59 protein-coding genes and 1 pseudogene (2 of these 60 cut by a window edge) are annotated in these 57,671 nt (G+C 42.1%); 31 read left to right on the forward strand and 29 right to left on the reverse strand.

From position 1 onward, the window contains the following. The 3 genes from FTV38_RS04130 to gmk form a co-directional block, all read right to left on the reverse strand. Positions 1-143 carry the beginning of a bifunctional (p)ppGpp synthetase/guanosine-3',5'-bis(diphosphate) 3'-pyrophosphohydrolase gene (locus FTV38_RS04130; RefSeq protein WP_180021527.1) on the reverse strand. 1,963 nt of this gene lie to the left of the window's left edge, so 143 of the gene's 2,106 nt are visible here — the first part of the coding sequence; its start codon is at positions 141-143; its stop codon lies off the left edge, out of view. Between the two features lie 218 nt (positions 144-361). After that, positions 362-643, reverse strand: coding sequence for a DNA-directed RNA polymerase subunit omega (gene rpoZ, locus FTV38_RS04135; RefSeq protein WP_067762989.1), 282 nt, complete (start codon positions 641-643; stop codon positions 362-364). A gap of 76 nt (positions 644-719) precedes the next feature. Next, positions 720-1,343 (reverse strand): guanylate kinase, encoded by a 624-nt coding sequence (gmk, locus tag FTV38_RS04140; protein WP_078189363.1) that lies wholly within the window; start codon positions 1,341-1,343, stop codon positions 720-722. 133 nt (positions 1,344-1,476) lie between these two features. Between gmk and ispH the strand changes: the two genes are divergently transcribed. From ispH to rplS, 12 genes are all read left to right on the forward strand, one after another. Further along, a complete protein-coding gene (gene ispH / locus FTV38_RS04145; protein ID WP_168378169.1) occupies positions 1,477-2,427 on the forward strand; it encodes a 4-hydroxy-3-methylbut-2-enyl diphosphate reductase in 951 nt (316 codons plus the stop codon). 161 nt (positions 2,428-2,588) lie between these two features. After that, positions 2,589-3,041, forward strand: a complete 453-nt coding sequence (locus FTV38_RS04150; RefSeq protein WP_180021529.1) for a GspH/FimT family pseudopilin — start codon at positions 2,589-2,591, stop codon at positions 3,039-3,041. After that, complete coding sequence (gene pilV, locus FTV38_RS04155; RefSeq protein ID WP_180021531.1) at positions 3,038-3,553, forward strand: type IV pilus modification protein PilV; 516 nt, start codon at positions 3,038-3,040, stop codon at positions 3,551-3,553. The genes FTV38_RS04150 and pilV overlap by 4 nt, the downstream gene beginning before the upstream one ends. A 112-nt stretch (positions 3,554-3,665) precedes the next feature. Beyond that, positions 3,666-4,706: a PilW family protein gene (locus FTV38_RS04160; RefSeq protein ID WP_373887002.1), complete on the forward strand. Its 1,041-nt coding sequence runs from the start codon at positions 3,666-3,668 to the stop codon at positions 4,704-4,706. Beyond that, positions 4,703-5,485 (forward strand): PilX N-terminal domain-containing pilus assembly protein, encoded by a 783-nt coding sequence (locus tag FTV38_RS04165; protein ID WP_180021536.1) that lies wholly within the window; start codon positions 4,703-4,705, stop codon positions 5,483-5,485. The genes FTV38_RS04160 and FTV38_RS04165 overlap by 4 nt, the downstream gene beginning before the upstream one ends. A gap of 15 nt (positions 5,486-5,500) precedes the next feature. Continuing rightward, positions 5,501-9,136: a hypothetical protein gene (locus FTV38_RS04170; RefSeq protein ID WP_180021538.1), complete on the forward strand. Its 3,636-nt coding sequence runs from the start codon at positions 5,501-5,503 to the stop codon at positions 9,134-9,136. Positions 9,137-9,333: 197 nt separating this feature from the next. Further along, positions 9,334-9,753 carry a type IV pilin protein gene (locus FTV38_RS04175; RefSeq protein WP_373887003.1) on the forward strand — a complete coding sequence of 140 codons (420 nt, stop codon included), beginning with the start codon at positions 9,334-9,336 and terminating at the stop codon, positions 9,751-9,753. Beyond that, positions 9,753-10,250 carry a type IV pilin protein gene (locus FTV38_RS04180; protein ID WP_180021666.1) on the forward strand — a complete coding sequence of 166 codons (498 nt, stop codon included), beginning with the start codon at positions 9,753-9,755 and terminating at the stop codon, positions 10,248-10,250. The genes FTV38_RS04175 and FTV38_RS04180 overlap by 1 nt, the downstream gene beginning before the upstream one ends. A 144-nt stretch (positions 10,251-10,394) precedes the next feature. Further along, positions 10,395-10,652, forward strand: a complete 258-nt coding sequence (rpsP, locus tag FTV38_RS04185) for a 30S ribosomal protein S16 (protein ID WP_078189354.1) — start codon at positions 10,395-10,397, stop codon at positions 10,650-10,652. 17 nt (positions 10,653-10,669) lie between these two features. Next, positions 10,670-11,218, forward strand: coding sequence for a ribosome maturation factor RimM (gene rimM / locus FTV38_RS04190; protein ID WP_078189353.1), 549 nt, complete (start codon positions 10,670-10,672; stop codon positions 11,216-11,218). A gap of 42 nt (positions 11,219-11,260) precedes the next feature. After that, a complete protein-coding gene (trmD, locus tag FTV38_RS04195; protein WP_180021540.1) occupies positions 11,261-12,001 on the forward strand; it encodes a tRNA (guanosine(37)-N1)-methyltransferase TrmD in 741 nt (246 codons plus the stop codon). 139 nt (positions 12,002-12,140) lie between these two features. Next, positions 12,141-12,512, forward strand: coding sequence for a 50S ribosomal protein L19 (gene rplS / locus FTV38_RS04200; RefSeq protein WP_078189351.1), 372 nt, complete (start codon positions 12,141-12,143; stop codon positions 12,510-12,512). 61 nt (positions 12,513-12,573) lie between these two features. Here rplS and FTV38_RS04205 read toward each other — a convergent pair whose 3' ends face one another. The 4 genes from FTV38_RS04205 to FTV38_RS04220 form a co-directional block, all read right to left on the reverse strand. After that, the gene (locus tag FTV38_RS04205; RefSeq protein WP_180021542.1) at positions 12,574-13,539 is read right to left on the reverse strand and encodes a triacylglycerol lipase; all 966 of its coding nucleotides are present in this window, start codon (positions 13,537-13,539) and stop codon (positions 12,574-12,576) included. A gap of 202 nt (positions 13,540-13,741) precedes the next feature. Then, a complete protein-coding gene (locus tag FTV38_RS04210; protein ID WP_180021544.1) occupies positions 13,742-14,752 on the reverse strand; it encodes a triacylglycerol lipase in 1,011 nt (336 codons plus the stop codon). A gap of 367 nt (positions 14,753-15,119) precedes the next feature. After that, on the reverse strand, positions 15,120-16,064 hold the full coding sequence (locus FTV38_RS04215; RefSeq protein WP_257223594.1) for a triacylglycerol lipase: 945 nt from the start codon (positions 16,062-16,064) through the stop codon (positions 15,120-15,122). Between the two features lie 78 nt (positions 16,065-16,142). Continuing rightward, on the reverse strand, positions 16,143-17,171 hold the full coding sequence (locus FTV38_RS04220; RefSeq protein WP_180021546.1) for a lipase secretion chaperone: 1,029 nt from the start codon (positions 17,169-17,171) through the stop codon (positions 16,143-16,145). Positions 17,172-17,324: 153 nt separating this feature from the next. Here FTV38_RS04220 and truB point away from each other — a divergent pair, with 153 nt between their 5' ends. The 3 genes from truB (at position 17,325) to FTV38_RS04235 (ending at position 19,630) form a co-directional block, all read left to right on the forward strand. Beyond that, positions 17,325-18,233 (forward strand): tRNA pseudouridine(55) synthase TruB, encoded by a 909-nt coding sequence (gene truB, locus FTV38_RS04225; RefSeq protein ID WP_180021670.1) that lies wholly within the window; start codon positions 17,325-17,327, stop codon positions 18,231-18,233. 26 nt (positions 18,234-18,259) lie between these two features. After that, the gene (locus tag FTV38_RS04230; RefSeq protein WP_180021548.1) at positions 18,260-19,033 is read left to right on the forward strand and encodes a TSUP family transporter; all 774 of its coding nucleotides are present in this window, start codon (positions 18,260-18,262) and stop codon (positions 19,031-19,033) included. A gap of 135 nt (positions 19,034-19,168) precedes the next feature. Further along, positions 19,169-19,630, forward strand: a complete 462-nt coding sequence (locus FTV38_RS04235) for a hemerythrin domain-containing protein (protein ID WP_078192502.1) — start codon at positions 19,169-19,171, stop codon at positions 19,628-19,630. Between the two features lie 82 nt (positions 19,631-19,712). Here the strand turns inward: FTV38_RS04235 and FTV38_RS04240 are convergent, their stop codons facing one another. From FTV38_RS04240 to serA, 3 genes are all read right to left on the reverse strand, one after another. Continuing rightward, on the reverse strand, positions 19,713-20,591 hold the full coding sequence (locus FTV38_RS04240) for a DMT family transporter (protein WP_180021550.1): 879 nt from the start codon (positions 20,589-20,591) through the stop codon (positions 19,713-19,715). Between the two features lie 220 nt (positions 20,592-20,811). Beyond that, a complete protein-coding gene (locus tag FTV38_RS04245) occupies positions 20,812-21,681 on the reverse strand; it encodes a DMT family transporter (RefSeq protein ID WP_180021552.1) in 870 nt (289 codons plus the stop codon). Positions 21,682-21,798: 117 nt separating this feature from the next. Beyond that, on the reverse strand, positions 21,799-23,031 hold the full coding sequence (serA, locus tag FTV38_RS04250) for a phosphoglycerate dehydrogenase (RefSeq protein WP_180021554.1): 1,233 nt from the start codon (positions 23,029-23,031) through the stop codon (positions 21,799-21,801). Between the two features lie 372 nt (positions 23,032-23,403). On the opposite strand from serA, the gene FTV38_RS04255 reads away from it, so the two are divergent. The 4 genes and pseudogenes from FTV38_RS04255 to FTV38_RS04270 all read left to right on the forward strand — a co-directional run bounded on the left by FTV38_RS04255 (position 23,404) and on the right by FTV38_RS04270 (position 28,083). After that, positions 23,404-24,813 (forward strand): FAD-binding oxidoreductase, encoded by a 1,410-nt coding sequence (locus tag FTV38_RS04255; RefSeq protein ID WP_180021672.1) that lies wholly within the window; start codon positions 23,404-23,406, stop codon positions 24,811-24,813. Positions 24,814-25,005: 192 nt separating this feature from the next. Beyond that, complete coding sequence (locus FTV38_RS04260) at positions 25,006-25,377, forward strand: hypothetical protein (protein WP_078192499.1); 372 nt, start codon at positions 25,006-25,008, stop codon at positions 25,375-25,377. 344 nt (positions 25,378-25,721) lie between these two features. After that, positions 25,722-26,603, forward strand: a pseudogene (locus FTV38_RS04265) (pirin family protein). 250 nt (positions 26,604-26,853) lie between these two features. After that, positions 26,854-28,083 (forward strand): MFS transporter, encoded by a 1,230-nt coding sequence (locus FTV38_RS04270; RefSeq protein WP_078189336.1) that lies wholly within the window; start codon positions 26,854-26,856, stop codon positions 28,081-28,083. A gap of 78 nt (positions 28,084-28,161) precedes the next feature. Here the strand turns inward: FTV38_RS04270 and FTV38_RS04275 are convergent, their stop codons facing one another. The 6 genes from FTV38_RS04275 to FTV38_RS04300 all read right to left on the reverse strand — a co-directional run bounded on the left by FTV38_RS04275 (position 28,162) and on the right by FTV38_RS04300 (position 34,045). After that, positions 28,162-28,461 carry a DUF3817 domain-containing protein gene (locus FTV38_RS04275; protein ID WP_180009670.1) on the reverse strand — a complete coding sequence of 100 codons (300 nt, stop codon included), beginning with the start codon at positions 28,459-28,461 and terminating at the stop codon, positions 28,162-28,164. Positions 28,462-28,603: 142 nt separating this feature from the next. Beyond that, positions 28,604-29,170 carry a hypothetical protein gene (locus tag FTV38_RS04280; protein ID WP_180021556.1) on the reverse strand — a complete coding sequence of 189 codons (567 nt, stop codon included), beginning with the start codon at positions 29,168-29,170 and terminating at the stop codon, positions 28,604-28,606. Positions 29,171-29,188: 18 nt separating this feature from the next. Further along, a complete protein-coding gene (gene yccS, locus FTV38_RS04285) occupies positions 29,189-31,339 on the reverse strand; it encodes a YccS family putative transporter (RefSeq protein ID WP_373887000.1) in 2,151 nt (716 codons plus the stop codon). Between the two features lie 124 nt (positions 31,340-31,463). Beyond that, on the reverse strand, positions 31,464-32,012 hold the full coding sequence (gene sodC / locus FTV38_RS04290; RefSeq protein WP_180021558.1) for a superoxide dismutase family protein: 549 nt from the start codon (positions 32,010-32,012) through the stop codon (positions 31,464-31,466). A gap of 116 nt (positions 32,013-32,128) precedes the next feature. After that, a complete protein-coding gene (locus tag FTV38_RS04295) occupies positions 32,129-33,250 on the reverse strand; it encodes an AI-2E family transporter (protein WP_180021676.1) in 1,122 nt (373 codons plus the stop codon). A 150-nt stretch (positions 33,251-33,400) separates the two neighbouring features. Further along, positions 33,401-34,045 carry a ParA family protein gene (locus FTV38_RS04300; protein WP_180021560.1) on the reverse strand — a complete coding sequence of 215 codons (645 nt, stop codon included), beginning with the start codon at positions 34,043-34,045 and terminating at the stop codon, positions 33,401-33,403. 132 nt (positions 34,046-34,177) lie between these two features. Here FTV38_RS04300 and FTV38_RS04305 point away from each other — a divergent pair, with 132 nt between their 5' ends. Continuing rightward, positions 34,178-34,648: a Holliday junction resolvase-like protein gene (locus FTV38_RS04305; protein WP_078192492.1), complete on the forward strand. Its 471-nt coding sequence runs from the start codon at positions 34,178-34,180 to the stop codon at positions 34,646-34,648. A 55-nt stretch (positions 34,649-34,703) separates the two neighbouring features. After that, positions 34,704-35,297 (forward strand): hypothetical protein, encoded by a 594-nt coding sequence (locus FTV38_RS04310; RefSeq protein ID WP_180010496.1) that lies wholly within the window; start codon positions 34,704-34,706, stop codon positions 35,295-35,297. Positions 35,298-35,344: 47 nt separating this feature from the next. Here FTV38_RS04310 and FTV38_RS04315 read toward each other — a convergent pair whose 3' ends face one another. Beyond that, positions 35,345-35,971, reverse strand: coding sequence for a class I SAM-dependent methyltransferase (locus FTV38_RS04315; protein ID WP_180021562.1), 627 nt, complete (start codon positions 35,969-35,971; stop codon positions 35,345-35,347). Between the two features lie 327 nt (positions 35,972-36,298). On the opposite strand from FTV38_RS04315, the gene FTV38_RS04320 reads away from it, so the two are divergent. After that, a complete protein-coding gene (locus FTV38_RS04320) occupies positions 36,299-36,859 on the forward strand; it encodes a hypothetical protein (protein ID WP_078189325.1) in 561 nt (186 codons plus the stop codon). A 63-nt stretch (positions 36,860-36,922) separates the two neighbouring features. Continuing rightward, complete coding sequence (locus tag FTV38_RS04325) at positions 36,923-37,357, forward strand: protease inhibitor I42 family protein (protein WP_257228646.1); 435 nt, start codon at positions 36,923-36,925, stop codon at positions 37,355-37,357. 87 nt (positions 37,358-37,444) lie between these two features. Here the strand turns inward: FTV38_RS04325 and FTV38_RS04330 are convergent, their stop codons facing one another. Beyond that, the gene (locus tag FTV38_RS04330; RefSeq protein WP_078192490.1) at positions 37,445-37,777 is read right to left on the reverse strand and encodes a HopJ type III effector protein; all 333 of its coding nucleotides are present in this window, start codon (positions 37,775-37,777) and stop codon (positions 37,445-37,447) included. 168 nt (positions 37,778-37,945) lie between these two features. On the opposite strand from FTV38_RS04330, the gene crcB reads away from it, so the two are divergent. Next, the gene (crcB, locus tag FTV38_RS04335; RefSeq protein ID WP_078189322.1) at positions 37,946-38,329 is read left to right on the forward strand and encodes a fluoride efflux transporter CrcB; all 384 of its coding nucleotides are present in this window, start codon (positions 37,946-37,948) and stop codon (positions 38,327-38,329) included. A gap of 120 nt (positions 38,330-38,449) precedes the next feature. On the opposite strand, the gene FTV38_RS04340 is transcribed toward crcB, so the two are convergent. After that, on the reverse strand, positions 38,450-38,704 hold the full coding sequence (locus FTV38_RS04340) for a type B 50S ribosomal protein L31 (protein WP_180021564.1): 255 nt from the start codon (positions 38,702-38,704) through the stop codon (positions 38,450-38,452). Positions 38,705-38,811: 107 nt separating this feature from the next. Beyond that, positions 38,812-40,110: an AarF/ABC1/UbiB kinase family protein gene (locus FTV38_RS04345; protein ID WP_180021566.1), complete on the reverse strand. Its 1,299-nt coding sequence runs from the start codon at positions 40,108-40,110 to the stop codon at positions 38,812-38,814. Positions 40,111-40,311: 201 nt separating this feature from the next. Here FTV38_RS04345 and FTV38_RS04350 point away from each other — a divergent pair, with 201 nt between their 5' ends. Further along, complete coding sequence (locus FTV38_RS04350) at positions 40,312-40,524, forward strand: DUF1737 domain-containing protein (RefSeq protein ID WP_180021568.1); 213 nt, start codon at positions 40,312-40,314, stop codon at positions 40,522-40,524. On the opposite strand, the gene FTV38_RS04355 is transcribed toward FTV38_RS04350, so the two are convergent. The 3 genes from FTV38_RS04355 to FTV38_RS04365 all read right to left on the reverse strand — a co-directional run bounded on the left by FTV38_RS04355 (position 40,521) and on the right by FTV38_RS04365 (position 43,250). Beyond that, positions 40,521-40,952, reverse strand: coding sequence for a hypothetical protein (locus FTV38_RS04355; protein WP_180010500.1), 432 nt, complete (start codon positions 40,950-40,952; stop codon positions 40,521-40,523). The two genes, FTV38_RS04350 and FTV38_RS04355, sit on opposite strands and share 4 nt — an antisense overlap. A 439-nt stretch (positions 40,953-41,391) precedes the next feature. Further along, entirely contained in the window at positions 41,392-42,750 is a 1,359-nt protein-coding gene (locus FTV38_RS04360; protein WP_306670494.1) for an MATE family efflux transporter, read from the reverse strand. A 41-nt stretch (positions 42,751-42,791) separates the two neighbouring features. Then, positions 42,792-43,250, reverse strand: coding sequence for a DMT family transporter (locus tag FTV38_RS04365; protein WP_180021570.1), 459 nt, complete (start codon positions 43,248-43,250; stop codon positions 42,792-42,794). Between the two features lie 125 nt (positions 43,251-43,375). On the opposite strand from FTV38_RS04365, the gene hemW reads away from it, so the two are divergent. Together hemW and FTV38_RS04375 are read left to right on the forward strand one after the other, a co-directional pair. Then, on the forward strand, positions 43,376-44,530 hold the full coding sequence (hemW, locus tag FTV38_RS04370) for a radical SAM family heme chaperone HemW (protein ID WP_180021572.1): 1,155 nt from the start codon (positions 43,376-43,378) through the stop codon (positions 44,528-44,530). A 133-nt stretch (positions 44,531-44,663) separates the two neighbouring features. Next, positions 44,664-45,071, forward strand: coding sequence for a hypothetical protein (locus FTV38_RS04375; RefSeq protein WP_180009514.1), 408 nt, complete (start codon positions 44,664-44,666; stop codon positions 45,069-45,071). A gap of 42 nt (positions 45,072-45,113) precedes the next feature. Here FTV38_RS04375 and FTV38_RS04380 read toward each other — a convergent pair whose 3' ends face one another. Both FTV38_RS04380 and FTV38_RS04385 read right to left on the reverse strand, forming a co-directional pair. Next, a complete protein-coding gene (locus FTV38_RS04380) occupies positions 45,114-45,416 on the reverse strand; it encodes a hypothetical protein (RefSeq protein ID WP_180021574.1) in 303 nt (100 codons plus the stop codon). Positions 45,417-45,758: 342 nt separating this feature from the next. Next, complete coding sequence (locus tag FTV38_RS04385; RefSeq protein ID WP_180003419.1) at positions 45,759-47,582, reverse strand: acyl-CoA dehydrogenase C-terminal domain-containing protein; 1,824 nt, start codon at positions 47,580-47,582, stop codon at positions 45,759-45,761. Positions 47,583-47,813: 231 nt separating this feature from the next. Between FTV38_RS04385 and FTV38_RS04390 the strand changes: the two genes are divergently transcribed. Continuing rightward, on the forward strand, positions 47,814-50,324 hold the full coding sequence (locus tag FTV38_RS04390; RefSeq protein ID WP_180021576.1) for a hypothetical protein: 2,511 nt from the start codon (positions 47,814-47,816) through the stop codon (positions 50,322-50,324). Between the two features lie 86 nt (positions 50,325-50,410). Here FTV38_RS04390 and aroE read toward each other — a convergent pair whose 3' ends face one another. The 3 genes from aroE to hemF form a co-directional block, all read right to left on the reverse strand. Continuing rightward, positions 50,411-51,199: a shikimate dehydrogenase gene (gene aroE / locus FTV38_RS04395; RefSeq protein WP_180021578.1), complete on the reverse strand. Its 789-nt coding sequence runs from the start codon at positions 51,197-51,199 to the stop codon at positions 50,411-50,413. A gap of 102 nt (positions 51,200-51,301) precedes the next feature. Next, on the reverse strand, positions 51,302-51,523 hold the full coding sequence (locus FTV38_RS04400; protein ID WP_078189308.1) for a hypothetical protein: 222 nt from the start codon (positions 51,521-51,523) through the stop codon (positions 51,302-51,304). A gap of 229 nt (positions 51,524-51,752) precedes the next feature. After that, the gene (hemF, locus tag FTV38_RS04405) at positions 51,753-52,694 is read right to left on the reverse strand and encodes an oxygen-dependent coproporphyrinogen oxidase (protein WP_180021580.1); all 942 of its coding nucleotides are present in this window, start codon (positions 52,692-52,694) and stop codon (positions 51,753-51,755) included. A 277-nt stretch (positions 52,695-52,971) separates the two neighbouring features. Here hemF and hemN point away from each other — a divergent pair, with 277 nt between their 5' ends. Then, positions 52,972-54,345: an oxygen-independent coproporphyrinogen III oxidase gene (gene hemN, locus FTV38_RS04410; protein ID WP_180021581.1), complete on the forward strand. Its 1,374-nt coding sequence runs from the start codon at positions 52,972-52,974 to the stop codon at positions 54,343-54,345. A gap of 94 nt (positions 54,346-54,439) precedes the next feature. Here hemN and ribA read toward each other — a convergent pair whose 3' ends face one another. Then, positions 54,440-55,042, reverse strand: coding sequence for a GTP cyclohydrolase II (gene ribA, locus FTV38_RS04415; protein ID WP_180021583.1), 603 nt, complete (start codon positions 55,040-55,042; stop codon positions 54,440-54,442). Between the two features lie 311 nt (positions 55,043-55,353). On the opposite strand from ribA, the gene dxs reads away from it, so the two are divergent. Then, positions 55,354-57,264, forward strand: a complete 1,911-nt coding sequence (dxs, locus tag FTV38_RS04420; protein ID WP_180021585.1) for a 1-deoxy-D-xylulose-5-phosphate synthase — start codon at positions 55,354-55,356, stop codon at positions 57,262-57,264. Between the two features lie 112 nt (positions 57,265-57,376). Further along, on the forward strand, positions 57,377-57,671 hold the 5' end (the start) of the coding sequence (locus FTV38_RS04425; RefSeq protein ID WP_078189303.1) for an inositol monophosphatase family protein. Its footprint extends 536 nt past the window's final position; 295 of the gene's 831 nt are visible here — the first part of the coding sequence; its start codon is at positions 57,377-57,379; the stop codon falls past the right edge of the window.

A 57,671-nucleotide genomic window follows, 5' to 3' on the forward strand; every position in this document is an offset into this window, starting at 1 on the left:
CCACTTTTACGAGTAATGCCATCATGGGCAATATCCGCATAGTCGCAAGCTTCAAGCACGCGTTCGACATCACTTACTGAAAGGTAAGCGTCGATTATCACATTTAACTGTTGCTTGGCTTGGCTGACCATTGGGCCTGGCATAGAACACCCTTTTACTACTGATTTACAAATGAAACGGTTAATACTTTAATGAAATGCATATTGCATGACTTGTCAATTTTTTAGTTTAAAAAAATGAAAATCTTTTTCGCTTGCTTTGCACTTCTTAAGCTTATGTTATAACTGTTCTGAGTAAAATATTAAAGAGAATCCATAAAAAAAGCCTAGTTAAAAACTAGGCTTTTAAGGTCAGGTTTATCTTATTGGAAAGAAAAACCGTCTAAGTTTAGGTTATTTGCAGAAAGTGCAAGGTCTAAACTTGAAGTTTGGTAGTCTTGTTCACGTTGTTTCAAAATGTCTTTAGAAACGTGACCCGCTGCGATTTCACGAAGAGCAACAACGGTTGGTTTGTCATTGTCCCACTCAACAGTAGGTTCGATACCTTGACGTGCCAATTGACGCGCGCGTTTGCTTGCCACTAGTACAAGCTCAAAGCGGTTGTCTACATGGTCTAAACAATCTTCAACGGTTACGCGTGCCATAAGAATTCTCGTTTGAATATAAATTTTTAACAGACTGTGCAGTATAAGGTGCTTTGTCTATAGACTCAAGTTTTAATCACTGTTCCGTAGGGGTGATTAATTTCTCAATCAGTTTTTCATGGCGCATGGCTTGTTGTTTTAAAACAAGACGATTGGCAATAATCACAGACTCTAAGTCATGCAGTGCTTTATTAAAGTCATCATTAATAATGACATAGTCAAAATTAACATATTGCTGCATATCTTCTACGGCACAGCTGAGACGATGTTCAATCACTTCAACAGAGTCTGTACCACGATTGGATAAACGTTGACGTAGATCAAATTGACTCGGAGGAAGAATAAAAATTTGTCTAGATTCAGGAAAAAGTTTACGAACCTGTTCAGCACCTTGCCAGTCAATTTCAAGTAAAACGTCATGACCTTTGGCCAATTGTTCTTTTACTGTGCGCTGCGCAGTACCGTAATAATTACCAAAAACTTCTGCATATTCAATGAAGCCACCTTCATTCACCAAAGATAGAAAGTCTTCTTTTTTAGCAAAATGGTAATGTACGCCGTCTAATTCGCCAGGACGCTGACCACGAGTGGTATGAGAAACAGAGACATGTAAATTGTTTACACGTTCAAGCAGGGCTTTAACGAGGGATGTTTTGCCCGTTCCCGAAGCAGCAGAAACGACAAACAAGAGACCCGACATGATATTTTTCCTGATATGATAAAATATCTTCTCTATTTTAGAGCAGACGCGCGCCAAACAAAATAGTCAGACGTCTATTGTTTACATTTATTTCAAGTGATACCCGTAAAATTGAGTGGGCATTGAGGATTCTATGGAAATTGTTTTAGCTAATCCACGCGGTTTCTGTGCAGGTGTTGATCGCGCCATCGCGATTGTGAACCGTGCACTGGAATGCTTTAACCCCCCAATATATGTGCGTCATGAGGTAGTACATAATAAATTTGTGGTGGACGACTTGCGTCAACGCGGTGCGATATTTGTGGATGAACTGGATGAAGTACCTGATGACAATATTGTGATCTTCAGTGCGCATGGTGTATCTAAAGCGGTACAACAAGAAGCTGAACGCCGTGGGCTAAAAGTTTTTGATGCGACCTGCCCTTTGGTGACCAAGGTGCATATAGAAGTGACCAAGTACGCACGTGAAGGTGTGGAAGCCATTTTGATTGGTCATGAAGGTCACCCTGAGGTTGAAGGGACAATGGGCCAATATGACACCAAAAATGGTGGTTCGATTTATTTGGTTGAAGATGAACAAGATGTTGCTGATCTAAAAGTGGTACATCCTGAAAAAGTAGCGTTTGTAACTCAGACAACGCTTTCTATAGATGACACAGCAAAAGTCATTGATGCCTTACGTCAGAAGTTTCCTGAAATTCAGGGGCCGCGTAAAGATGATATTTGTTATGCTACTCAAAACCGCCAAGATGCCGTACGTGATCTTGCCGAGCAATGTGATGTTGTACTGGTTGTGGGTTCACCGAACTCTTCGAACTCGAACCGATTACGTGAATTGGCTGAACGGATGGGTAAGCATGCGTATTTGGTAGATAATGCAGATCAGTTGCAACAAGAGTGGTTTGATGAACACACTAAAATTGGTGTAACTGCAGGGGCATCTGCACCTGAAATATTAATTAAACAAGTAATTCAGCGCCTACAAGATTGGGGAGCAAAAGCACCGCAAGAGCTTGATGGCCGCGAAGAAAATATTACATTTAGTTTGCCAAAAGAGTTACGTATTCCTGTAACTCAAGCATAAAGTGTTAATGACTTAACATTCTGAATTTTTTTAAGAATTGACAGATAATTGCTTTTTGGCAATTATCTGTTTTTTTATGCCTTTTATCCTGAAGTGTGAGGGTTTTGTAAAGTTGTTCGCTATTATTTTTAATAGGGCAAAGTCTGTGTCTTGGGGGGAGTATGCGAAAAAAAGAAAACGGGTTCACCTTAATTGAGTTGATGGTGACCATTGCGGTGTTGGCGATTATCGCGACTTTAGCTGCGCCTTCGTTTGGGAATTTGCTACTTAAACAAAATCTTAACAGAAGTACGCAAGATTTGGTTGCTACTTTGAACGCAGCACGCTCTATGGCTGTATTAGAACGTAGAGAGGTGACTGTTGATTTAAGCAAAACCGACCAAACCGCAGATACTGCAGCAACACGTTATTGGTTGCCTAAAGGTGAGGCGATTTTAAAATCAGGTTCGCCAACCAGTATTACCTTTCAGTTGAGCGGTGCGGTTAAAGACCATGCTGCCAATATAGATGCCAAGCCCTTTGTAGTTTGCGATAAAAGCGGTGGCAATATTTCTAAAGAAATTAATGTTTCACTCATGGGGACAATCAGTGTGGTTGAGGGGACATGCTCATGAATACAATAAATATGCATCAGCGTGGTGTTGGCTTAATGGAAGTCTTAGTGGCGCTACTCGTGCTCGCTATTGGTGTGCTTGGTTTTATTGTGCTGCAATATCGTGCAGTAGAAGCCACTGCAGAAAGTGGTTATCGGGTGCAAGCGATTAATATTGCACGAGATATGGCAGAACGGATTCGGGTTAATCGTGGAGCGATAGACACCTATGAAGACTTATTAAAAGGCACTGCTGCAGAGCAAATCAAAGATACCACTGACTGCGCCACAACGGATTGTACTATTAGTGAACTTGCTGCTTACGATGTTAAGCAGGTGTCTCAAAAAGCACAAGATATGGGTATGGTAATGAATCAAATTACCTGTGCAGGGAATGAAGATGGAGATAAGCGTAGTTGTATCTACGTGGCATGGGGTGATACTGCACCTACTGATGGTACTGATGCTGGCAACTGTACCAGTGGGACAGCGTATGTTACGACCTCGACTTGTTTGATTATGGAGGTTTATTAAGATGAATAAATCTCAAGAATTTTTAAATCTCCGCCAACCTCTCTTTTTCAAAGAGGGGAGTGTTGTGAATCCTATACAGTATAGAATTCGTGAAGAGTCCCCTTTTGTAAAGGTGGGGAAAGTATTCAGCAAGGGCGGATTTTCTAATCATCAACAAGGCTTTACCCTCATTGAATTGATGATTGCTCTTGCTTTGGGTTTGATTATTGTCGCTGCAGCAACACTATTATTTTTGACGGGTCAAAAAAGCTATTCCTTACAGCAAGGTTCAGCAGATTTACAAGATAATGCCAATTTCGGCTTGAATTATATTGTTAAAGATATTCGTTTAAGCAACTTAAATACGCCTTCTGCAGAGGTTAATGACAAAACCGCAGGCGGCGGTATCGTGCTGACTTCAAAAGCCAATGCACGATCGGAAACATCGGGTACACCAGCAGTCACTACATATTATCCCAACCTACCTGTAAGCATGACAGGAACAACTGTAGCTGTAACTAATTTATCACAAGGCAATACAGGCTTATCCAATGTAAATACCGAAAAAAGTGATCAATTGGTGATTCAGTATAGACCGCAATATGTGCAAGACCCAGATGATGCAGGCAAACTGTTTGGCGGTTTTGACTGTGAGGGAAATCGGATTGAAGTTGCAAAAATAGCTTCGGGTATGCAGCCTTATAATATTGTCGTACAGCGTTATTTCTTGCGGGAAGACACAAAAATTGGTAATGAACCGAATGCTTCGCTTGCCCTGGCTTGTGATGCAGGCTATTACTCCAACATGGGCAGCCCGACAGAAATGAGCAATTATGGAGATAATGGGCAGATTATCATCAAACGTGTGGATTATTTCCACGTCATGCTCAACATACAAGACGGCAAAAATTTACGTTATATCTCAATTAAAGACTATATGGACTTACCTGACGAACGTCCTCGAATTTTGTCGGTACAGCTGGGTATGCTCACTCGTTCGTCTCAAACCGTAGGCCGTGACAGCATGATTAAAGACGACCAGAAATTCCAGGTTTTGGATAAGGAAGTTACGGTGATAACCCCAACCGCAGGTAGTCCAAAATATGTGCGTCAAGTGGTGTCACAAACAGTTGCACTGCGCAATACCTTTGGTACAAGAGGGGCGTCAGAATGAAAAAAGTAGCCATTTATCATGTGTCACGCCATGGACAACAAGGGGCAACCTTAATTGTGGTGATGATTTTACTGCTCGCGATTACCATTATTGGTACGATGGCAATTCGTCAGGGGCTTGTATCTTTAGGGGTTGCGACCAATAGCCAAGCGCAGCAATTGCTAATGCAAAACTCTGATGCAGTATTTTTTAATGTAGAAAAAGAAAGCAACCTGATTCAGGCATTATCTGCCAGCGGAATGTTTGGTTATATTGATGGTGCTGCTAATAAAGATAAAGAGCTGGTGTTTTGCTTCCGCGGTGATCAGGCAAGTTTTTTTGATATTAGTAAAGCCAGCCTAATGGAATGGGTGTCGGGCACAAAACCCAAGAATGATACTTTAGGGGAAGACGGATACTGTAGCGCCAAAGCCAGCACCACTAACTTTTTTACCAGTGGACGTAAAGCGGTCATGACCCAAGTAGCAGTCAAGTTTTCGACTGAGGTTAGTGATGAGGTGAATGAAGGAGCCAATTTGGGCACGGATACCGAAACAGTCAAACTGCAAAGCAGTAAGCCTGTCAAAGTGTTTGCAGTGTCGGTGATGCCGACTTTAACCCAAGCAGACCCAGATGCCATTACCGCCTGTTTTAATAGTCATATGAATGACGTCACCATACCCGATGGGGTTACCGCAGCGACAGGTGCGGATTTAAGCGTAACCCAATGTTTGACGAATTTGAATGTTCCTTTTGTGTCACATGTCACTGAATATGTGATTACGCAAGACTTTATATAACCGGGAGTCGACAAGATGAAAAAGATAGCAAAAGTCATGATAAGTAAAGTCTATCGTCCAAACTTGCTGGCGGCCAGTATTGCGGCAGTGTGTACAACGATGGTGGCGAGCAGTGTTACCCAAGCCAGTGATATTGATATTTATCAAGAGGCTAAGTCGGGGCAGGTGACATTGATGATGATGTTGGATATTTCAACTAGTATGAATGGTGCAGGGACGGCTCGTACTGATTTTGGTTTGAGTACTTCATCAAGTGGTAGTAATGCTGATTGTACTGGTAGTAGTAGTGGTACGACTGCTCCTGACTATGGTTATAGTCGAACCTATTGTACTGTCAGTAAATCAAGATACACTACCCTTTCAACTGGAGATGCCGTAGCCAAGACAAAAGCAGAAAAAATCAAAACAGGCTGTAATATCCAATCTAATGGCGACTATCACTGCGGCGACCGTATTGCACGTATGAAAGATGCCTTGTATGAGCTGCTTAATGGAAATGCAGATAAAGGCATCACCAAATTAGATGACAATATTGTGATTGGCTTGTCAACTTTTGGGGCAGATAACTCTAATAAAGCGAAAAGTAAAATCTGGATTCCTGCACGCCGTTTGGGTTGTAAAGCAGGTGAGGATGATTGTTATCAAATGACAGGTAGCAAATCGCAGCGTGAACTAATGACAGACCGAGTAAAGCTTTTATCTGGAATTAGTTATACACCTACTGCGTGGGGCTATGCTGAAGTTATTAATTATATGATGGGTACTAGACCCTCATCAAGAAGTGATGGCTTTGATTTATCAGAGAGTATTACTAAGATAGGTAGCAGTAGTAGCCAAAAATATCAAAAACCTGCCTCTTTAGAACAGTTGGATGACATCAAAAAATGTAGCGGGCAAGGCATTTATGTTCTGACCGATGGTGAACCTAATGCAACATCAAGCAATACGAAAGACAATATGCAGACGGGTTTAAGTCAATCTAATTTTACCTGTACAACGAGTAATTCATGGGACTGTCAGCATAAAGGTGCAAGAGAGTTAGTTAATAAAAACAATGGTCTTGCGCTTGAAGTGCGCACGGCTGTGGTTGGGTTTGGTGCTGTTTTTGAAGAGCTCAACGCAGGTACGCCTTATAATAAAAAACTAGGCCAAGCAACAAATATTACTAATCTTGGTGGCTGTACAGTCGAAGGTGGGTGTAATACAAACCCGAAGAATGCAGCCTATTGGGGCATTGTCGGTAATGGTGGTTGGTATGCAGGTTCAAGTGCTCAATCGGTTGTAGATAGTGTCATTAACTTTATTACTGATCTAAATACAGATGTTCCACCGGTAACTACAGGCTCACCTACTATTCCAACCGATGCGCTTAATCCTGCGATTTTGCAAAGCAATGCTTATTATCCACAGTTTCAGCCAACTCCTGACAAAGCTTACCAGCTTTGGGTGGGCAACCTTAAGAAATATACTGTCAGCAGCACTGGGGCTTTGGTGGATAAAAACAGCAATGCTATTATAGATAGTCAAGGGCGAATCATTGATAACTATGACCTTTGGGCAACCAGCGTAATTGACTCGGTAAAAGATGCCGATGTGAACACTTATGGCAGCACCAAATATGCTTTGCAAGGTGGGGCTTGGTCACAGCTCAAACTTCGTATCGCCACCGATAGTACACATCGTAAATTGCTTACCAACCGTACGGGTACAGGTACAGGGGCAACTTTTAGCGGAAGCAATAGTACCTTGCGCCCAGTCAATCTTGACTATCTCACCGACAATACCTACAAAGATGACCCCAATCGTGGTTACTTAATGAGTTTGCTTGGTTATGCCGTTTCTAAAAGCGATGCTGAAAACCCTGCGAATATCACAGCAACCACTTTGGCAAATGCATCAGAATTGCGTCAAATTGGCGCAGTTATGCATTCGACACCTGTATTGGTCACGAATGGAGGTAAATTAGTCTATAACGCCACAACTAAAACCATGGATTCAGAAAAACGTGAAGACTACGTGCTGTTTGGTACGACTCAAGGTTTGCTGCAAGTCGTGGATGCCGAAACAGGTAAAGAAAAATTTGCCTTTGTACCCCATGAAATGATTGAAAATCAGCCACAAGCATTTTTAGCGACAACTACCACCAGCGGTGGTATGGATCGACTTTATTATGGTATTGATGGTGCATGGGCAACCTATACTGAATATGTTGTGGATAGTACAGGAAACCTCACAGCAGGTACGGGTAAAAATAACGTAACAGGAATGCAGTTGGCTGCGGGCGGCATGCGTATGGGGGGGCGCAGTTACTATGGTTTAGATTTGTCTGATATGGATGATCCTAAACTACAATTCCATATTAACCCGACAGGCACATGTTCGAATACAAATCCACTGGGCTGTATGGGGCAAAGCTGGTCTAAACCTACCTTTGCGCATGTGAGTTGGGGCGGTAAACGTACCTTGGTCATGTTTGTTGGCGGTGGCTACGATAATGGTTATGAAAGCGATAGTTATGACCAAACCACGGCAACAGGTGCGGGTGTTTATATGTTCCGTGTCGAAGACGAAACTGATGGCGGTGCTGGCAAAGCAGGGGATTTATTGTGGTGGGCAAGTAGCAATGCAACCAGTAGCAGTGCAACCACCACCAATGGAACCATTGGTACAAACAACAGTCAGCTTAAATATAGTGTGGTCAGTCAAATTCGTGCGGTAGACCGCAATGGTGATGACTTGGTCGATCATTTGTATTTTGGTGACTTGGGCGGTCAAGTATTCCGTATCGACTTAAATAATCATGCTGCTGCTCAAGGTGCATTTGCCACTCGGGTACAGCGTATTTTGGACCTAAATACAAAAACTGCAGCGGGCAAACGTCCTCGTTTCTACGATATGCCGGCATTTTCACTATATAGTAATAATGGTTCAATTTTTGCGGTGATGTCGATAGGCAGCGGTAACCGCAGTTCGCCAATGGCTGATTATGCATCAGGAACATCAGGTCGTAATTATGATGCTATCTATAATGTCTATGACAAAGATCAATCCCGTAAAGATTTATATAGTCTGACATCATCGGAATTGCTGACCACAGATGTTGATCTAAGTGCTATGGGGGAAGTGACTGATACAAATCGGAATGATAACACCGATTTAGTTGCATCTTATGCTTCCAGTGGTGGTTGGTACTATTATTTTAAATCCGATCAACTGCAAAGTGAAAAAGTGTTTGGTACACCAGTAGTATTGAATTATCAGCTATATGCATCGACCTTTGACAGCAGTAAAGACGGGATTTCGGGTGACTGCGGTGCGGGGGTTAAAGGTGAAAGTTTCCTTAACCGATTCTGTATGCCATATGGACAATGTGCCGTAGGTGATGCGGGGACGTCTGGCAATAATTGTACAGGTACAAAGTGCGATAAAACTTCATTAGGTGCAGGGATTCAAACCGCAGCTGTTCGAGGCGGTGATGCAACAAAACCAGATGGCGGAAGCGGCTCGGAGGATGACACGGACGGGACAAGTGCAGGCAACTACTGCTTAAGCACAGGTAGCCGTGCGGCATATACTCCGCTGGGTGGCGGTACAGGTGAACAGACTAAAATTTGCCTAATTCCACAACGCTGGTATGAAAAACTGCAATAAAGGGGGGGCGTATGCAAAAATGGATTGAAAATATTGCTCGTTTAAGCTCAAGCATGATTTTGCGGGGGCTACATTTAGCCCACTCGATATATAGTTTCTTGTTTTGTACAACCGCAAATAAAGAATATATTCCGCAAGTCGAAGTGCAACGTAGACGTTATATTTATCGTTGTTCCGGCTTTACACTCATTGAACTTATGGTTGTGGTGGTAATTGTGGCAATCTTTGCTGCAATCGCCATCCCAAGCTATCAAACCCAAGTTCGCAAAGCCCAAGCAGCGCAGGCACAGCAAGAAGTGCAGCGTATTGCCAGTGAGTTAGAGCGCTGGAAATCACGCAATTTTAACTATATTGGCTATAACTTGGTGGCAAATGCTATCAATGGTTATGCCAGCTTTACTGTAACTGATGGACTTGAACCGACTAAAGCCCTTACAGACTCCAATGTTGCAGGGCAAAGTTGGGTAATTGTTGCTAAAAATGCAGATGGCAACAATTATAGTTTTCTCATGACGAGTACAGGCATACAGTGTAAAAATAAATCTTATGACAATATCGAGGACAATATTAAAGGAGCAGATGATGCCGGTTGTGGCACGGGAGCGGAAACATGGTAATGCAAACTTATCAACGAGCATTCACCCTTATTGAGCTGATGATTGTGGTGGCGGTTATTGCTATTTTGGCTGCGATTGCTTATCCGTCTTATCAAGAATCGGTCCGCAAAACTAAACGTACCGATGCCAAAGCCGATATGATGGCTATAGCACACAATCTACAACGCTTCAAAATTGTCAATTTTAGTTATATGCCAAATGGTACTAAAGTTAAATTAGATGATGTTGGTTTCAGTGTTGATGCAAATGGGAAAGCTAAAATTCCTAGTACAGGTACAGCATTGTATACGGTTGAACTGACTTGGATTAAACCTTATGATGGCGATAGTAACGCACATAAAAAAGATATTGAACACTGGGTGCTGACTGCAACACCCATTACAAGCACTCCGCAAGCAGGTGATGGTGATTTGGTGATGAATCAGCAAGGTCATAAATGCTGGACTAAAGGCTCGTCGTGTATTCCATCCGCCACCTCAAACTGGGACGGCAAATAACCTCAAATTCAAAATTGTGGATAAACACTTTTTGATCTTTCATTCAGGGCAAATTTCACGTAAAATATTGCCCTCTATGAAAGGGGTTTGAAATGTATCGATGGTCGGTACAGGGATAATCCGTAAAAACTATAAGGTTCTATCATGGTTGTTATTCGTCTTGCACGCGGTGGTGCTAAAAAACGTCCGTTCTATCAAATCATTGTGACTGATAGCCGTAATGCACGTGACGGTCGTTTCATCGAACGTATCGGTTTCTTCAACCCTACAGCTCAAGGTAAAGCAGAAAAACTTCGTTTAGATGCTGACCGTTTTGCTCACTGGGTTTCACAAGGTGCTCAACCTTCAGAACGTGTTGCTTCTTTAGCTGCTGAAGCTAAGAAAGCTGCAGCTACTGCTTAATTAGTAGTAGGTTACCCATGACACCAACACAGAATGTTCCCGAAGATCGTATTCAGATTGGACAGCTACGTTCAGCATATGGATTAAATGGGTGGCTCTGGGTCTATTCCAATACAGAACCTATGAGCAATATTTTTGACTACCTCCCTTGGTACATTGAGACCAAAGCAGGTTGGCAAACAGTAGATGTAAAACGTTGGAAACCACATGGCAAAGGCTTGGTTGTTTCGCTAAAAGGTGTGAGTGATCGTACCGCGGCAGATAACTTGGTTGGCGCAAATATCTGGATTTCTAAATCGCAACTGCCTCAAGCAGGCGTGGACGAGTACTACTGGTCAGATTTGAAGGGCTTAACAGTGTTAGGTCTTGGAGAAGATGAACAAGAAGTCAACCTCGGTCAAATCCACGAATTGTTTGAAACAGGTGCTAACGACGTGATGGTAGTTCGCGCTACTGCTGACAGCGTCGATAGCGAAGAGCGAATGATTCCATGGCATAAAGATGTGGTACAGCGTGTTGATCTCGAAGCTGGTCGTATCTACGTAAATTGGGGCGTAGATTATTAATCCTTTAAGGATTGACGCAGCAGGAAAATAGAGGAGTCTGCGATGTTTTTTGCAGTCATTACGCTTTTTCCTGAAATGTTTGAAGCGATTACAGCCTACGGTATTAGCGGGCGCGCAGCAAAACGTGAGATTGTGCAAGTTCATTGTATCAATCCACGCGAATTTGCTGAGGGCAACTACAAAAGAGTGGATGAACGTCCATTTGGTGGTGGTCCAGGTATGGTGATGATGGCTGAGCCATTAGCGAAAGCAATTCATCGTGCCAAAGAGCTTGCCAAGCAAGCGGGTGCTGTTCATGTCCCTGTGGTGTATATGTCGCCGCAAGGAAAAACCTTAAATGAACCTGCGGTACAAGATTTCGTCAAATATGATGGATTGATTGTATTGTGTGGTCGTTATGAAGGTGTAGATGAGCGTTTGATCCAACAATATGTTGATCAGGAATGGTCAATTGGCGATTACGTTTTGTCTGGTGGTGAACTCCCTGCGATGGTTTTATTGGATAGTGTGATTCGGAGACTTCCGGGTGCAATGTCTGATGAGCAATCACATGTGCAAGACTCATTTGTGGATGGTCTTTTAGATTGCCCACAATATACCAAGCCAGACCATTTTGAAGGTTTAGACGTTCCTGAAGTATTAAAATCGGGACATCATGCCAATATTGAGAAATGGCGGTTTTTGCAGCGATATCAACGCACTTTAGAACGCCGACCTGAGTTGGTTGAAAAAGTTGAATTGACCAAGCAGCAAAAGAAATGGCTAAAAGATTCCCAGGTTTAAATTTTTTAAATCTTATATTAGGCTCTTTATGCATTGAAGCGGTCAAGCATAAAGGGAAAGTCAATCGGGTCTATGCGCTTTAGCCTCTAGCCCCAGCGATGATTAGACCTCTTCTAACTCGCATAATTGGAGATACCCCATGAGCGGTAAACATCCTTTAGTACAAGCTGTTGAAAATGCACAGTTGAAACAAGACATCCCTGCTTTTGCTCCTGGTGACACAGTAGTTGTTCAAGTTAAAGTAAAAGAAGGTGAGCGTGAACGTCTTCAGGCATTTGAAGGTGTTGTAATTGCTAAGAAAAACCGTGGTTTGAACTCTGCGTTCACAGTACGTAAAATTTCTAGCGGTTTCGGTGTTGAGCGTGTATTCCAAACTCACTCACCAATCGTTGCTGGTATCGAAGTGAAACGTCGTGGTGACGTTCGTCGTGCTAAACTTTACTACCTACGTGAATTGTCTGGTAAAGCTGCACGTATTCGTGAAAAATTACCAGCTCGTAAAGCAAAATAATTTGTTTTACAACGCTGTAAAAAATGCGCCTTTTGGCGCATTTTTTATGCGAGAAAGAAAATTATAAACCTTGAGATTTTAGCCGGTTTGCATGTTGACGATAGACATCGACAGGATCTGGTGCGAACAACGCTTTGAGACCAAGCACTTGGTTGACTTCATCTAAATGGTTCCAGTTGTAGTTATCACGAATGGTTTTACCAAACTTGGCACTACAGCGTGATACGAGGCCATCATTGTCTTTTCCGCCATCGATCAGTAATGCGGTCACTTTTAGTGCTGAGTCTAAATCTAAAATATTGGTGATTTGGCCCACACCTGTAAATGAATAGTTGTAAATGCCTTTTTCCACGCTATTGCCATCAGCACAATTGGATTTAGGCAAGCCCAGAGGGAATGCGGCGTTATACTTTGCAGAACCCGCTAGCGTTAAACTTGAACCACCTGCCAATGCGTCATGAGGATAAGTCGTTGGATCTAGACCTTGCGCCCAAACAATGGCTTTAGAGACAAAATTCACAGCTCCGACTAAGGGTGCTTCGACAGCGGTGCCTTCAGCTTTTAAAATTAAGTCTGCTACAGGGGAGCCTTGATGAGGTCCTGCAACACTGGTTAATGAAGCCACCACATCTGGGCGCACACCGGCAACATAACGAATCGTTGGTCCACCATGGCTATGTCCTATCAAATTCACTTTATCCGCACCGGTGAGTGCTTGGATTTCAAGAACTTGTTGTAGAAGCTGTTCGCCACGCACTTCGGTAGAGTTAAAAGGCGATACGCGAGTTGCCCAAACATTTGCACCATTGCGGGCAAGATCAGGCAGGATTTGATACCAATAGTCGACTCCAAATGAGTCCGTACCGACGGTAATGAAACCACCCATACCATGGTTAAATACGATTGGATATTTGGTCTTTGCATAGCTAGAACTAGCTTTGGCGGTGACTTGGGTTGCTTGCGATGCAGATACATTACCGATGCATGTAGCTGCAATTAAACCTGCTAAAAATGGTCCGTATTTCATGAGCGATCCTCAATGTATTATTGTTTTATGACAATATTTATTGTCACTTCTAATAAAGCAATAAAGATCACCTGTTGCAAATTGAAAAAGATTAACTGTGACGCTAAATGTAACAAAATAAAAGAGCATGATTTATCAGATCGATTAAAGTAAATAAGAGGGCCGAAGCCCCCTTATTGCATTTAAATTTCAACGATAAGAATTAAAGTCCTTGCAGTTTTAAACGGTTTGCATGTTGACGGTACAGCGCCACAGGATCTTGTGCAAATAGCCCTGTTAAGCCAAACATCATATTGGCTAAATCGGTATGGTTAAGTTTGTAGCTATCGTTAATGACTTTACCGATATAAGCACTACAACGTGCAACCATACCGTCATTGTCTTTATTACCATAAGACAATGGCCCGAGTTGCATCAGGATCGTGTCGATATCAAGTAGGTTCGTGGTTTGCGCAACACCGGTCCATGAATAGTATTGAATGCCTTTGCTGTCGACTTGCTTTAAGTTCTTACTGCAATTTTCTGAAGACGCCAAAACACCGTCAGCTACAGCAGATTTTGCAACCGTACTGTTAAATGTAGCAGAACCTTTTTGTGATAATGATTTCATTGAAGCATCGAAATCAATTTCAAGCTCAGGTTTTGCCTGACCTAATGCAATCAGTGGGCCGACAATATAATCACCTAAAATATTGAAGGCAGTACGAGAAAGTGAGTTACCTTGAATATCATCCGCTACTTTAGAGCCGTGATAGGTACCTGCAACACCTGTAATAGACGCAATGTACTGTGGTTTCGTTTGAGCCACATACAATACCGTTGGGCCACCATGAGAGTGACCGATTAAGTTAAGTTTTGGCTTCCCTGTAATAGCCAAAACATCTTCAACTTGTGCAATTAACTGCTCGCCACGATGTGTTGTGGTATTTGCAGGAGATAATTGCGCTGCGAATACGGTTGAGCCATTTCGTGCCATATCTGGCAAGATTTGGTACCAATAATCCAGTCCAATGGTATCGGTGCCGATACGAGACCAACCGAGCCAACCATGCACCATTAAAATCGGATATTTGGTTTTTGCGTAGTCTGATTTTGCCGTTTCCTTCACCTGGAGGACGCTAGGCGCAGCTTGAGTGCTTGCCGATATACTCATCGCTAAGCCTGCAACTGCAGCTACAGAGGCCATCTTGGCCGTGTTTACTAAAGATCGCATAAATGTTCCTTGATCTGATGTTGTTTTTATTACTTTTTAATAACGAAAATACTCTCTGTTTTTAAGCAACATCTTTGTGATTGGCTAGGCCATATCTTTGATTTTAGAGAGTTTGAATAGACAAAGATGCCTTGTCATTTTTTCATGCTCGGTTTGAAATTCCATGTCATTTTAGGACATGGGCGGCGTTGAGGTGACAAGTATATTTATATACATTCGTCTTTTATTTTTGCTATTTATTTTAGTTGTTATGATTTAATAACTTATTGAATTAGCTTGTTTAATACTTACAAATAAAAACATTGTAAACAAAAAAGGACGTCCAAAGACGTCCTTTTCAGTGCTGAAAGGGAACCAACTTTTGAGGTTACAGACCCTGTAATTTTAAACGATTGGCATGTTGGCGGTAGAGCGCAACTGGGTCAGGTGAAAATAGGCTGCGTAGGCCAAAGACCATATTCACTTCATCTAAGTGGTTGTGATTGTAGTCGTCGCGGATCACTTGTCCGATGTGGGTGCTACAGCGTCCAACCAAACCGTCATTGTCACGATTTCCATAGGCCAAAGGGGCAAGCTGACTAATCACTGTATCTAATACATCTAATACATTCGTGGTTTGTGCTGTACCTGTCCATGAGTAGTAATACACACCATTGTCGACTTTGGCACCCGACTGATTGCAGTTCGTCGCTAGTGCTGCGGTTGGAAATTTTGCATTAAATTCAGCCGAACCTTTTTCACTGATTGCGGTAAGTGATGCATCAACACTGTTAGGTAGACTCGAGTTGCCTTCAGCCCAAGTAATAATCGGTGCTAAGAGTTGATCGCCGAGTACCCCAAAGACTGAATTAATGGTTTTATTTGCTTGGATTTTATCTGCGACTAAAGAACCTCGGTATGTTCCTGCAACACCAGTCACTGATGCTACATACTCAGGTTTGATCGCTGCAATATAACGCGTTGTTGGCCCACCATGTGAATGACCAATGAGGTTCACTTTAGGTTGACCCGTCAGGGCAAGGACTTCTTCGACTTGGCTCAGGAGCTGTTCACCACGAACTTCTGTAGACTCTAGCGGAGAAACTTGGGCAGCAAAGGTATTTGCCCCGTTGCGGGCTAAATCCGGCAAAATTTGATAAAAATAATCCATGCCAAAGCTGTCAAAACCAATGCGAGTAAACCCGAACATGCCATGAGTAAATACAATCGGATATTTGGTCTTGGCATAGCTTGCCGAGCTATTGGCGGTGACATGTTGGAGTCCAGCCGCAGCTTGGGATTGTGTGCTGGCGATCGCTGCTGATGCAGCCATAATTGCGCATAAAAGAGCTTGTGGTTTTTTCATCATTTCATCCTGAAATTGAGGTTGTTTTTAAATTGTTATTTGTACTTATTCTGCGAAAGGTAATTTTCCACCTTGATCATGCACAGATTCAAAGGTACTGACGCGGAGCTGATCTTCCTTCGATTTAAAATGTTGATTACGGAGTTGCTGCACCGCTTGTTGTTTCGCACTGTCACTCATATTGCTTTTCACAATGCTGTCACGCTCTGTGAGGTATTGATTTACGCTAGATTTCCAAGAGCTGCGCTGGCTGTCTAGATTTTCAAGGCGCTGAGTAGCTTCTGGACCCACTAAATTTAACCGCATTTGATGGATTTCTTCGCTTGAACCACCACGGGCTTTAATGTCTGCTGTGAGCTTGCGTAAATCTTCAAGTTTATTGATTTGTTCCAGATTTTCTTTCCAATCTTCTGGGAGTTCATCAAACAGGTCTTTTAGTTTTTTGGCTTTTTCCGATTCAGACAATTTTTTGTCATTCACCACTTCCATACGTTTTAGGGTGTATTCGTGATAGGTATTTTCCTTGCCAAATAAACCTTCAATTTCATAATCAGAAAAGAACTGTTTTCTTAAATTTTGTGTGCTGTTGTAGATCGAGCGATAATATTGTGGAGATTCTTTGTCGTCACTTGGTGGCTGTAAATTACCTAATTGTTCACGATATTTCATATAGCGATCCCACAAATCATAAATTTGGGACAGCGCCGGTTCTTTATGACCTTGTGCAATGTAGGCTTTAAAATCCTTTTTGATTTGATCTATCGACTTTTCACCATATTGAGTGATGAAATATTCAAAACAATTCCGTGTTTGTTCGTTCACGATCAGGTGGTTTGAACCATCCATATTGATTTGACAGTTAACTTCCGTGTCTTGTTGACTTGGACTGAGCAGTGAAGAACCGCTTGTGGCTTGTGCTGTAGCATTTTCGCCCTGAGCTAAAGGCGTATTTTGTTGTTGAATCGATTGATCTGAAGGATCATTTTGTGATGTTTTTGGCGCAAGCCAATACATGAATGCGGCTGCCGCAATAACCACAATGGCTAAAATCAGCCAGAGTTTATTTTTTTGCATATCCCAATGCACCTTTATTCCGTTTTAATTGTTTTATGAGTTCTAAATGTGAACTCAATATGACATAAAAGAATGATAAAAACATAGAAAAGTTGTAAACGCTTAGCATGGATTGATACCATGGCGCAGTTCTCTTTTTGCCCTATTTTAGTCATGAAAAAAGCTTCTCCTAAGATTCAGCGTCGTCCAGTACATGGTGTATTTTTATTAAATAAGCCTTTGGGCATTAGCTCGAATGCTGCATTACAAAAAGTGCGTTGGTTGTATCGAGCACAAAAAGCAGGACATACAGGTGCGCTAGATCCATTAGCCTCAGGTTTATTACCAATTTGCTTAGGTGAAGCAACAAAGTTTTCGCATTTTTTATTGGATTCGACTAAACGTTATAAAACCACCGTCTTTTTAGGACACAGTACCACGACGGGTGATGTGGAAGGTGAAATACTATTAGAGCAAGCTGTTCCAACATTGACTGAAGAAAATATTCAAAATGTCTTGGCGCAATTTGTAGGGGATATTCAACAAATTCCACCGATGTATTCTGCGCTGAAAAAAGAAGGTCGCCCGCTGTACGAGTTGGCGCGTAAAGGCATAGAAATAGAGCGTGAAGCACGTCCAATTTCGATTTATGCCATCGAGTTATTATCATTTAATGAGAATAGTATTACACTCGACATCACCTGTTCCAAAGGCACATATATTCGTGTTTTAGGCGAAGATATTGCCAAAGCATTGGGTACTTTTGGACATTTGACCTATCTACACCGTACGCAAACAGGGCATTTTGATCTCAATCCAACTTACACTATTGAATATTTAGAGAGTCTGACCGAAGCTGAGCGTGAAGCATTATTGCTGCCGGTGTATTCGCCTGTCGATCATTTCTGCAAAGTGCAAGCGCCGGAAGGTCGAGCTGAATATTTTAGTCGTGGAATGGAAAGTAATATTGAGCATGCTGCGGAAGCGCAGGTTTTGGTATTTGATGGGGAACGTTGCTTAGGTCTAGCGGAAATTACCGATCGTAAGCGCTTAGTACCAAAACGTGTATTAAATCTTGAATAGTCATCAACAGCCACTGAAGCCAAATTATGGAAATTGAAATCATCTTAAGCCTGCTATTTTTTGCATTTTTTGCTGGTGCAATTGATGCAGCTGTTGGCGGTGGCGGACTGATTCAAATTCCTGCCATTATGAATGCCATGCCGCACTTATCTCCAGCGACTGTATTTGGCACCAATAAGTTGTCTTCGATTTTTGGTACGGCTTCGGCGTCCTATTCTTTTTTACGCCAAGTCAAACTCCGTTGGAAATTACTTGCGGTCATTGCAAGCTGTGCATTTGTTGCCTCCTTTGTGGGAGCAGCCTGTGTATCAATGATTCCAAAAGAAGTCTTACGTCCTTTCGTTTTGGTTATGTTGATCGTGATTGCGATTTATACCTTTGCCAAAAAACAATTTGGTCAGGTGCATGTACGCCAAGAACTGACTCCTAAAATCCTCGGTCTAGCTGCTCTTGGTAGTCTAGTAATTGGCTTTTATGACGGCATCTTTGGACCTGGCACTGGCAGTTTCTTTATCTTCTTTTTTATTCGTTATCTACAAGCAGACTTTTTACATGCCTCTGCTTTGTCAAAAGTCGCCAACTTAACCACAAATCTAGCTGCACTGAGTTTCTTTGCGCCCACTGGCCATGTGTTATTTGCGATAGGCTTGATGATGGCTGTAGCAAATATTTTAGGCTCGATCGTTGGTGTACGTGCGGCAATTAAATACGGTAGTGGCTTTATTCGAATTCTATTTTTGATTTTGGTGAGTATTTTGATTGTACGGTTGGGTTATCAAACCTTTACGGGACAAGCTTAAAACAAATCTTAACAGAGCGTTGCTGAATTCTGTCGCTGAAATGATTAGTATGAAAATAAGCGACTCGTTTGAGTTGTGGATAATAATTAAATTTCATAATACACAATTAGCTAAGCATCAGAGGTCATCACTACAATGAATATATTTGAAGCTTTACGCCAAAGTCATGAAAAGCAACGAGAACTTGCTGAAAAACTCATTCAAACATCAGGGGATACACCTGAGCGTCGAGATTTATTTGAGCTGCTCAAAAATGAGTTATTTGCTCATGCTGTTGGCGAAGATCGTTATTTTTACATCCCGTTAATGATGACTGATTCAGGCCTAAACATCACCCGTCATGCATTGGCGGAACATCATGAGATGGATGAATTATTAGAGCAACTGACGGAAACTGAATTTAGTAATCCAGGTTGGTTGGCAATTGCGAAAAAGTTATCTGAAACGGTACATCATCATTTGCAGGAAGAAGAACATGGCTTTTTTCAGCAAGCGGGTAAAATCTTAGATGAAAAACAAAAGGAAAGTTTAGCCAAACAATATTTGGCAGAATATAAAAAATACAAGAAGGCGGATAAAGACAGTTTGACGGGATAAATATTAGTGAGTTTTGAGGACAAATTCCAAATTAAAAAAGACGGCAGAGGTCGTCTTTTTATTTCAGCGATAAAGATGAAAATTAGTTTGATCCGCTAGTCGTTGTAGTGCGAGAGGAGCGCATTGTCACCCCGACCGAGGCAAGCATAATACACACCAAAGCAAGCCATTGCCCTATATTAATGCGTTCTCCCAATACCACCATACCCGTAATGGCTGCCAAAGCAGGTGAGATACTCGACAATGTGCCATAACTCAGCTTGCTTAGAATCTTCAATGCTTTGAGGTCAAGGGCATAAGGTATGGCTGTAGCTAAAATCGCAATCAACAAGGCTTTAGGCCAATATTGTGTATCCAATAAAGCTGATGCGTTGTTATAGAGGCCGATGGGTAATAAGGTCAATGCCGATAAACTAATGGCGATGGTCAGTGCATGCATACCAATATTTTGGTGTACCACTTTTTGTCCAAAGTAAATATAGAATGCCCAACATAGCCCCGCAGTTAAGGCACAAGCTGCTCCAAATATTGAGAAATTACCACTCTGGGCTTGTCCCCAAGGCACCATCAACGCAATCCCTAAGATCGCCAAAAAGACCCAAATATAGTCACTACGATTTTTAATCGACAGCAGTGCCAAACCTAGCGGCCCAATAAACTCGAGTCCTACGGCAATGCCTTGAGGGAGTTTGCCCAGTGACATATAGAACAAGACATTCATGAGGCACAGTGCTGCGCTATAGCAGAGCAGATCACGCCATTTTAAAAACGACAGTCGTTTTAAAATGTGCCATGAACGAAACATTAAACAAATAATAATTGAAGCAAAACAGAGTCGTAAAATGGTCACACTGAGTGGATCAAGCACCAAAAATAATTGTTTGGCGAATGATGCACTGATCTGATAGGAAATCATGGAGAGCACCATGAAAACAACAGCGAGAAGTTGTGAATTTGGCATGCGGCACACAGTTGTTGGGCGGTGTTGAGCCCTATTTTTGAGTCAGTACAGTATAGCGATTAATGTTGAATCATTGATGACTTTTCAGAGGCAGAAATGCAATTTGCAGGTTTTGAATTTAAAAAAAAATTGAATATAAAAGATCGTCTTTAAATCGCCACCATTTTTAAATTCAAAATAAAAAATGGAGATATTTTCAAAAGATTAAGGCGGTTTGAATTTAAATTGATTTGGCCTTTTGCGTGGTATAAGTACAGCCAATCGAAGCACTGATAATCACTGCTAATGCCAACCATTGTGTCCATAACAATTGTTCATGCAAAAAGATAAAACCCGAGAGAGCGGCAACAGCGGGTTCCAAACTCATGAGTGTACCGAAACTCAGCGCAGTCATGTTACGTAGCGCAATCATTTCTAGAGTAAAAGGTAAAGCACTGGCTAAGGTCGCAAGTGCAATAAAATACAGCAGACTACTTGGCTCAAACGCCTGTGCCGGCATACCTGCAAAGATTGCGATGGGCATCAGAACACACATGCCGACGAACATGCCTAAGCAAACGGTATGATTGCCTGAGACCCCTGATGGTTTTTGACCTGCCACGATATAGAGTGCCCAACACGCACCTGCACCGAGGGCAAGCAAGATCCCAATTGGGTCAAGACGTTGTGCTGCTTGATCAAATGGAAACAGCAAAATTAGGCCTAGAATTGCAAGGCCGACCCAGACGAAGTCGAATTTTCGTCTTGCTGCCAATAGTGCAACACTTAAAGGGCCAATAAATTCAAAAGACACGGCAATGCCGAGAGGTAGGCGATCAATGGACAAGTAAAACAGCATATTCATGCCTGCAAGCGCACAGCCATAGCTGATAATTGCAGACCATTTGACTTGTTTAAAATTGATTTGCCAAATTTTAAAGATGATCGCCAAGATTAATGCACCGAGCAGTAAACGCATCGCGGACACGGTCAGGATGGGAAACTGACCAAACAGGTATTTGGCGAAAGAACCACTGCTTTGCATGCTGATCATGGCAATAAGCAAGATCAGTGGTGCTTGTAGGGCAGGGGTAATTTTAAAATTTGGCATAGACTAAATTTGTTTCGATGACTCGAATAGCGGGAGATTGGCAAAAGCCAGATTTTAAAAGTCTACTACAATAAAAAAACCACAGCCCGAAGGCTGTGGCTTCAGTGTCTAATTAAATTAGAACAATACGCGAACGCGGATGGTACCTTCAACTTCGTGAAGAGTATCCAAAGCTTCTTTAGATGCAGTTGCATCAACGTCCATCACAAGATAACCCACATCACCTTTAGTCATTAAAGACTGACCAGAGATGTTGATACCGTGTTCAGCAAACAAGTTGTTGATTTTTGAAAGAACGCCCGGCACGTTTTTGTGGATGTGAAGTAAACGGTGTTTACCTTCAGTCAACGGTAACGCGATTTCTGGGAAGTTCACTGCAGATAAAGTCATACCTTTATCAGAGTAAGCAACGAATTTTTCAGCAACTTCAAGACCGATGTTCGCTTGTGCTTCCATGGTTGAACCACCCACGTGAGGAGTCAAAATCACGTTGTCTAAGCCACGAAGTGGAGAAACGAATTCTTCACCGTTTGCTTTCGGTTCTTTAGGGAATACGTCTACAGCCGCACCAGCAATATGACCAGATTTGATTGCATCAGCAAGATCTTCAATGATGACACATGTACCACGTGCAGCATTGAGGAAGATTGCGCCTTCTTTCATTTGAGCAAATTGCTCTTTACCGAAGAAGTTACGTGTAGATGGAACGTCAGGAACGTGTAAAGAAACCACGTCTGCATTCGCAAGAAGTTCACCCATAGAACCGACTTGACGTGCATTACCCATTGGAAGTTTAGTTACAGCATCGTAATAAATTACGTGCATACCTAAACTTTCAGCAAGTACAGAAAGTTGCGAGCCAATCGAACCGTAACCAACAATACCTAAAGTTTTACCACGAGTTTCAAATGAACCAACTGCAGACTTGTTCCAACCACCACGGTGAGTTGAAGCAGATTTTGCAGGAACACCACGAAGTAATAGAATCGCTTCAGCAAGTACTAGTTCAGCAACTGAACGCGTATTTGAGTATGGTGCGTTAAATACTGGAATACCGCGAATCATTGCAGCATTTAAGTTCACTTGGTTTGTACCGATACAGAAACAACCCACAGCAATCAGTTTGTTCGCCGCTTCAAAAACTTCTTCAGTTAATTGAGTACGTGAACGAATACCAATGAAGTGAGCATCTTTAACCGCTTCTTTCAACGCTTCACCCTCAAGCGCAGTTTTACGGTAGTCAATGTTGGTGTATCCAGCAGCATTTAGAGTGTCGATTGCGTTTTGGTGAACGCCTTCTAACAACAAGAAACGAATTTTATCTTTAGGTAAAGAAAGATGTTGGCTCATTACGGCTCCGCTACAAAGGCCAAATTTAGTGCGCATATAATAGCATAGGAAGTCGCCTGATATACATTTCCTTTATGACCGACGTCATGGCTATTTTTGCGAATGATGAGTCAATTTTTTTAGATTTGGTCTAATTAACTTGGTCATATTCCTCGTGACATTTTGAAATCACGTTTTTCTTTGGGTTTTGTCAAAAAAAGCCCAGTTATAGCTTATAATGGTGCCGCTCAAAATCATCATGACCAATTCCCTGACATTTTGATGCGCTCTGTTTCAGGCTTTTTCCCTTGAAATATGCGTTACCGCAGTTTTGACTGAATGAAGTCTGGACCTTTAAAAAAACTTGTTTACTTCTTGCAAGGTCTGAAAACGATGAATGCTCCAGTCGCTTTAACCCCAGAGTTATTGACCCAATTGACCGCTATTGTTGGCGAAAGCCGAATTAAAACCGATGCGGATAGTCTCCAAAATTGGGGTCGTGACCATACTAAGCACTTCGATCCAAACCCGTCGGTCGTCGTTTTCCCTTCAAGCACAGAGCAAGTTCAACAAATTGTTAAACTGGCAAACCAATTTAATGTCGCGATTACCCCGAGTGGCGGTCGTACCGGTTTATCAGCAGGTGCTGTGGCTGCCAACGGTGAAATCGTGGTGAGCATGGACAAGATGAACCAAATCTTGGAATTCTTCCCAGCTGACCGTATGGTTCGCGTACAAGCAGGCGTGGTGACTGAACAACTTCAGAATTATGCTGAAGAACAAGGTATGTATTACCCAGTCGATTTTGCATCATCTGGTTCATCACAAATTGGCGGCAACATTGGTACCAACGCTGGTGGTATTAAAGTGATTAAATACGGCATGACTCGTAACTGGGTGTTGGGCATGACTGTGGTTACAGGTAAAGGTGACATCCTGCGCTTGAACAAAGGCATGATCAAAAACGCGACTGGTTATGCACTTCAACACTTATTTATTGGTGGTGAAGGTACGCTAGGTTTAGTGACTGAAGCTGAAATCAAACTTGAACGTCAACCCAATGACTTACAAGTGTTGGTTCTCGGTGTGCCTGATTTTGATGCGATTATGCCTGTTCTACATGCCTTCCAAAAGAAAATCGACCTGACTGCATTTGAGTTCTTTGGTGAGCTTGCAATGCAAAAAGTATTGGACAATGGTCATGTACAACGTCCATTTGAAACACCATGTCCGTTCTATGTTTTACTTGAGTTTGAAGCACCATTTGAACCGATCATGGATGCGGCAATGGAAATCTTTGAACATTGCATGGAACAAGGTTGGGTACTGGATGGCGTGATGAGCCAAAGCTTAGACCAAGTACATAGCTTATGGCGTTTACGTGAAGACATTTCAGAGTCAATCGCACCGTTCACTCCATACAAAAATGACATCTCAGTTCTGATTACACATGTGCCTGCATTTATTAAAGAAATTGATGCAATTGTGGAAGCGAATTACCCAGACTTTGAAATTTGCTGGTTCGGTCATATTGGTGACGGTAACTTGCACTTAAATATTTTGAAACCTGCGGATTTAAGTAAAGATGAATTCTTTGCAAAATGCCAAGTGGTAAATAAATACGTATTTGAAACTGTGAAAAAATATGACGGTTCAATTTCAGCAGAACATGGCGTGGGTATGACCAAAAAGCCTTACCTCGATTACACACGTTCAGCAGAAGAAATCGAATATATGAAAGCATTGAAAAAAGTATTCGATCCAAATGCGATTATGAACCCAGGTAAATTGTTCGATCTTTAATTTTTTAAAGACGTACTAGAACGCATCTTCAGATGCGTTTTTTTATGGTTATAGCACGACTTTGTAGCCGCCTATGGATGAGAAACAGCACATTGATTTTGTGGAATGGACTACTTCTTTTACATTGCTTAAATAGTGTTTTGGACAAATGTTCGGCATGATAGGTCTGAATAATAAATTTGAGTTGCTTCTATGTATCGTTTAATTGCTGTGTCTGCATTGTGTGTGGGGATGTTGGCGGGTTGTGCGACAACGCAGAAAATTGTGTCTAAAGTCGGTTCTTCTGCTACACCACTCGATCAGGTATTAAAAGAACGTCCTGATTTGCGTAAAGAGTTGTCGACTGTGGAAATTCGTCAGTACTTTAACCGTGTTGAGTCGCCAAATGCGGGGCAGGTGAAAGTGACTGAAACGGGTTTAATGGATGATTCGGTGAAATCAATTCGTACTATTTATAGTTTTAGATTGGTGGATGGTGACTGGCAGCGTGTAAATACGCAAAAGGAATATCAGTGCCAACGTGGTAAAAATACCAAGACTTTCCAATCGGCGAAGTGTCCTTAAATTATAAAAAGTTAAGGTCTAAATTTCTTATTAAATATTCAGCATGACGGGGTCCTTTCATTTTAAATTCGATGATTGGAGCTCGTATCTACTTTTGTTTCGGCAAAAGTAGCAAAACCATCTTTCATCCGCAAAACTCGTCAAATACCATCTTCAATTGTGTAGGTCGCAGAAACTTTACATATTGAATGTGTCCTGACTCGGACAGTTGCGGATGAGTTTCCGCGTATCTTAATTTTCATCCTAAACATAGAATATTCAATCCTAAAAATTTTCTCGTGAGTTCGTATAGTTTTTAATAATATTGAACCGAATTCAAATCATGATCAGATTTCAATTGTATGATGAAAACCCTCGCTTTTATTCACGTCAATGATTCAGGCACACCTGTCGGTGACTTTGCTCCAGTGACTTCAGTTTTTTCCCATTATGAATTGGGCAATACTGTTTCGCCATTTTTATTACTCGACCATTTAGGGCCTGGGGTGCTGAAACCAACCCAACTGAAAAAAGGTGTGCTGGAACACCCACATCGAGGCTTTGAAACCGTCACCTTGGTGTTTAAAGGTGAACTTGAACATCATGATACGACTGGCGGCGGTGGCGTCATTGGTGAGGGCGATGTGCAGTGGATGACTGCTGCTTCAGGAATACAACACGAAGAAGTTTTTAGCCAAGCCTTTGCACAGCGGGGCGGAGCATTTGAAATCTTGCAACTTTGGGTCAATCTGCCTGCCAAAGATAAAATGAATCCTGCACGCTATCAGAGCTTAGCCAAAGCCAGTATTCCTGTAGTGGATTTAGCAGATAATGCAGGTTATGTACGGGTGATTGCCGGGCAATATTTAACAGCCCACGGCCCTGCAGAAACACATACACCTATGCAAGTATTTGATGTCTTTGTCAGAGCAAATCAAAGCATCACACTGCCTGCACAAGAAGGGGATACCACGCTGGTATATTTACGCTCGGGCAAGCTGAAATTTACTGAAACAGATGAACCGTTAAATGCACAGCATATGGCAGTTATGTCGAGCCAAGGTGAAAATGTAGAATTGACGGCAGTCGAAGATAGCCACATGTTGTATTTATCGGCGTAGCCTTTAAATGAGCCCATTTATGGGCGAGGTTATTTTGTGATGAATCATTTTGCAGAAGTCATGCAAGCCTATGAGGACCTAAAACAAGGTCGCTTTATCCAAAAAGCAGACAATGAAAAGCCATAAAATCGGCTGTATAAAAAGACCAATACAACGCCAGTAAACACTGTTAAAATAGTCGGACTCAAACCGACAGATCGGTTCGTTGAAGTTCATTTTATCTCTATCTAGCGTCTTGTGAATACGACGCACATATGGCGGATACGCCGAAAATTCATTTTTAAAATTAATATTACAGTGCTCGTCATTGGGCTGAAGTGTCTCTCCCTATTTGTTATTTCAAGCTCGACAGCACACATTTGATATGTAGATAACAATGCAAAACGTACAAACCACAAAATTAAGTCGTGCCACCTTAATGTTTCCCTTGGCACTGGTTTTATTTGAATTTTCTGTCTATATCGGCAACGACTTAGTCCAACCCGCCATGCTTGCGATTACCCAAGAGTTTGGTGTGAGTAGTGCATGGGCACCCTCGTCGATGTCCTTTTACTTATTGGGCGGTGCCTGTGTCGCTGCAATATTAGGACCCTTGTCAGATCGATTAGGCCGAAAAAAAGTCCTGTTGGGTGGTGTGGCATTCTTTAGCTTATGCTGTTTAGCGATATTGCTCACGCATAATATCGAAAGCTTTTTAACATTGCGTTTTTTACAAGGTTTTGGATTATCGGTCATTTCAGCCGTGGGCTATGCCGCTGTACAGGAAACTTTTGAAGAGCGAGATGCCATCAAAGTCATGGCGATCATGGCGAATATTTCACTACTAGCGCCACTGATCGGCCCTGTCCTCGGTGCCTTTATGATTGATCACGTGTCATGGCATTGGGGTTTTATAGGAATCGCATTTCTATCTTTTCTGAGTTGGTTTGGTTTAAAGGCCAAGATGCCGACTCAGCACATCAGTATTCCAAAGCAACCGGTGGGTTATATTATCGATGACTTTAAACAGGTGTTAAAAAACAAACGCTTTTTGGCGCTGACACTGGGTCTACCGATGGTGGCTATGCCACTGATGCTCTGGATTGCGCTATCTCCGGTCATATTGGTGGAGCAGCTAGGACTGAGTAGCATGCAATACGGCATGGCACAGTTTCCCGTTTTGGGTGGTCTGATCCTCGGTAATATTGTCCTGATTAAAATCATCGATAAATTGCCTCTAGGTCAGTCTGTGATGATCGGGCTACCGCTGATGTTACTCGGGACGAGCCTCGTGGTGATTGGGACGATGACTGAAAGTTATTTTCTGACCTTTCTCATTCTCGGCATGAGTTTGGTCAGTTTTGGTGAAGGGATTAGCTTTTCTGTGCTCTATCGTTTTGCCTTAATGTCGTCTGAAATGTCGAAGGGCACAGTGGCTGCGGCAGTGTCTGTGATCATGATGCTGACGTTCTTTGCCGTGATTGAAATCGTGCGCGTGCTGTATGAAAACTTTGGCCTTTGGGCCTATAGTTTGGCAGGCTTTACCCTCATTATCTTGTGGTTCAGCCTACCACGCTTGGTGGTGCGAGATATTATGCGACAACGTAAATTGACGGGTGAATTTTAAATTCGAATTCATGCCATCATAGAAAAGCCCAATGCTGCGTAGAACAACATTGGGCTTTGTTATTTACAGCATAAGGTCTTAATTTGATGTTGCCGGTTGTTCTGCATTTTTTAATTTGTGATCGAAAATGAACGGGCCAAAAGGCAAAATCGATGCAATTAGGCCCATTAGAAATACGCTGAGCGACCATTTTTGCTTTTCACAGACCACAAATAGCACCACCAAGAAGGCAATAAACAAGACGCCATGTCCCATACCGACGTATTTGACCAATATTGGATTATCCATCAGGTACTTCATTGGCATAGCAATGAACAATAATAATAAAAAGGAGATGCCTTCGAGTAGGCCCACAAAGCGTAAGGTCTTGATATTCATGCGAAGTCTAAATTCAAAGTGATTTCAGTCTTGAGTGTACCTGAAAGCACAGCAGGAACGAAGCGTTCCTGTTGAAATAATTGATCTGCATATTGAATCTAAGTAAATGTTTTTAAAGTTAATTCTGAGTCGTCTGCTCGGATTAACCTTCTAGATCCGTTAAGGCATCTTCAATCGAACCCTGATCAAATTCATAGTTACAGCCGAGTAAAATCATCGGGCTTTTTCCGGTCATTTCAGACAGGCTTAGTTTGTGATTGATGGCATGTAGATCATCTGTTTCAGCTTCCGTACGTAGGATTTTTTCACCACGGAAAAATGGTAAGCCAGCAAACATAGGATGCTGTTCAATACTATATTTTTGGGCAAGTTTTTTCACATCGGCTTGGCGATAGATCGCGAATACTGCATTGGAAGACAGGCCAATTTCTTGGGTTGGCATGCCAAAAAATTCAACAGGCTGCTTATTTTTATAGATATAAATAAACGGTTGATGTGGGTCATCATGGCGTTTCCAGCCCAATTGCCCCAGAGCCTTTTCATAATCGAGCAAAGTGTCATGGTAGGTGTCGTAATCGGCCTGACATTCCAAAATACGCTTTAAATCTTGTGCTGTCGGTGCTGCAATAATAGAAGATGCAGCTAAGAAAGAGGTCGCCACAATCATAGGCAATATGAGGCGTTTAAGACCTAAACTAAGCATTTTCATTATGAGTCTCAAATGATTTTATTTAATTTCCGCCTGAATCAGTTGTGTTCGAAGCTGAATCAGTTCGGCTAATGTTTCTAATAATAAACTGATCTGCTTGAGCACCAGTTGTAGGTGATTAGACCGCATTTCTTCAGTGCTGAGTGTTTGAATTTCGAAAAGTTTTTGCTGAATTTTCTCAGGGTTGAGCGGTTTTTGCTGAATTAAGACGTCGTCTAAGGTGCTTTGACACCATTGCAGCAGTTCAAGGACCTGTTGGTCTTGTACCTGTTCACGGTGGCTCCCCAACGCAGAAATATAACTAAGTTGACTATGGCTATAGACCAAATAGCGAAATGCGTGTTGTATTAAGTTCTGGTCAGGATCAGGTTCAGTACTTAAACTAGAAATCATGCTCGACAGTTCAGTTTGAGCATTATGGGCTGAACGACGGGCACGGCGATAATCAATGCTATTGGTTTTTCCATGGAGATATTGCTCAACCACGGCATCAAAATAATGCAGGGTCGCAGCAGAGCTTTTTTGAATGGTCTTGGAAATATTGCGAAAGTCCCAATCTGGCCAGATGACATTCACCGCGAACCATGCAATAAAACAGCCGAGTAGGGTATCAACGATACGCGGTAAAATGACCGCATAACCTGCGCCTTTTAAATTAAAAATCAGCAAGACCATTAAGGTTGCCATGAGGGTCGCCATGGCATATTTTTTGGCACTCAGATAGAAAAAGCATACGCCAAAAATAATCGTTAGCAGCAATTGACCTTCGACACTCGGCACAAAATACAAAATAGGAATGCCAAGTAAGACCCCTAATATGGTTCCCAAAGTCCGCATCTTTAAACGACTTTTGGTCGCAAAATAACGCATCTGACAAACAAATAAACTGGTCAATAATATCCAGTAGCCATTTTTGGCAAAGGGCAGTAGCGAAATGGCATAGCCCATCGCAAAGACAAAAGCGATGCGAACAGCATGGCGAAATAAGGCAGATTCTGGACTCAAATGCTGTTTCAGTTTGAGCCATAAATCGTGCAAACCGTGAATATCGTCATCGAGTAAATTGAGGTTGTCGATATGCTGCTGATAGGCCTGTTGCTGTGAATGATCTAAATCCTGCACATGCGAAAAGCGTTCTTGCACACTGTCCAAATTACTCAAGATCAGCTGTAGATTTTTCACTTCTATATTTTCCGGATTATTGGCCATCCACTCCTGCAAAGAGGCATGCAAATGTGCCAGTGCTTGCGCGGTAATGGGATCAGGCTGATAGGGCTGCCGATGCAAAATACAATAGGCCAACTGTTGGCAAGCCTGTGCTTGTAATCGAATATTTTTTTGAAAACGGAAAATTAAATCGGTACGGCTAAAATTTTGATGAATTTGTTCGTAGTGTAAATAATTCGCACTGGCCTGTTCGTGAATATCTTGTGCCAAGAAATATAAATTCAGCCAGTAGATGGTGTTTTTATTGGCTCTTGAGGCTTTTAAACGGGTGAGTAAAGAAGCTTTGGTCGTGTTTAAACTCGGAATGACATCACTGTTTTTGAGTGATAATTCATATAGTAAGTGTTCCACATTGTTGACATTATCTGGGTCGAATAAGCGTGTTTTTGCATTCAGTACTTCGGCGATTTGTAAAAAACAACGCGAGAGATTGTCTTGTACGGGTAGGGTGGGTTTAATCAGGTAAAAGAGAATCGAGGTCAAGCCATACCATAAAGCCCCTAGAACAAAGCAACTAGGTTGAAAATACCAGGTCTCATATTCGCCCAAGCCGAACATGGTATAAATCGATAGTAAAATCGTGCCAAAAGATATCGTGGCATAGCGTTGCCCCAAAGCCCCCAATAAAATAAATCCTGCACTGGACAGTGAAAGATACAAGATAAACAGCAGCTTATAGGGATAGAGAAAATCTAAAATACTACTGACACTAAAGAAGAGTACGCAGACATAGAGCAAATTACGCAGTCGGATGCTGAGTCGGTCATCAAAGTCCGTGAGTGCAGTGGCAATCGCACCTAAGGTGACGGGCACAATAAAACTATGAAAACCGAGAAAATATAATCCGAGCGTGGTGCCACTCAAAACAATACAAATTTGCAGGCAATACATAATGATTGCACTGGATTGAAACTGTTGAAACCAAGAGAGTCGCGTGTTCACAGAGTTATGAAGTATTCGAATGATTTTGTAAATTAGACTGAGCTTTTTTCTGTGAACTGTCAATTTTTATTCAATAGAAAAGCGGACTTAAAGTCCGCTTGTTCAAATCTATGCATAAGATCGATTATTGAATCACACCACAGGCAATACGGTCACCGCCACCGCCTAGAGGTTTAGGGTCGTCAGAGTAATTATCACCACCGGCATGGACCATGATGGCTAAGCCTTGTACATCCGCCAATTTCAAACGCGGTGCAATTAAATTCACTTTTGCTGTGCCATCCGTTTGAACTTGAAGGATCGGTAAGTCACCCATGTGACCGGTTAACGGTGTACCGTGGTGAGGTGCCGCTTTAGGGTTAAAGTGACCACCCGCAGCGAGTGCAGCACCCGCTTTTCCATCTTTTTCAGCAGGGGCACAAGAACCTTTTTCATGAATATGGAAACCGTGTGGACCCGGAGGAAGCTGGGTTAAATTGGTATGAATAACCAAGCCAGCAGGGCTATCAACCATGTTAATTTGACCGATGCTTTGACCAATACCTTGAGCAGTCACGGCATTGACCGTCACGGTTTTTGCATTCAGACCTGTTGAAGTCGAGGTACTCGCACAGCCTGTAAACATCAGGGCACTGACCGCAGCAAGCGCGCCGAATTTAAATAGTGAAGACATGTTTGGCATCCTGTCTGTTTTTATGGAATTTCAACCATTGAAACAGATGCGGATACAGGATGACAGATAATTTAAGTATTTGATTGTAATATTTGTTTAATGAATTCAAGCCTGAATTAAGGTTGTTCAGGCTTATCATCCATATTGTCTAAGTCATGTGCCAATGTTGCTTTGGGCATCATGACGGGTTCAATTTGGGTTTCATGCAACCATTCACGCCAAATGGCTAACAATACAGCCAAGATCACTGGACCGATAAATAAACCGACAAGACCGAAACTGGCGATACCACCTAAAACACCGAACATGATTAATAAGAATGGAATCTGCGTTGCCCCTGAAATCACTAAAGGACGAATCACGTTATCGGCCGTACTCACGATACAAACACCCCAAGCCATGACGCCAATGGCTTCAATGGTTTGACCTTGTGAAAATAACCACAACGATACAGCGGTATATGAAATCGGTGGGCCAAAAGGAATCAGTGCCAACATGAAGGTAATGATGGTTAATAACATTGGGTTAGGCACATCGGCGACAAAATAGCTAACACCGGCAAGTAAAGCTTGGGCAATGGCGGTAAGACCGATGCCATACACTACGGCACGTGTGGTATCCGAGATGGTGGCAAGATAATGATGAATACGTGGCCCGATCACCATTTCGAGGGCTTTACTGACCTGACTTAAAATGGTTTGACCATCACGATAGAAGAAAAATAAAGACATCACGGCAAAACACAGCTTAAAGATATTTTTACTGACTTCGCCGACCAGAACTTTACCGTAGTTCAAATGCCCCTGAATCCAAATTTGTACCGATTGAATAATACTGTTTGGATCATTGTTCAGTTCATGCAGGGTACGACTGACTTCTTTACCAATAAACGGCAGTTGGCGAATAAAATCAGGCACATTGACATGACCAGAGAAAACTTGCTTTTGTAATTCAAAATACAAGTTACGGCCTTCATGTTGTAGCAAGAAGATCGCAAAAATCACCGGCAGACCTACCACGAGCACCACCAGTAAGATCATCAGCGCCGCACTTAGATTTGCACGATTGCCACAAAAACGATGCACCGATTGATACAGCGGCCAAGTCATATAAGCAATAATCGCTGCCCAAACAACCGGCACAATAAAGTATTTGAGTACGCTAAAGCTCAAAAAAATCAGGATAAAAAATAATCCGAACAATAAGACTTTTTGTAATGTAGGTGCGAACGTTGGCAATGCGTGCTCTGATTTTTTCATCATGTTGTGTTCAATCTTAACCGAAAAAAAAGCTCCCGAAAACGAGAGCTTGTTAACTTATGGTGAATATCTTTCAGGCTAGATCCTTGCAAGATTGACCTTTATATCAGCAAAATGTGGAATGATGGGTTAAAACCACTCGGCTTCGTCTTCAATAATGGCATTGAGCACAGGTTGCCATTGTTGCTGCATGCCGAGGTACATTTTTTGCGTTTTATCAAAAACCGAAAGACCTTGCATGGCAAGTTGACCATAAGCGGTACGTTCAGAAATCCAAGCAACGGGCTGCTGTTCAACTTTATTGAAAAAATCTTGAATTTCTTTGGAATGAGCAGAATTGGGTTTGACACGATTGGCCAGTAATAAGATTTGGACTTTACCTTTACGAATCCGTTTAATTTCTTGCAAATGCTTTAAAAAACGACGGGTCGAGTCGATGTCGAAGAAAGATGGTTGTAGCGGGGTAATGATGGCATGAGCTTCACTCACCAACTGATCTGCATGTTCACCCGATAACGCACCCGGTGCATCGATAATTAGATATTCAATCCCTTTCGGCACATCACCAATCGATTTTTCATGACGCCAATCTAGGCTCTGAATTGGGGCTGCAGTCTCTGGGCGCTGTTTGAGCCATTGACGTGCAGACTTTTGATTGTCAGCATCTGCCAAGGCCACTTTATAACCTTTTTGCGCAAGTGCAGAGGCTAAACTGATTGCTGTGATGGTTTTGCCACAACCACCTTTTTGATTGGCAATTAATATCGTTTTCATCGACCTAAATAGATTTTATTCTGCTCATCCCTAGCATATCATTGTTTAATGCGGGGAATATGACAAAGAACCAAAGTCTAAGTTTTTTCTATAGGTTTCGCTGTAATATATTAAAAAGATTAGGAATTTTAAATGTCTGTCTGGATGGCCATGCTCATTGGCGCGTGTATTGGGATTGTACTGACCACCTTAATTTTAAGTGGCAGTCGCAATGGAAGGATAAAGGCAGAATATGAGCAATATATTGCAGAACTAGAATTGGAACATCAGCAGGCATTGGCCCACGCACAAAAACGCAGTGTAAATACCAGTCGTGCTGTTTTAAAAGGCAAAATGGCCGAACAAATGGCGCCGATCATGCCCGAATTTCAATATTTACCTAGCGATGCAAAGTTTCTCGGTGACCCGATCGATTATGTGGTTTTTGATGGCTATACCGACTTTCGTGATGGTGATGGACTCGCTGAAGACATCGAAGTGGTGCTGATTGATATTAAAAGTGGTGGCGCACGTTTGACCAAAGGGCAACAAGCGATTGCTCAAGCCATTGCCGAAGGGCGAGTGCGTTTTGAAACTATCCGAATTGATTTTGAGCATATTTAAGCTCGCGTGACTCAGCCTCAGAACCGTCGAAAAGTAATAAGGACAGAATATCCACATGGAAAAACTCTTAGCGACTGCAGCCGTTTTTGCGCTCATGCTGTGGATATGGTCTGAATATTTTCGTGCCATTCCACATTTAGAGCAGACTGGTGTGCTGAAAAATTTTCAGGTCACAGCGACTCAGGCATTTTCCGGTGAATATTTGCTGTTGGATAAACGCTACTACAGTGCCAGTAGTCGTACATTACATCCGGCAGCACCGACCGTGGTGGGTGGCTTTCAAGACTTGGCCTATGTTAGCAATATTGATCTGCTACTGAGTTCAGGCGCAAATGATTTCCAGTCTTTAAAATATCATCTTGAATGGTCGCAGCAGAACCGCTGTTTTAACGTACAAGCGAAAGACGTGCCCTCGACACAAATTGAACAGCTCAAGTCCGAATTGCAAAATGTCAGTGTGATTGCTCAATCCGAAGACGTCGCAAATCGTATTCGCCGTTTAAAATCAGGGGATCGTGTGGAGATTTTGGGTGAATGGGTGGATGTGCATTCCACCAAAACAGGGAAGTCGTATAGCACCTTTAATGTGTTGAATAAAAAGCCCTGTCATATCCTAAAAATTAATGCCATTCGACTAATCAAAGACTAGGTACTTTTAACTAGATTTGATTGTGCTTAAACATGGCCTTGGAAGCTTTAACTCAACTTCTGTGCGCGGGCGAGCAACATGCGCTGTCCAATTTTTGGAATGCCTTCAGCATCAAAATACTGCGTTTCAAAACATTCAAACTGGGCATTTTCAAGCAACTTTTGCATATGACGATCCAGATGACAGCCATCCGCGACTTTCTTTTGAATGGGCGTGAGTAAATGCTGTAACTGCTTAATTTTCCGATTTTCATTGTGTTGTACATGCTCAACCAAATGAAATGTTCCTGTTGGTTTAAGGACACGGTAGATTTCTTCAAGCGCAGTTTCAATATCGGCAATGCTGCATAAGGTCCATGTACTCACGACATGATCTAGACTTTCATCTGCAAAGGGTAATTTTTCAGCACCGGCTAAAATATGCTGTACCTCAAAGGGCGCTGCATGTACACGTTCAGCAGCTAAATGAAAAATATCAGGATTGGGTTCTAGGGCAAAAACCGTATCGACATTTTGATAAAACGCTAAATTCAAACCTGTACCAAAGCCAATTTCGAGCACCTCCCCAGATACGGCTAAAAGGAGTTCGCGTCGTTTATCCATCAGGCTTGGCACCTGCATGACTTGATTTAGAAGATGCGGAAAAATGTGTTGTTGATAAAATTTATAAATCATAGCGAGTATTGTTGTTGGCTTTTTTTAAAGTGTAAATCATGTCTTTTTAAGTTTAAATCATGTCGTGGAGCGTGGATATGGGCCAATTGACTGAATAACAGCATTTTGTTACCAAGTTCATAAGGTTTATGCAGACTGTGTGCGTAATATAGAGTTACAACTAGTGAAAACTAGAGTTACAACTAGTTAGTGAAAACGATATTCATCAGGCTCAACCCACGTGATTTTAAGCTCATGTTCAGGTTCGGGCATTATGTATAGAAGTCGGCTCAATTGCAGAATTAAAATTGAGTAATGTGAAGTATTACAGGGTAAGAGGATAACGCGATGATCAAGCGAATTGCATTAAGTACTGTACTTGCAGGCTTTTTATTGAATGTCGGTGTCCAAGCGTCTTCAGATTATAATATTGCCAAAGGTCTTGCACCTGCTGCCAAAGGCCAGTCGATTTCCACCTTGAAGGAATTTAAAGGTGATTTTCGAATTTTAGGTTCAAAAACCTATCAAACAGATGAACAAGCAAAATTTTCTCCGATTGATTATGCGGTCAGTTGGGGCTTATTTGCAGAGCCAGAAATTGCTCGTACGATTTCAGTCAATCAATATGACCGTTTCTTAAATTGGAAAATGGATCGTGTTCCTGTACCGCAAAAGCAAGCCATGATGATGGTGTCGAATATGCACATCATTCCTGCAAACCCGCAAATTGCTAAACAAATTACTCAAGTAAAACGTGGCGATCTTGTGCGTTTAAAAGGGGATTTGGTTGAGGTGAAAGACAAAGATTTGGTTTGGACTTCATCTTTGACCCCAACAGATACGGGTGATGGGGCTTGTGAAGTTTTTCGTGTAAGTTCGATTCAGTGGATTGAAAAAGTCAAAGGCTAAACTTCGATTACATCGAGATCGTATTGAAATCGGTGTGCATTAGATGCAAGGTAAAATAATTTGATGATGAAAATGACGATAAAGAAACAGCTTATTTTGAGTCTAATGTTGGCGAGTGGTTTGGCGCTTGGTGGATGTAACAGTATGAGTTCAACTGTAGATGGGAAAACCCATGTATTTACTGAACAGCAAAGTTGTCCGACCTTGCTTGAGATGGATCGTGGACAGACTTTGGAAGTGTTGTTAAACGAAAATCCAAGTACCGGATATGTATGGTCTTTGGCTGAGCAACCGAAACTTTTTAAAGTTGAAGAAGTGTTTCAGTCAGCTCAACAACAAGCTGCTGCAGATGCGACACCAGTGCTTGGTGCAGGCGGTCAAAAAACTTATCGTTTTACCGCAACGACTGCAGGTGAAGAATTACTACATTTGAAGCATGCACGAGCTTGGGAAAAAACCGCGATGGCTGAATGGACTTGTAGAGTACGAGTGTCCTGATTTGAACTGATGATCAACAATAAAAAAGCCAGTATTTTACTGGCTTTTTTATTGCAGACGAACTGATTTAGAACATCCACCTAAGCATTATTTCGCGCTGAGCGCTTGACCGTCAAATTGAATACCTTCCCAACCATTTTGCATAAATTGGCGAATGTTTTGGTGGTCAGTTGCGTCTGGTGTCGCCAATACAGCAGCATAATGTTCAGCAAAAAGACTTAAGGTTTCAGCTTGGTTTAGACCATTCAATTGGGCAAAAGAAAATACTTTGGCACTGCCTTGGTTTTCAGTTGCTGCATTGGCTTGTTTGCCATTGGTAAAAGCGGTTGGTGTGTGGTTATAACGCGCTTCAATAAATGCAATCACATCTGAAAATTTCGCAGTCCCTGCTTGAAGTTGATCTAATAATTCCTGAGCCATAATGTCCTCTTTCAATAAAAAATACCGCAAAGTGTTGCAGACTATAGCAAGCTTTGGCCCAAACATTTAACACTATTTGCGTAAATTAAATGCGTGTATATTGATGGGCGACCTTAGGCAGTCTGTTGCCTAAATTGTAGATACCAATGATGTTGAAGTAGGACAACTATGAACTGGCTTTTGGTCGCATGTGGCGGCGCAATTGGGGCAACACTTCGCTATGCAGCAGGACTGTTATTGGCCAAGCCAACCGTGCTCTTTCCATGGGCAACATGGTGGGTGAATATTTTAGGTTGCTTTTGTGCAGGTGTGTTTTTTGCATTTAGCCAAAAATATCCCGTTCTACAAAATGAAGCACGCTTATTACTTATGGTCGGTATCTTAGGCGGCTTTACCACCTTTTCGAGTTTCGGCTTAGAAACCTTTCAACTGCTTAGACAAGGGCAAAGTGGGCTAGCATTCAGTTATGCTATTTCCAGTGTGGTAATTGGTGTCATCGTATTGGGGCTGGGATATTACTTATTTCAGTCGATTTTAAAAATAGATGTTTAAAACAAAGCTGGAAACCACAAAATTTCAGACATAAAAAAAAGAAGCTCAGGCTGGAGGAGGGGAACCCTGAACTTCTTCAATGCTTTAATTTTAAAAGCAAAAACTTAATCGAAACTGAACTTATTGTGAGCGTTTGAAACGCGCAAAGCGTTTATTAAAGTTCGCAATACGTCCTTCATTATTTACTTGACGTTGTTCACCTGTATAAAAAGGATGTGATGCACTTGAGATATCGAGCGTCACATATGGATAAGTCTTGCCTTCAAACTCTTTGGTTTGATTGGTGCTTAAGGTACTGCCAATGACAAAAAAGGTATTGGCATTGGTGTCATGAAAGAGCACTTCACGGTATTCGGGATGGATGTTGGCACGCATTCTTCTGTTCCTTAAATTTATTGATTAAAGAAATGTTATAACATAACAATTAAAAATGCAAATATTGCCCGAAATTCATCGGGCAATCATCAGCGCTTTACGCTCCCTTAAGCGCTAGGTGGGACCAACTCATCAAAAAGATCATTGAGATTGTCATTCACTTTCAAATGAATCAAATTCCAATAATGTCCTGAAACAGTCCGGTTCACCATCAGGGTGTCTGGCGACGGTTTAAACACATCCCAATATTTAAGAGAAGGCTTAATTAATTCTACCCCGTCATGGTGTGCTGAGTTTTCAGCAAAGTCGTATTGTGTGGTCAGCGGACGCATCAGTACTTCAAGCCATTGCTCATACAACTCCGTAGGGAATTTACCGAGTTCATTGAGTGAATGTAAGGCATCGAGTTGCTGTTCCATCAGTGGAATATCGTGCTTGCGTGCAGCATTAATCAATTGCTTAAAGTGCGACACGATTTCAGGAGACAGGGTTTTCACACCGCCGTAGTCATATACGATGACTGAACCATCTTCACGAAAGGCGAAGTTGCCCGGATGTGGGTCACAGTGGAAACGTTTAAGGAAGAAAATTTCACGGCCAATGGCACGGAATAACCGTCTTCCCAAGGCATTTCGGGTTTCTTGTGACCATGTGCTGGCAGTTTCTATACTGTCGCCAGGCTCTAGGCTTAAAGTCAAAATATGACGTGAAGAATAATCTTTATAGACCTGTGGAATGATGATTTTGTCATCCAGCGCACTATGAAACGCACGCGCAACATCTAAGTTTTGTGCTTCAATTTCATAGTTTAGTTCATTGTCCAAACTGTCCTGAATTTCACGAAATAGCTTGTCTTGTAACTTCCGATCAATTTTCAATACGCCCATCAGACGAAGTGCAAGCCGAACTTGTTTTAAGTCACTTTCACAGGCTTCTTCGACACCCGGATATTGCACTTTCACCACCACCTGCTGACCATTAGGTAACACGGCTTTATGCACTTGCCCAATAGATGCAGCAGCAAAAGGTTGTTCTTCAAAACTTTTAAAAATTTGCGCGAGGGGTTTGCCGAGTTCTTGTTCTACTTGAGCCTTAATTTCAGCAAAAGGCATGGCTGGCGCTTGGCGTTGTAATTTACTGATCGCTTTTGCGACTTCAGGTGGAAAAATGTCTTTGTACTGCGAGGCAATTTGTCCGACTTTCATCACCGCACCCTTCATTTCACCCAAAGTGTCTGCAATTTGCAGACCGATGTCCTGAAAAAGTTTACTGCGAGATGCATTTTTCTGTTCTTCATCGGCAGTGATATTGCGGATGGAATTGGAAACGGTTTTAGTAGCAATGCTTGCCGTCATACTGGCAAGTTTCATAAAGCGACGACCCGGTGTGCTAGCCGTTTTTGCCATGTGATGTTCCTCAAGATCATCATTTATTATCTAATACCGATCATAGGCGACAAAACACAAACTGCCTACTTTAAATTGTTAAGACTTTATTTGCATTGATAAAATGATGGGCAAAAATGTAAATACTGAAAATAATTCAGGCAAATTTAAGCCACGCGCTGAATGGTTTAAAATATCGCGTCGCTAGAAGAGAACTGAACGATGAAAGTGTATCGCTATTTAACCGGTAAAGATGATGTCAATTTCTGTGCCCGTGTGACCAAAGCTTTAAATGAAGGCTATGAATTGTATGGCTCACCAACCATGAGTTTTAATGGGACAGATGTGATTGTCGGGCAAGCGATCGTGAAAGACGTAGAGGACGACAGCCAAGTGCCACAAAGTTTAAAAAATGCCATCGAGGCGCTTAATTAGTTGGTTTTTGCTGCTTCGCTCGATTCAGTTTTTTCCAGTTCTAAATGTGGACTGAGATATTTACTGCATTGGTTATGGTGTAAATTTTCATTCAAGGTGATGAGGTTTTGCGTCACGATAAAATCCTGATCATCCGCAGAGGCAAACTTTTGATTGGCCTTGATGAAGTCCTGATAGGTATACGCCATACCAGACTGCTGACAACTTAATTTTAAACGTGCGGTATATGAGTCTGCTTGTTGTTCATGATAAAAGCGAAAGGCTGTCCAAAGTGCTTGATTGATGTAATCAAATTCGGGTTGTGATTGGACTTTGATGGGTGCGTGATATAAAGGAAATTCATGTCGGTTGATCGTTTGTTCAGCTTGTAGTGACATGGAGAAGCCCAAGCTCAGACAGAGACTGATCGAGCGAAATACATGGGACATGTTTATTTTCCTCTTCTTCGTATTTTTATTTATGGCGTTGCTATGCAGAGTGTTAATTTGCATTAATCTTCTGCATAGCGTAGCCGTCTTTTTTAAGTAACTGATGTTACGTAGTAACATCAGAAGCGCCATTTGATTCAAATAAAAGAACGATACGCGGTAACGTCATCCGCAAGTGTTTGAGACAGGACTACTTCTAATCAAAAATGTTTTTGCGTGACTTTGAATAATTACACGCTGGTGAACGAGTTTTGCGGATGACAATGGTTTTGGGTACTTTTGCCGAAACAAAAGTACCTCCAGCCGAAGGCTAATCCCGTTATTCAATCCCTAAGATGTAAGACTCCGTCGAATAAAATTAAAAATCATTTTAAAAATGCAAAATTACTTTTATGTGCGTAACATCAGTTAAGTAACTTTTTAGATGATTTTTAAGGGCTTATCCCGCTTGAGCTAAACGTTTATTCATCATAAATAAACGTGTAAGTAGCAGTATACAGGCGACAGTCAGACCCACAATTAGGCCAATCCAAACGCCTGCAGCACCAGTCGTGGTGAAGCGTGCAAGATAGATCCCGACAGGGAAGGCAATGATCCAATACGCGATCATGGTGATCCACATCGGCCCTTTAGTGTCTTGCATGCCGCGTAAACACCCTGCGGCACTGACTTGCCATGCGTCCATCAACTGATAGGCAATCGCGAACAAGACCAAATATACTGCAAGCTGAGTCACATCATAGTCATTGGTATACAGTGACACAATTTCATTACGTAAAAGCCAAAGCAACAGCATAGTAATCAGGGCAAATACCGTTCCTGTCAACATCCCAACTTTTTGGACTTTTCGCATCGCTAGCCAGTTCTTTTCCCCATAATAGGTACCAACTCGAATGGTCAGCGCAATCGCCAGTGACATGGGAATCATAAACAATTGCGAGGTAATCGAAATGGCGACTTGATGCGCTGCAATGGTAACTTCGCCTAAGGGACTCAAAACAATAGCGGCTGTACTAAAAATACTGACTTCAAAGAAAATGGCTAAGCCAATGGGAAAGCCAAGTTTTAAGATACGTTTGATCCATTCACTGTTCATTTTTTCAAAGGCAGCGAAAGGTTGGGTCTTTTGATAGGCCGATCCTTTGAAAACGTACATCGCCAAAGCAAAGAACATTAACCATTGCAAAATCGCGGTGGCAAATCCACATCCAGCAGAACCCAGTTCAGGGACTGGGCCTAAACCATACATAAAAATAAAGTTCAGTGGAATTAACACCAATAAGGCCAGCAGACTCAGCACAGTGACTGGACGTGGATGCCCCAATGCTTCTGAGTAACCACGTAAAGCTGCGTACATGGTGACAGCAGGCATACCTAAACTAATGGCGTGTAAGAATAAGCTCGCCTTCGGAAGTAATACTTCAGGGACACCCAATAACGGTAAAAGCAGCGGCATAGCTTGTAAGACTAATGCGGCAATGATCCCTAAAAATAATGCGACCCACAAAGACTGACGGGCGATGGTGGCAATTTTTTCAGGCGTGCGAGCACCATTGGCTTCTGCCACTAATGGGGTGGTGGCAATCATAATGCCGCTGAACAGCAGCATGACCGGTATCCATAAACCGACCCCGACCGCAATGGCTGCAAGGTCATTGGCGGACATGTGTCCAGCCATGATGGTATCAATGAGACCAAATCCCGCTTGCGCAAACTGCGTGATCAATATCGGGATCATTAAATGAAACAGTTGTTTTAATTCATACTTGCTGCTTGTTACAGCCGTGACAGTAGACACAGAATGTACTCATTTCTTGTGAGGTGCTTAGGAATGAGGTCTTAGCGTTGGAAAGTGAGAAGCACACCAATAAAAATCACCACGCCACCCAATAAGCGTTGCCAGTTAATCGGGGTTTTTTCAGTACCGAGCAAGCCAAAATGGTCAATTACCATCGACATCAAGATTTGACCAAAAATAATCAGACCGGAGAGGGATAAAAAACCCAGTTTCGGTGCGGTATAAATACTGATACTGATGGCATAAACACCCAAACATCCCCCCAGCCATAAATACCAAGGGATTTGAGCAAAACTTGCAAAGTCCGGTTTTTCGGCCGATTGAAAAAACACCATAAAGGCGAGGACTATTGTACCAATCAAAAAAGAAAAAAGGGCAGCTTGCAGCGGTGAATATAAATATTCACGCAATTGGCTGTTGATCGCTGTTTGAATGGTCATGGCGATGCCAATACCCATCGCGAGCGGCAGTAAGTACAATAAATGGCTGCTTATTTTCATCTTGTTATCAGCAAATTCTTTTTTAATATGATCAGTCTACTGTATTCGATCAGAGTTTTCATAAGCACTCTGATGCAGTCATGTTAAAATAAACAGCATTCTTCAACGCATTTTGAGCATTCTCCTTGGCTGAATTAAATCCTGTACTCGTTCCTTTGTCTTTATACATTCACATGCCGTGGTGTGTGCGTAAATGTCCATACTGTGACTTTAATTCGCATGCGGTGCCGAATGGTGAATTGTCTTTGGACTTAGAACAAGAATATTTACAGGCGCTGGTTGAAGACTTTAAAACCCAAGTCGATTTTGCTCAGGATCGCTTGATTCATAGTGTATTTATTGGTGGCGGTACACCATCATTGATTTCTGCCCAAGGCTATCAATGGTTATTTACTCAGCTCAAAGCGTTGGTGCCGTTTGAAGAAGGTTGTGAAATTTCCTTGGAAGCCAATCCAGGCACGGTTGAGCACGATCCATTTGCCGGTTATTTAGATGCAGGGATCAATCGTTTATCCATCGGTGTGCAGAGTTTTAATACCGAGCAACTGAAAAAACTGGGTCGGATTCACTCGAATGACGATGCCATTTCTGCCATTCAGCATGCACGGGAAGCAGGTTTTGAACGGGTGAATGTCGATTTGATGCATGGCCTGCCTGAACAAACCATTGAGCAAGCGCTTTTGGATTTGAAATTGGCTGTGGAAAATGGCGCAACGCATGTGTCGTGGTATCAGTTGACGATTGAGCCGAATACGGTCTTTTTCCGCACCCAGCCGATTCTGCCTGTCGATGATGTGCTTGAAGAGATTCAAGCACAGGGCGAAGCCTATTTAACAGCACAAGGCTTTATCAATTATGAAGTGTCGGCATGGCGTAAAGAAAAGCCGTCTGCACATAATTTAAATTACTGGCAGTTTGGCGATTATTTGGCGATTGGTGCAGGCGCACATGGCAAAGTGACCCAGCCTGATGGGGTGTATCGTTTCCAAAAAACCCGCCTGCCAAAAGACTATTTAGCCAAAGTACCTGCTGAACATCTTCAGTTTAAGCGCATCGAAGCAGCCGACATGCCTTTTGAATTTATGATGAATGCACTACGTTTAAATCATGGGGTGGAAGCCAAGCTATATAGCGAGCGTACAGGGGAAAGTTTAGAGCCGATTGCCGAGTTATTGAACTCATTACGTGAACGTAAATTGATGGTCAGTGATCCAACACTTTTGTCTTGTACCGAGCAGGGACATATCTTTTTAAATTCAGTATTGGAAGAATTCCTGTAATGAAAGCTATGTCAAACTTGTTTTAAAATTTGAGCGACAAGTAATTTTTCATATTCCGAATGTAATTTGCAGAATGTGTATGAAATTATTCAGTTGATAATTGAATTTACATGGCATAAAGGAACTTCAGAAAATGAAATATATTTTAACTGCGACGTTATTAACTATAGCTTTGGTGGGTTGCACCGATAAAAAAGCACCATCAGAACAAAATGTTGCAACAGAGGCAACGACCGCAACTGCACAAACAAACGATGTTGCAGTATCTCAAGATGAGCAAGTGATTCACTTTACAGGGCCACAAGATCTTAGCCTTGAGTTAAAAACCAAAGATAATTTTGAAACCGCACAATTGACTGATAATTCTGATCGTGTGTATGAATTGAAACGAGGAGTTTCAGGAAGTGGTGTACGACTTGCCAACGACCAAGGTGTTTCAATTCACTTTAAGAACTTTAATGGTGTGAATGAAGGCACTGTTGAGTTGGTAAAAGATAAACCCATAGAGATTAAAGAATTTATTGCTGATAAAGCAAAGTAAATATTAAAAAAGACCGCATGAGCGGTCTTTTTTTAATTTAGCTTAACGATGTTTCGGTGGCATTGGCGGTAATTTATGCTGCGAAACAGGTTTGTGTTGATTGCCTTTAAAAGCTACTGCCTTATGATTTTGTTTGGCAAATTTTGCATGAGCTTGTTGATGCTCTTTTTTCACCATTTGCGGCCCAGCAGGTTTGTGATGTGTTGCTTTAGGCGGTACAGGTTTTTTATCAAAGTGTGCAGCAGGTAGCGGATTTTTATGATCGAATGCAGGCGCTACCATTGCAGACATTGTCGCAGTTGTTGCAATCAGACCAATCATCAATGAAGACATCAATTTTTTCATGGTTACGCTCTCTATGAATCAATGAAGTCATCATAGGGGGAGGCTATGCAGAAGATATGAAGTTGTATGAGATACAAATGTAAAGCTAAAATTATGGAGTTAAATTTACTTTAAGTATTTAATATTTATTAAATAAAATTATGTTTTAGCGATAAGGTGTTCTATTTTTGTTGAAAAATACAACAATATTTCTCCATATAAAGTTCATCGTTATACATTGTTGTTACCTCATGAAGAAATTAAGAATACTACTCGTAATTCCTATAGATCAAAATTAAAAGAGAAGACAAAAAAGACCGCCGAAGCGGTCTTTTTATAGAGTCATTTAACTCGGTTTAAAGCTTAGTAGTCAAAGCTAAAGTGTTCAGGAGCCAAAGAAGTCATGGTCTTCGATGGGTTAACCATTGCTTCAGCGTGACCTTGTGAGCGTGGTAATAGACGTTCAAAGTAGAAGTCAGCCACTTTGATTTTTGCTTTATAGAACTCAGGAACTTCTGCACCATTGCCTTCTGCTAATTTTTCAGAAGCTACGGCAGCTTGTTGTGCCCAGAAATAAGCCATCATCACGTAGCCAGAGAACATCAAGAAATCGACAGAAGCAGAAGATACGATGTCACGGTCTTTACGTGCTGCAAGCATGATACGAACCGTTAATGCATTCCACTGTGCGCAAAGCTTCGTTAAGTCCCACGCAAAACGACGCATGTATTTGTTACGTGCATGTTGACCACAGAACTTCAAGATTTCAGCTGTGTAGTCACGAATCACTTTACCTTTAGAGGTCAGCAGAACTTTACGACCAATCAAGTCTAGTGCTTGAACACCGGTTGTGCCTTCGTAGAGAGTAGAGATACGTGAGTCACGAACAATTTGTTCCATGCCCCATTCTTTAATATAACCATGACCTCCGTATACTTGCATACCATGGTTTGCAGCTTCATAACCCATTTCGGTTAAGAAACCTTTGAGAATCGGGGTGTAGAAGCCTAAGTGGTCATCATGTGCTTCAAACGCTGCTGTATCACCGCGGGTTAAAGCATCAGTCATTTTGTCCGCAATTTGAGCTGCATAGTAAATCATTGAACGGCCGCCTTCAGCGATCGCTTTTTGAGTTAAAAGCATACGACGTACGTCTGCATGGTGAATAATCGCATCGGCTACTTTTTCAGGATCTTTTTTACCTGAAAGTGCGCGCATAGACATACGTTCTTTGGCATATGGAAGAGCGCCTTGGAATGCCAATTCAGCATGTGCAATGCCTTGGATCGCTGTACCAATACGTGCAGTGTTCATAAAGGTGAACATTGCGTGTAGGCCTTTGTGTTTTTCACCGATCAAGTAGCCAATGGCATTATCAAAGTTCAGCACAGCTGTTGCCGAAGCACGGATCCCCATTTTGTGTTCAATCGAACCACACGTTACAGGATTGCGTTCGCCCACAGTACCATCTGCATTCACAAGGAATTTTGGAACGATGAACAATGAAATGCCTTTGGTGCCCGCAGGTGCATCTGGAAGACGTGCAAGAACGATATGCACGATGTTCTCTGTTAAATCATGCTCACCCGCAGAGATGAAGATTTTTGTACCAGAAATTGCATAGCTACCATCAGCTTGAGGTTCCGCTTTGGTTTTTACCTGACCTAAGTCGGTACCGCATTGAGGTTCAGTTAAGCACATGGTGCCTGACCAAGTTCCAGCAACAAGGTTCGGTAAATATTGGTTTTTCTGTTCTTCTGAACCAAATTGTAGAATGGTGTTGATACAACCTACGCTGAGACCCGGATACATTTGGAATGACCAGTTTGCTGTACCCATCATTTCAGATTTGATGAGATTCAACGACTGTGGCAAGTTTTGACCGCCAAATTCTTCAGGGAAAGACAGACCTTGCCAGCCACCCTGTACAAATTGGTCATAGGCTTCTTTAAACCCTTTTGGTGTTTTCACATCACCATTTTCAAAATGACAGCCTTCTTCATCACCCGTTTGGTTCAAAGGCGAAAGGATGTTTTCACAAAAATCCGCTGCACCTTCTAAAATCATGTCGACAGTGTCTGCATCAGCAGCTTCACCATTAGACAAAGTTTTGTAATGTGCTGGGTAATCGAGCACTTCATTCATTAAGAAACGAATATCGTGTAAAGGCGCTTTATATGCAGGCATAGTCTTAATCCTAATATCTAAATTTTTTTGGATTATCTGTATTGATGATTTGATTATTCATAATTTTATCCAAAAAAACATTGATGAATACGCCCTTAAAAAATGTCAGAAAGGCGAATTGTAATATTTAACCAACATGTGAAAAATAAACTTCTGATAGACTTGATGTTGATCTTTTGATCATTTTTTTCTTTTAATAAATCATAAAGAACTTAGGTCTTTCGTACAATTATGCGATTAAAATATATAACACTTTGTTTACTGGGTTTGAGTATTACTGGGTGTGCTCAACATGTCATAAAAACCAATTCAACGGATCAGTCTCTCGGGCAACAAGCCACTCAAGGCTTAAACGCAATGTTTGAAAATGCCAGTTATGACATGAAAGGGCAATTTTCAATTCAGACAGATCTTCAGTTCGATGAAAAAAAGCCTGAAACCAAGTCAAAGCCTGCGATAAGCACACAGCCAGAGCTGGATCCTAAACTTAAAAAACAACTGGATCAGTTGATTAAAACCCAAAATATTCCGTTTAGCCAAAAAGAAAAGAAACAGCTCTATCAAGCCATTGCCAATGAATCGATCCCACCATCAGCGCGCTATAGCGATGAAGAGGATGGCGTTTCTCCGCAATCTAAAATTGCTCAATCACTGCTGAATGTATTGAATGATTTACAGTTTAGCTATAGCGGTTCAGTACATTTTAGAGAAAAACTTGCTGCCTTAACCTTGCAATTGAGTTATCAAAAACCGACCTTGCAGGTGAATGCACAGTTGCCGATGATCATTGATTTTAATCAACATAAATTTTATACCAACTACTTTGCGTTCATGCCGTTTATGGTGAATCGCGAAAGCCAAAGCAGCTTGGCTTATGTGGATTTTTCAAAACATAAAGAGACGATTGCTCAGTACGATTTGAAAAAATTTGCTGACTATTTAAAACAGATGAATGCTTTGCCCTATGTCTTGGCAGAGCCGAATCAAGTGCAAAATATTGCTTTAACACGTGATGAAAAAAATGCAGGGCTGACTAAAAAAATCCGCTATGTGGGTGATCTCGATGCGCTTTACACCCAGCTTGAACTTTTTGATTTTGTGAACGCCAACTATTACACCACGCAAATCAAAGGTCAGCGTAATAGTGACGTCGAGCAAGATGAATCTGTGGACGCTGCTGTGCATCACAGTGCTTCCGAAGAGGCGATGGCTGCGGCTGAAGCGGCGGGAGGGACTGCAGTAGCGGCAGCAGCTGAGGATGAAGACTATGATGCGGCTTATGCATCTGTTGAACGTGTGAATGAGCTGCTCAATGCGAAAATGCATGGCCTGATGTATCACCAACACGAAACTGAAGAAGAACAAACGTCTTCTGCAGCTGAATCTGCTGAATACGCGATCGATACTGCAAGTGCATATGCGGAGGCGACCGCGGCTGATGACGAAGAAACCTATAGTTCGGATACTGAAGTAACCGAAGCTTATGCGGTTTCCGAAGAAGATGATGAAACAGCGAATTTATCTGAAGAAGTCTGTCAGGCCTTGATGAACACCAAACAGGTGCCGATTGGTAAAGTCACACTGTGTCAGGATTATCAAGATGTTCGGGTGATACCGCTGCAAGAAGATTCTGTACCATCGGCCTCTGCTGCGGACGCATCCAATACAGATTCAGAGATTTCGGACGCTGTTGAACAGTTAAAGCCGGTATTCCAGCAATATCAAAGTGAACAACTTGTCGATGTAAAACAATTCCAGCAATTATGGCAAAAGCATCAAACTGAAATTGCGCAGGTGCTGAATGCACAGGATAAATCATCTTCGAATGTTGTGATGGATGTAGGCTTAGATCACAAAGGCCGCGTCCAAGTAATGGACTATCAATTGGCCTTTAATGAGCCACGTTTAGGTCAATTAAAGCTGAAAAGTAGCAACCAAATCTTGAATTATGGCAATGCGACTAAAATTGATCGTCAAGCCATGAAACAGGCAAAATCCATTGAGGAAGTCAGTAAAGATTCACTCTTTGAAAATATGTTGAAAGGTCTGCTTGCACCAATCACGGGAAATGATCCTCTGCTTGTTGAAGCAGAAACTGCATCGGTCGATGATGTCCGTGCTGCAAATGAAGAAATCGAACTTCCTGAATATCTAAGTATTGTAGCTTTGCAAAGTTATAAGCGCCATCAATCTGAAGTGAAAGCCTATCAAGCGGCATTTGTCGTGGCATTTGCTAACTATCGCGCTCAGTATGTGCGTTATTACTCAGTCAATGATTTGAATGAAATTGCTGAAGTTTATGCATATCGATTTGTTGATGGGTTAAAAGAACCAACAGGCAATGCGCTGAAACGTTTAAATCAATTACGTGATAAGCATGCTTTACATCGCTATCAAGACTTTGATGACTTAGGTTCTTCGGTCAATCATTATGTACAGTCGGGGATTGGTGAGTACAAAGCTCAGGTTGAGTGGAAACAATTGCAAAAAACCTATAAGACTGATCAGGCGATTTTTGCACATTTATATCAACAAAACTTTTTAGCTAGCTATGAACTGGAAGGAACTGAAAAAGCGCATTTGGTGAAAGCATCAAAAATCTATGCGCAAGCCTTTGCTGATGATATCAAAGGAAAATTATCAGAAGCGTCATTGCAAGGCCTAGCAGCAGAACACGAAGAGTTGTTCAGCCAATCGGCTTATTATGAGACCTATAAGGCGATACAAAAACACAAGAACTAAGTTGGATCAAAAAAAGAACCTCAATTGAGGTTCTTTTTTTAGGTGTTTAGCCTGCTCAGAAAGTGAATTGAGCAAATCATTTTGAATTATAGAAAGTCTTTTAGATCAGGTTTGACGCCATTCCAAATGGAAAAAGATTCGATCGCTTGACCAACCAACATGCCAAAACCTTCTGAGGTTGGAACATGGCGTGCTTTGGCTTGATCCAAAAATGTCGACGGCTTGCCATAGGCCATTTCATAGGCGTGCGTGAATTGTAATGCTTCAGGCAAAATTAGCGGATCACCCGTTAAGCTTGCCGATGTGGCATTAATCACCAGATCAAATTGACCTGCTAAGTCAGTGAGGGCAATGGCTACAAGTTCGGCATTGGGGACAGCAGTTTTTAAGTCAGCGACCAATTGTTCAGCACGCGCTAAAGTACGGTTGGCAATGACGATTTTTTTGGCCCCAGCTTGTACCAGCGGATAAATCACGCCACGTGTTGCACCACCTGCACCAATGATCAATATATCGCTCTGTTCTAAATTCCAATCTAAGGCATGAATGGCATTCACCAAGCCTTGACCATCAGTATTATCACCGTGTAATTGACCATCTTGCATCCAAAGTGTATTGACCGCACCTGCAATTTTGGCACGTTCAGTCAGGACGGCACATTGTGCATAGGCTTGTTCTTTAAACGGAACAGTGACATTCATACCGATGCCACCTTCGGCAAAGAAGGATTCGACACTGTGCTGAAAACCATCGAGTGGCGCAAGTCGTTTGCTGTACTGAATGTCGAGGCCTGTTTTTTCAGCGAAGGCATGATGAAGTTCAGGTGAGCGTGATTGTTCAATCGGGTTGCCAATCACGGCAAATTGTTTGCTCATTGCACAGCGTCCATGTAGATGTGAAAGAGCAGACAATATACGCCAAATCTGATGATGGCTAAAGTTCGGGCAGTCTTAAAATCGTGAAATAAAGGGGGGAAATTAAGGATTACAAATATCTAAGACGCTTTGAATCAAGATGCTGGCAGCACTGATGACTAAACCAATCAAGGCAACCACCATGAAGCCAATAGCCAAATTGTCATTCAAAGAGGTTTCGGAAAAAATATTAGTACTGATAGCGCTGATCAGCACAACAGCAAAGCTCCAAAACACCAAGGCAGTAAGACTGACTGCTTTTTTATTGAGTGTTTGATGTGTCATGTGCGTTGTACTCCGTACAAGAAAGTTACAGCCATGAGTTTATTGACACATTGTGCAATGACATAGCGTAAAGCTGTTTAAAAGATGTGTCATTGTTGAGCAATCTGATTACAAAGTAAATGCTTAAAAAATTTATTTATGCATCAAGATATTACATACAAATGAATACTCTATTCATCAGGCAATAAAAAGCCCCTGACGGACAGGGGCGAATACATGTATATCCGTTTTATTTCAGCGTATTCAGCCAATCTTGCGGTTTTAAATAAAAGTCGGTGAGCTTTTTCTCTGGAGAATTTTCTTCCCATTCAGGACGATATGACCAGCCCGCCAAAGGTGGCATACTTACTAAAATGGATTCAATACGCCCACCAGTTTGTAAACCAAATAAGGTGCCACGGTCATACACTAGGTTATATTCAACGTAACGACCACGACGGTAAAGTTGGAAGTCTCGTTGTGCTTCGGTATAGGCTTTGTCTTGGTTTCTTTGGAAGATCGGTAAAATTGCCTCTAAATAACCATTACCGACGGCCTGCATATATTTGAAACAGGTTTCAAAGTCCCATTGGTTGAGATCATCAAAGAATAAACCACCCACACCACGTTGTTCATCACGGTGTTTGAGATAGAAATAGTCATCACACCATTTCTTATGTTCATCATAGAGCGTATCGCTAAATGGGGCACAAAGATCATGGGCAGTTTGATGCCAAGACAAGACATCTTCATCATTTGGATAAAATGGAGTGAGGTCAAAACCACCGCCAAACCACCAAATCGGATCTTGTCCTTCTTTTTCCGCGACAAATAAACGCACATTGGCATGTGAGGTTGGGACGTTGGGGTTTTTCGGGTGAATTACCAATGACACGCCCATGGCTTGCGCTTTTGCACCTGCAATAGCGGGATGGCGTTCAGTCGCTGAGGCAGGTAATTTTGAAATGTTGATGTGCGAGAACATCACACCACCTTTTTCAATCACCGTCCCATTTTGAAGAACACGTGAGCGACCACCACCACCTTCAGGGCGTTCCCAGTCATCGATCGCAAATTCGGCACTTCCGCCACCAGCACGTTCTTGCTGTTCCAATGCGGCACAAATCCGTGCCTGTAAATCGCGAAGGAATTCATCTACACGTTGAATATCGGCTGAAGTTGGATTCTGCATGGTGACCTTTATTAAAATAATTTAAAGATAAGTGTCATCAAAGCATAAATTACGTGAAAACTTAAGGCATTTTTCCCGATACTCAGCATCGGATCTTTGCTTGAACTTCAGAAATCTAACGATTAAACAAAAAGATCATGCAGAGTTAGCAGCAATCACTCAGGCTGAAATTGGGGCTATTCCGACAAATTTGCTAGGTTGAATTCACTTCTGAAGCTCAGCACAATAATCATAAGGTAGATTTAAATTGAATCTCATTGATTGAAATGGTGCATCGATGTCTCAGCAGGCGAGTTCTTTAATTCAAAAATATAATGTACCGGGTCCACGCTATACCAGTTATCCAACCGTGCCGTATTGGGAGGAAGCTGAGTTTTCATTGCAACAGTGGAAACAGGGCTTGAAGCGATCATTTGATGAGACTAATCACAGCGAAGGCATCAGTCTGTACATCCATCTGCCATTTTGTGAAAGCTTATGTACGTTTTGTGGCTGCCATAAAAAAGTCACGAAAAAACATGAGATGGAGCTGCCTTATATTCAGGCTGTACTGAAAGAATGGAACTTATATTGTCAGCTCTTGGTCGATCGACCAATAATTAAAGAAATTCATTTGGGCGGGGGAACACCTACCTTCTTTTCTCCTGAGCATCTTACCCAGTTGATTCAAGGGATTTTAGCGCAGGCAGATATTGCTGATGCATATGAATTTAGTTTTGAAGGGCATCCGAACAATACCACACGTGAGCATTTACAAGCCTTGTACGAAGTTGGGTTTCGACGCGTGAGTTATGGGGTGCAGGATTATAATGAAAAGGTGCAAAAAGCCATCCACCGTATCCAGCCCTTTTCACATGTTGAACAAGTAACACAGTGGGCACGTGATATAGGCTATACCTCTATTTCGCATGACTTGGTTTTTGGTCTGCCATTTCAGGATTTAAACGACGTGTTGCATACCATTGAACAGACCAATCGTTTGATGCCAGATCGTCTAGCCTTTTATAGCTATGCACATGTGCCGTGGATTAAGGGCAATGGTCAGCGTGGGTTTAAAGATGCCGATGTCCCGAAAGATGATTTAAAGCGTCAATGCTATGAAGAGGGTAAAAAAAAGTTACTAGCGCATGGCTATCATGAAATAGGGATGGATCATTTTGCATTAACCCAAGATCCGATGTATCAAGCTTTTCAGCAGGGCAGTTTGCACCGTAATTTTATGGGCTATACCGCATCGAAAACCCAAGTAATGATTGGTCTCGGCTTATCTTCGATCAGTGATAGTTGGTACAGCTTTGCACAAAATGAAAAGAAAATTGAAGACTATTATGCACGTTTAGAAGCGAATGAAATTCCAGTCTATCGGGGGCATGTGCTGACAGATGAGGACTTAATCATTCGTAAACATATTCTCAATTTGATGTGTACCTTCCAAACTTCTTGGGCAGGTCCAGAAATGCAATTTCCTGAGCTTGATGAAGTATTAGCGCAATTGGCTGAAATGCAAGAAGATGGCTTGCTCGAGATTTTTGATCAGCACATTCAGGTGCGTGATGCAGGCAAGCCGTTTGTCCGTAATATCTGCATGGCTTTTGATTTAAGATTAAAACGTCGTGTTCCTGAAAATCGTATTTTTTCGATGACGATTTGAATTTTCCCTAACCCCTCTTTAATAAAGAGGGGGAAGCCTCCCTTTTGTAAAGGGAGGTTTGGAGGGATTAATTTATGGAGAATTTAAAGGATTTTTAAAAATCGTCCTTTTGATACATATGCGACATACGATCATGTTTGGTTTTTAAATATTGTTCGTTAAAGGGATTTAAACCCACAGTCAGCGGAACACGATCAACGACATTCACCCCTTGCGCTTGGAGCGCTTCAATTTTTAATGGGTTATTGGTAATGAGACGCACAGCCGTAATATTGAGATGATTCAACATGATAGGACACATATCATAACGACGTGCATCGGCAGGAAGATCCAATAATAAATTGGCATCCACTGTGTCATGACCTTGGTCTTGTAGGGCATAGGCACGGATTTTATTGGTTAAACCAATACCGCGACCTTCTTGGCGTAAATATAAAATCACCCCTTGACCCGCTTCATTAATTAATTTTTGGGTGGCTTGAAGTTGTGGGCCGCAGTCACATTTGAGTGAAGCAAAGGCATCACCAGTCAGGCATTCGGAGTGGATACGTACTAAAACAGGTTCAGTGGGAGCTTGTTCTAGTCCTTTAGAGAGTGCGACATGTTCTTCACCGGTTTCAGGATCCTGAAAAACCGTAATATTGAATTCACCAAAAGCGGTCGGTAATCTTGACGTTGCGACAAATTCTATAGGCACTGCTTAACCCGTTTATTCGATTATAAATTGGCTAAAGTATAGCGTAATGCTTGGACATTGGTAGAATTGCAACGACGAATTTATGCAGAACATTTTCTTTTTTGTATAAAGCGAACGATAATAGTTGATAAATAGGAAGATTATTCAGGATAATCTGACTCATTCAAAATCTCCCCAACGAGATCATTGCTAAAAATTACATCGCTACAAGTTTGGCTGATTGTAAGGTGATACAATTCGACGATATGATCGAGTTACCCATTTAGACCGAGCTTAGGAATTTGCCAGGCTTTAGAAGGCTTTGCCACATTATGCTGTATAAAGAAATACCATCTCAACGCCCTGTAACACCGTTGCTGGATACGATTAACCATCCTCAACAACTTCGTTTACTCGAGCGCAGCCAATTAGAGCAAGTGGCGGATGAGTTACGTCAATTTATTTTGTATGCGGCCGGACAAAGTGGTGGGCATTTTGGTGCCAATCTTGGGGTGATCGAATTAACCGTGGCATTACATTACTGTTTTGAAACGCCACGTGATCGTCTGATTTGGGATGTGGGTCATCAAGCCTATCCGCATAAAGCCTTGACCGGTCGTCGTGAACAATTAGTGACGATTCGTGCCAAAGATGGTTTGGCTGCGTTTCCTGCCCGTGAAGAATCTGAATTTGACACCTTTGGCGTAGGCCATTCATCAACAGCGATTTCTGCTGGTCTTGGGATGTCATTGGCACGTCGCTTCAAGCAAGATCCCTGTCATGTGGTTGCAATCGTGGGTGATGGCGCGATGACAGCGGGCATGGCTTTTGAAGCCATGAACGATGCGGTGGCACACAATGCTGACCTCATGGTGGTATTGAACGACAACGATATGTCGATCTCATGCAGTACTGGTGGTTTTGCTAAGCATTTGGCTGCGATTTGGGAAAGTGGTCAATCGGTGAATATTTCTGAAAATGGCGAAGCCTATATTCAACCTCATCCTGAATGGGCGTATAACTCACGCCTACATTGTGCTGCGACCGATGCTGCAGACAACCTATTTAAAGCCATTGGCTTTGACTACTTTGGTCCTTTTGATGGGCACGATGTTGAACAATTGACACATGTGTTTGAAGCCTTAAAAAAACGCAGAGGCCCACGTTTAGTGCATGTCTATACCAAAAAAGGTAAAGGCTTTGCACCTGCCGAAGCAGATCAAATCAAATACCATGCCATCAGTAAAGTGAATGCACCCGTTGCAGTGGCAACTGCACCGAAATATTCAGATGTTTTTGGTCAGTGGTTATGTGATGAAGCTGCACAGGATGATCGTTTATTGGCGATTACCCCAGCGATGTGTGAAGGTTCAGGCATGGTGCAATTTGCCAAGCAGTTCCCTGAGCGTTTTTTTGATGTTGCCATTGCAGAACAACATGCGGTGACTTTGGCTGCGGGTATGGCCTGTGAAGGGGTAAAACCGGTTGTTGCAATCTATTCAACCTTCTTACAACGTGGTTATGACCAGCTGATTCATGACGTTGCTTTGCAAAATCTTGATGTGACATTTGGTATCGACCGTGCAGGTTTGGTTGGTGAAGATGGCCCAACGCATGCCGGTGCATATGATTATGCCTTTATGCGTACCGTGCCAAACATGGTGATCATGGCGCCGAAAGACGAAAATGAATGTCGTCAAATGTTGCATACGGCTTATTTGTATAAAGGCCCAGCGGCGGTACGTTACCCACGTGGTAATGGACTGGGTGTTGAGATTCAGCAAGAGATGACCGAGCTTGAAATTGGCCGTGGTGAAATTCTTGCAAACTTCAATGATCAGCAAGAGGACACCATTTCTATACTGGCATTTGGTAGTCGTGTTCAAGCGGCACTAGAGGCAGGACAGGCTTTAGCGACAAAGCTAGATGTGGCTGTACGTGTGATTAATATGCGCTTCGTGAAGCCATTAGATACACAGTTGATCGATCAAATCGCAGCAAGTACGCAACTGTTTGTGACAGTTGAAGAGCATGCAGTGATGGCGGGTGCGGGCAGTGCAGTGAATGAATATTTAGCCCAAGCAGGCGTGGTTAAGCCGGTGCTGAATTTAGGTTTAGCTGACGAGTTCATGCATCAAGCAACACATGCTCAAATGTTGCATCAGGCTGGATTGGATGCTGAAGGCATTAGCGCTTCTGTGACACAAAGCTGGCTAAAACATAAGCAAACTGTGGTTTGTTGATTTTCTAATTTTTAGAAACATTTTTTCCCTAAAAGCCCTTATATTTGATAAGATATAAGGGCTTTTATGCATTATTCTTTATCAGTATCTTCAAATTTGTAGTGGGTGTTCAATGGAACCTATGGTGGTTATGGCTGCGCGTGCGGCTCAATTAGTTGGTCAAGAGCTTTTAAAAGCGCATCAAAATCGTCATAAACTCGATCTACAAGTCGAAGAAAAAGGAATTGATGGTCCAGTAACGCGTGTAGACCGTTATTTGGAACAATTGACTATCGATACCCTACGTAAAAGCTATAAAAATCACAGTTTCCTAGGCGAAGAGTTTGGTCTTCAAGAAGGCAAAGGTCACGACGCTGATTGGTGTTGGATCATCGACCCACTTGATGGCACATTAAACTTTGTCAATG

The organism is Acinetobacter sp. YH16044 (genome assembly GCF_013417145.1).
In the GTDB taxonomy this organism is placed as follows: Bacteria; Pseudomonadota; Gammaproteobacteria; order Pseudomonadales; family Moraxellaceae; genus Acinetobacter; species Acinetobacter amyesii.

What these genes read in the sequence shown, in the direction of transcription:
- rpoZ (WP_067762989.1), bottom strand. Translation starts at nt 643, where the DNA reads ATGGCACGCGTAACCGTTGAAGATTGTTTAGACCATGTAGACAACCGC.
- gmk (WP_078189363.1), bottom strand. Translation starts at nt 1,343, where the DNA reads ATGTCGGGTCTCTTGTTTGTCGTTTCTGCTGCTTCGGGAACGGGCAAA.
- ispH (WP_168378169.1), top strand. Translation starts at nt 1,477, where the DNA reads ATGGAAATTGTTTTAGCTAATCCACGCGGTTTCTGTGCAGGTGTTGAT.
- FTV38_RS04150 (WP_180021529.1), top strand. Translation starts at nt 2,589, where the DNA reads ATGCGAAAAAAAGAAAACGGGTTCACCTTAATTGAGTTGATGGTGACC.
- pilV (WP_180021531.1), top strand. Translation starts at nt 3,038, where the DNA reads ATGAATACAATAAATATGCATCAGCGTGGTGTTGGCTTAATGGAAGTC.
- FTV38_RS04165 (WP_180021536.1), top strand. Translation starts at nt 4,703, where the DNA reads ATGAAAAAAGTAGCCATTTATCATGTGTCACGCCATGGACAACAAGGG.
- FTV38_RS04170 (WP_180021538.1), top strand. Translation starts at nt 5,501, where the DNA reads ATGAAAAAGATAGCAAAAGTCATGATAAGTAAAGTCTATCGTCCAAAC.
- FTV38_RS04175 (WP_373887003.1), top strand. Translation starts at nt 9,334, where the DNA reads ATGGTTGTGGTGGTAATTGTGGCAATCTTTGCTGCAATCGCCATCCCA.
- FTV38_RS04180 (WP_180021666.1), top strand. Translation starts at nt 9,753, where the DNA reads ATGCAAACTTATCAACGAGCATTCACCCTTATTGAGCTGATGATTGTG.
- rpsP (WP_078189354.1), top strand. Translation starts at nt 10,395, where the DNA reads ATGGTTGTTATTCGTCTTGCACGCGGTGGTGCTAAAAAACGTCCGTTC.
- rimM (WP_078189353.1), top strand. Translation starts at nt 10,670, where the DNA reads ATGACACCAACACAGAATGTTCCCGAAGATCGTATTCAGATTGGACAG.
- trmD (WP_180021540.1), top strand. Translation starts at nt 11,261, where the DNA reads ATGTTTTTTGCAGTCATTACGCTTTTTCCTGAAATGTTTGAAGCGATT.
- rplS (WP_078189351.1), top strand. Translation starts at nt 12,141, where the DNA reads ATGAGCGGTAAACATCCTTTAGTACAAGCTGTTGAAAATGCACAGTTG.
- FTV38_RS04205 (WP_180021542.1), bottom strand. Translation starts at nt 13,539, where the DNA reads ATGAAATACGGACCATTTTTAGCAGGTTTAATTGCAGCTACATGCATC.
- FTV38_RS04210 (WP_180021544.1), bottom strand. Translation starts at nt 14,752, where the DNA reads ATGCGATCTTTAGTAAACACGGCCAAGATGGCCTCTGTAGCTGCAGTT.
- FTV38_RS04215 (WP_257223594.1), bottom strand. Translation starts at nt 16,064, where the DNA reads ATGGCTGCATCAGCAGCGATCGCCAGCACACAATCCCAAGCTGCGGCT.
- FTV38_RS04220 (WP_180021546.1), bottom strand. Translation starts at nt 17,171, where the DNA reads ATGCAAAAAAATAAACTCTGGCTGATTTTAGCCATTGTGGTTATTGCG.
- truB (WP_180021670.1), top strand. Translation starts at nt 17,325, where the DNA reads ATGAAAAAAGCTTCTCCTAAGATTCAGCGTCGTCCAGTACATGGTGTA.
- FTV38_RS04230 (WP_180021548.1), top strand. Translation starts at nt 18,260, where the DNA reads ATGGAAATTGAAATCATCTTAAGCCTGCTATTTTTTGCATTTTTTGCT.
- FTV38_RS04235 (WP_078192502.1), top strand. Translation starts at nt 19,169, where the DNA reads ATGAATATATTTGAAGCTTTACGCCAAAGTCATGAAAAGCAACGAGAA.
- FTV38_RS04240 (WP_180021550.1), bottom strand. Translation starts at nt 20,591, where the DNA reads ATGCCAAATTCACAACTTCTCGCTGTTGTTTTCATGGTGCTCTCCATG.
- FTV38_RS04245 (WP_180021552.1), bottom strand. Translation starts at nt 21,681, where the DNA reads ATGCCAAATTTTAAAATTACCCCTGCCCTACAAGCACCACTGATCTTG.
- serA (WP_180021554.1), bottom strand. Translation starts at nt 23,031, where the DNA reads ATGAGCCAACATCTTTCTTTACCTAAAGATAAAATTCGTTTCTTGTTG.
- FTV38_RS04255 (WP_180021672.1), top strand. Translation starts at nt 23,404, where the DNA reads ATGAATGCTCCAGTCGCTTTAACCCCAGAGTTATTGACCCAATTGACC.
- FTV38_RS04260 (WP_078192499.1), top strand. Translation starts at nt 25,006, where the DNA reads ATGTATCGTTTAATTGCTGTGTCTGCATTGTGTGTGGGGATGTTGGCG.
- FTV38_RS04270 (WP_078189336.1), top strand. Translation starts at nt 26,854, where the DNA reads ATGCAAAACGTACAAACCACAAAATTAAGTCGTGCCACCTTAATGTTT.
- FTV38_RS04275 (WP_180009670.1), bottom strand. Translation starts at nt 28,461, where the DNA reads ATGAATATCAAGACCTTACGCTTTGTGGGCCTACTCGAAGGCATCTCC.
- FTV38_RS04280 (WP_180021556.1), bottom strand. Translation starts at nt 29,170, where the DNA reads ATGAAAATGCTTAGTTTAGGTCTTAAACGCCTCATATTGCCTATGATT.
- sodC (WP_180021558.1), bottom strand. Translation starts at nt 32,012, where the DNA reads ATGTCTTCACTATTTAAATTCGGCGCGCTTGCTGCGGTCAGTGCCCTG.
- FTV38_RS04300 (WP_180021560.1), bottom strand. Translation starts at nt 34,045, where the DNA reads ATGAAAACGATATTAATTGCCAATCAAAAAGGTGGTTGTGGCAAAACC.
- FTV38_RS04305 (WP_078192492.1), top strand. Translation starts at nt 34,178, where the DNA reads ATGTCTGTCTGGATGGCCATGCTCATTGGCGCGTGTATTGGGATTGTA.
- FTV38_RS04310 (WP_180010496.1), top strand. Translation starts at nt 34,704, where the DNA reads ATGGAAAAACTCTTAGCGACTGCAGCCGTTTTTGCGCTCATGCTGTGG.
- FTV38_RS04315 (WP_180021562.1), bottom strand. Translation starts at nt 35,971, where the DNA reads ATGATTTATAAATTTTATCAACAACACATTTTTCCGCATCTTCTAAAT.
- FTV38_RS04320 (WP_078189325.1), top strand. Translation starts at nt 36,299, where the DNA reads ATGATCAAGCGAATTGCATTAAGTACTGTACTTGCAGGCTTTTTATTG.
- FTV38_RS04325 (WP_257228646.1), top strand. Translation starts at nt 36,923, where the DNA reads ATGATGAAAATGACGATAAAGAAACAGCTTATTTTGAGTCTAATGTTG.
- FTV38_RS04330 (WP_078192490.1), bottom strand. Translation starts at nt 37,777, where the DNA reads ATGGCTCAGGAATTATTAGATCAACTTCAAGCAGGGACTGCGAAATTT.
- crcB (WP_078189322.1), top strand. Translation starts at nt 37,946, where the DNA reads ATGAACTGGCTTTTGGTCGCATGTGGCGGCGCAATTGGGGCAACACTT.
- FTV38_RS04340 (WP_180021564.1), bottom strand. Translation starts at nt 38,704, where the DNA reads ATGCGTGCCAACATCCATCCCGAATACCGTGAAGTGCTCTTTCATGAC.
- FTV38_RS04345 (WP_180021566.1), bottom strand. Translation starts at nt 40,110, where the DNA reads ATGGCAAAAACGGCTAGCACACCGGGTCGTCGCTTTATGAAACTTGCC.
- FTV38_RS04350 (WP_180021568.1), top strand. Translation starts at nt 40,312, where the DNA reads ATGAAAGTGTATCGCTATTTAACCGGTAAAGATGATGTCAATTTCTGT.
- FTV38_RS04355 (WP_180010500.1), bottom strand. Translation starts at nt 40,952, where the DNA reads ATGTCCCATGTATTTCGCTCGATCAGTCTCTGTCTGAGCTTGGGCTTC.
- FTV38_RS04365 (WP_180021570.1), bottom strand. Translation starts at nt 43,250, where the DNA reads ATGAAAATAAGCAGCCATTTATTGTACTTACTGCCGCTCGCGATGGGT.
- FTV38_RS04375 (WP_180009514.1), top strand. Translation starts at nt 44,664, where the DNA reads ATGAAATATATTTTAACTGCGACGTTATTAACTATAGCTTTGGTGGGT.
- FTV38_RS04380 (WP_180021574.1), bottom strand. Translation starts at nt 45,416, where the DNA reads ATGAAAAAATTGATGTCTTCATTGATGATTGGTCTGATTGCAACAACT.
- FTV38_RS04385 (WP_180003419.1), bottom strand. Translation starts at nt 47,582, where the DNA reads ATGCCTGCATATAAAGCGCCTTTACACGATATTCGTTTCTTAATGAAT.
- FTV38_RS04390 (WP_180021576.1), top strand. Translation starts at nt 47,814, where the DNA reads ATGCGATTAAAATATATAACACTTTGTTTACTGGGTTTGAGTATTACT.
- aroE (WP_180021578.1), bottom strand. Translation starts at nt 51,199, where the DNA reads ATGAGCAAACAATTTGCCGTGATTGGCAACCCGATTGAACAATCACGC.
- FTV38_RS04400 (WP_078189308.1), bottom strand. Translation starts at nt 51,523, where the DNA reads ATGACACATCAAACACTCAATAAAAAAGCAGTCAGTCTTACTGCCTTG.
- hemF (WP_180021580.1), bottom strand. Translation starts at nt 52,694, where the DNA reads ATGCAGAATCCAACTTCAGCCGATATTCAACGTGTAGATGAATTCCTT.
- hemN (WP_180021581.1), top strand. Translation starts at nt 52,972, where the DNA reads ATGTCTCAGCAGGCGAGTTCTTTAATTCAAAAATATAATGTACCGGGT.
- dxs (WP_180021585.1), top strand. Translation starts at nt 55,354, where the DNA reads ATGCTGTATAAAGAAATACCATCTCAACGCCCTGTAACACCGTTGCTG.